This is a genomic window from Streptomyces sp. 8N114 (assembly GCF_052245835.1).
GTDB lineage: Bacteria > Actinomycetota > Actinomycetes > Streptomycetales > Streptomycetaceae > Streptomyces.
In genome coordinates this window covers 1-55,223 of record NZ_JBQQBT010000009.1, presented here as the reverse complement: position 1 = coordinate 55,223, position 55,223 = coordinate 1, and the positions used below count along the sequence as shown (strand labels likewise).

The 55,223-nt window shown below is 72.3% G+C and carries 54 protein-coding genes (1 of these 54 running past the window's edge); 28 read left to right on the top strand and 26 right to left on the bottom strand.

Translation table 11 applies throughout. The features are described 5' to 3' along the window. Positions 1-271: the start of an FAD binding domain-containing protein gene (locus ACTWQF_RS20420; RefSeq protein ID WP_443281029.1), read on the bottom strand. The gene continues 635 nt to the left of window position 1, outside the view; the window shows 271 of its 906 coding nt (coding positions 1-271); the start codon lies at positions 269-271; its stop codon lies beyond the left edge, outside the window. Positions 272-707: 436 nt separating this feature from the next. Between ACTWQF_RS20420 and ACTWQF_RS20415 the strand changes: the two genes are divergently transcribed. Next, positions 708-2,537: a PucR family transcriptional regulator gene (locus tag ACTWQF_RS20415; protein WP_443281028.1), complete on the top strand. Its 1,830-nt coding sequence runs from the start codon at positions 708-710 to the stop codon at positions 2,535-2,537. Positions 2,538-2,630: 93 nt separating this feature from the next. Here the strand turns inward: ACTWQF_RS20415 and ACTWQF_RS20410 are convergent, their stop codons facing one another. The 4 genes from ACTWQF_RS20410 to ACTWQF_RS20395 form a co-directional block, all read right to left on the bottom strand. Continuing rightward, the gene (locus ACTWQF_RS20410) at positions 2,631-3,278 is read right to left on the bottom strand and encodes a response regulator (protein WP_443281231.1); all 648 of its coding nucleotides are present in this window, start codon (positions 3,276-3,278) and stop codon (positions 2,631-2,633) included. A gap of 62 nt (positions 3,279-3,340) precedes the next feature. After that, a complete protein-coding gene (locus ACTWQF_RS20405; protein WP_443281027.1) occupies positions 3,341-4,678 on the bottom strand; it encodes a sensor domain-containing protein in 1,338 nt (445 codons plus the stop codon). Further along, positions 4,672-5,793 carry a glycosyltransferase family 4 protein gene (locus tag ACTWQF_RS20400; protein WP_443281230.1) on the bottom strand — a complete coding sequence of 374 codons (1,122 nt, stop codon included), beginning with the start codon at positions 5,791-5,793 and terminating at the stop codon, positions 4,672-4,674. The genes ACTWQF_RS20405 and ACTWQF_RS20400 overlap by 7 nt, the downstream gene beginning before the upstream one ends. Beyond that, positions 5,711-7,414: a hypothetical protein gene (locus ACTWQF_RS20395; RefSeq protein WP_443281026.1), complete on the bottom strand. Its 1,704-nt coding sequence runs from the start codon at positions 7,412-7,414 to the stop codon at positions 5,711-5,713. Before ACTWQF_RS20395 ends, ACTWQF_RS20400 begins: the two co-directional genes overlap by 83 nt. Before the next feature lie 402 nt (positions 7,415-7,816). On the opposite strand from ACTWQF_RS20395, the gene ACTWQF_RS20390 reads away from it, so the two are divergent. Continuing rightward, positions 7,817-8,602, top strand: coding sequence for a hypothetical protein (locus ACTWQF_RS20390; RefSeq protein ID WP_443281025.1), 786 nt, complete (start codon positions 7,817-7,819; stop codon positions 8,600-8,602). Between the two features lie 133 nt (positions 8,603-8,735). On the opposite strand, the gene ACTWQF_RS20385 is transcribed toward ACTWQF_RS20390, so the two are convergent. Next, a complete protein-coding gene (locus ACTWQF_RS20385; RefSeq protein WP_443281024.1) occupies positions 8,736-9,512 on the bottom strand; it encodes a GntR family transcriptional regulator in 777 nt (258 codons plus the stop codon). A 142-nt stretch (positions 9,513-9,654) separates the two neighbouring features. On the opposite strand from ACTWQF_RS20385, the gene ACTWQF_RS20380 reads away from it, so the two are divergent. Together ACTWQF_RS20380 and ACTWQF_RS20375 are read left to right on the top strand one after the other, a co-directional pair. Further along, positions 9,655-10,506, top strand: coding sequence for a (2Fe-2S)-binding protein (locus tag ACTWQF_RS20380; RefSeq protein ID WP_443281023.1), 852 nt, complete (start codon positions 9,655-9,657; stop codon positions 10,504-10,506). A gap of 218 nt (positions 10,507-10,724) precedes the next feature. Then, positions 10,725-11,840 (top strand): DUF2637 domain-containing protein, encoded by a 1,116-nt coding sequence (locus ACTWQF_RS20375; protein WP_443281022.1) that lies wholly within the window; start codon positions 10,725-10,727, stop codon positions 11,838-11,840. Positions 11,841-11,979: 139 nt separating this feature from the next. Here the strand turns inward: ACTWQF_RS20375 and ACTWQF_RS20370 are convergent, their stop codons facing one another. Further along, positions 11,980-13,242, bottom strand: a complete 1,263-nt coding sequence (locus ACTWQF_RS20370) for an MFS transporter (protein WP_443281021.1) — start codon at positions 13,240-13,242, stop codon at positions 11,980-11,982. 75 nt (positions 13,243-13,317) lie between these two features. Between ACTWQF_RS20370 and ACTWQF_RS20365 the strand changes: the two genes are divergently transcribed. Then, entirely contained in the window at positions 13,318-13,692 is a 375-nt protein-coding gene (locus tag ACTWQF_RS20365) for a MerR family transcriptional regulator (RefSeq protein ID WP_443281020.1), read from the top strand. A 15-nt stretch (positions 13,693-13,707) separates the two neighbouring features. Here ACTWQF_RS20365 and ACTWQF_RS20360 read toward each other — a convergent pair whose 3' ends face one another. Beyond that, complete coding sequence (locus ACTWQF_RS20360; protein WP_443281019.1) at positions 13,708-14,802, bottom strand: protein phosphatase 2C domain-containing protein; 1,095 nt, start codon at positions 14,800-14,802, stop codon at positions 13,708-13,710. Positions 14,803-14,944: 142 nt separating this feature from the next. Between ACTWQF_RS20360 and ACTWQF_RS20355 the strand changes: the two genes are divergently transcribed. Continuing rightward, a complete protein-coding gene (locus tag ACTWQF_RS20355; RefSeq protein ID WP_443281018.1) occupies positions 14,945-15,364 on the top strand; it encodes a PPOX class F420-dependent oxidoreductase in 420 nt (139 codons plus the stop codon). On the opposite strand, the gene ACTWQF_RS20350 is transcribed toward ACTWQF_RS20355, so the two are convergent. The 4 genes from ACTWQF_RS20350 to ACTWQF_RS20335 form a co-directional block, all read right to left on the bottom strand. Continuing rightward, positions 15,318-16,859: an AlkA N-terminal domain-containing protein gene (locus ACTWQF_RS20350; protein WP_443281017.1), complete on the bottom strand. Its 1,542-nt coding sequence runs from the start codon at positions 16,857-16,859 to the stop codon at positions 15,318-15,320. The two genes, ACTWQF_RS20355 and ACTWQF_RS20350, sit on opposite strands and share 47 nt — an antisense overlap. A 33-nt stretch (positions 16,860-16,892) precedes the next feature. Then, entirely contained in the window at positions 16,893-18,074 is a 1,182-nt protein-coding gene (locus tag ACTWQF_RS20345) for an MFS transporter (RefSeq protein ID WP_443281229.1), read from the bottom strand. A gap of 255 nt (positions 18,075-18,329) precedes the next feature. Then, positions 18,330-19,463, bottom strand: coding sequence for a ribosome small subunit-dependent GTPase A (gene rsgA, locus ACTWQF_RS20340; protein ID WP_443281016.1), 1,134 nt, complete (start codon positions 19,461-19,463; stop codon positions 18,330-18,332). Between the two features lie 238 nt (positions 19,464-19,701). Then, positions 19,702-20,778 carry a YihY/virulence factor BrkB family protein gene (locus ACTWQF_RS20335; RefSeq protein WP_443281015.1) on the bottom strand — a complete coding sequence of 359 codons (1,077 nt, stop codon included), beginning with the start codon at positions 20,776-20,778 and terminating at the stop codon, positions 19,702-19,704. A 140-nt stretch (positions 20,779-20,918) separates the two neighbouring features. Here ACTWQF_RS20335 and ACTWQF_RS20330 point away from each other — a divergent pair, with 140 nt between their 5' ends. The 6 genes from ACTWQF_RS20330 (at position 20,919) to ACTWQF_RS20305 (ending at position 29,124) form a co-directional block, all read left to right on the top strand. Continuing rightward, on the top strand, positions 20,919-22,577 hold the full coding sequence (locus ACTWQF_RS20330; protein WP_443281013.1) for an acyl-CoA dehydrogenase family protein: 1,659 nt from the start codon (positions 20,919-20,921) through the stop codon (positions 22,575-22,577). Positions 22,578-22,741: 164 nt separating this feature from the next. Further along, on the top strand, positions 22,742-24,049 hold the full coding sequence (locus ACTWQF_RS20325) for an MFS transporter (protein WP_443281228.1): 1,308 nt from the start codon (positions 22,742-22,744) through the stop codon (positions 24,047-24,049). A 26-nt stretch (positions 24,050-24,075) separates the two neighbouring features. Next, a complete protein-coding gene (locus tag ACTWQF_RS20320; RefSeq protein WP_443281012.1) occupies positions 24,076-25,656 on the top strand; it encodes an ABC transporter substrate-binding protein in 1,581 nt (526 codons plus the stop codon). 65 nt (positions 25,657-25,721) lie between these two features. After that, positions 25,722-26,669: an ABC transporter permease gene (locus ACTWQF_RS20315; RefSeq protein WP_443281227.1), complete on the top strand. Its 948-nt coding sequence runs from the start codon at positions 25,722-25,724 to the stop codon at positions 26,667-26,669. Further along, positions 26,666-27,547 carry an ABC transporter permease gene (locus ACTWQF_RS20310; RefSeq protein ID WP_443281011.1) on the top strand — a complete coding sequence of 294 codons (882 nt, stop codon included), beginning with the start codon at positions 26,666-26,668 and terminating at the stop codon, positions 27,545-27,547. The genes ACTWQF_RS20315 and ACTWQF_RS20310 overlap by 4 nt, the downstream gene beginning before the upstream one ends. Next, positions 27,544-29,124, top strand: a complete 1,581-nt coding sequence (locus ACTWQF_RS20305) for an ABC transporter ATP-binding protein (protein WP_443281010.1) — start codon at positions 27,544-27,546, stop codon at positions 29,122-29,124. Before ACTWQF_RS20310 ends, ACTWQF_RS20305 begins: the two co-directional genes overlap by 4 nt. Before the next feature lie 86 nt (positions 29,125-29,210). On the opposite strand, the gene ACTWQF_RS20300 is transcribed toward ACTWQF_RS20305, so the two are convergent. Next, positions 29,211-29,843, bottom strand: coding sequence for a TetR/AcrR family transcriptional regulator (locus ACTWQF_RS20300; protein ID WP_443281009.1), 633 nt, complete (start codon positions 29,841-29,843; stop codon positions 29,211-29,213). Between the two features lie 135 nt (positions 29,844-29,978). Between ACTWQF_RS20300 and ACTWQF_RS20295 the strand changes: the two genes are divergently transcribed. Then, the gene (locus ACTWQF_RS20295) at positions 29,979-30,944 is read left to right on the top strand and encodes a beta-ketoacyl-ACP synthase III (RefSeq protein WP_443281008.1); all 966 of its coding nucleotides are present in this window, start codon (positions 29,979-29,981) and stop codon (positions 30,942-30,944) included. Between the two features lie 104 nt (positions 30,945-31,048). Here ACTWQF_RS20295 and ACTWQF_RS20290 read toward each other — a convergent pair whose 3' ends face one another. Next, complete coding sequence (locus tag ACTWQF_RS20290) at positions 31,049-31,996, bottom strand: carbohydrate kinase family protein (RefSeq protein WP_443281007.1); 948 nt, start codon at positions 31,994-31,996, stop codon at positions 31,049-31,051. Positions 31,997-32,138: 142 nt separating this feature from the next. Next, on the bottom strand, positions 32,139-33,815 hold the full coding sequence (murJ, locus tag ACTWQF_RS20285) for a murein biosynthesis integral membrane protein MurJ (protein ID WP_443281006.1): 1,677 nt from the start codon (positions 33,813-33,815) through the stop codon (positions 32,139-32,141). Between the two features lie 101 nt (positions 33,816-33,916). Here murJ and ACTWQF_RS20280 point away from each other — a divergent pair, with 101 nt between their 5' ends. Beyond that, entirely contained in the window at positions 33,917-34,885 is a 969-nt protein-coding gene (locus ACTWQF_RS20280; protein WP_443281005.1) for an erythromycin esterase family protein, read from the top strand. Between the two features lie 13 nt (positions 34,886-34,898). On the opposite strand, the gene ACTWQF_RS20275 is transcribed toward ACTWQF_RS20280, so the two are convergent. From ACTWQF_RS20275 to ACTWQF_RS20255, 5 genes are all read right to left on the bottom strand, one after another. Then, positions 34,899-36,029 carry a metallophosphoesterase gene (locus tag ACTWQF_RS20275; protein WP_443281004.1) on the bottom strand — a complete coding sequence of 377 codons (1,131 nt, stop codon included), beginning with the start codon at positions 36,027-36,029 and terminating at the stop codon, positions 34,899-34,901. 69 nt (positions 36,030-36,098) lie between these two features. Further along, the gene (locus ACTWQF_RS20270; RefSeq protein ID WP_443281003.1) at positions 36,099-37,535 is read right to left on the bottom strand and encodes an MFS transporter; all 1,437 of its coding nucleotides are present in this window, start codon (positions 37,533-37,535) and stop codon (positions 36,099-36,101) included. Next, positions 37,532-38,122 carry a TetR/AcrR family transcriptional regulator gene (locus ACTWQF_RS20265; protein ID WP_443281002.1) on the bottom strand — a complete coding sequence of 197 codons (591 nt, stop codon included), beginning with the start codon at positions 38,120-38,122 and terminating at the stop codon, positions 37,532-37,534. The genes ACTWQF_RS20270 and ACTWQF_RS20265 overlap by 4 nt, the downstream gene beginning before the upstream one ends. A 33-nt stretch (positions 38,123-38,155) precedes the next feature. Beyond that, complete coding sequence (locus tag ACTWQF_RS20260) at positions 38,156-38,593, bottom strand: ATP-binding protein (RefSeq protein WP_443281001.1); 438 nt, start codon at positions 38,591-38,593, stop codon at positions 38,156-38,158. Further along, positions 38,590-38,823 (bottom strand): hypothetical protein, encoded by a 234-nt coding sequence (locus tag ACTWQF_RS20255; RefSeq protein ID WP_443281000.1) that lies wholly within the window; start codon positions 38,821-38,823, stop codon positions 38,590-38,592. The genes ACTWQF_RS20260 and ACTWQF_RS20255 overlap by 4 nt, the downstream gene beginning before the upstream one ends. A 180-nt stretch (positions 38,824-39,003) precedes the next feature. Between ACTWQF_RS20255 and ACTWQF_RS20250 the strand changes: the two genes are divergently transcribed. From ACTWQF_RS20250 to ACTWQF_RS20235, 4 genes are all read left to right on the top strand, one after another. Next, positions 39,004-39,858, top strand: a complete 855-nt coding sequence (locus ACTWQF_RS20250) for a helix-turn-helix domain-containing protein (RefSeq protein ID WP_443280999.1) — start codon at positions 39,004-39,006, stop codon at positions 39,856-39,858. Beyond that, positions 39,839-40,060 (top strand): DUF397 domain-containing protein, encoded by a 222-nt coding sequence (locus ACTWQF_RS20245; protein ID WP_443280998.1) that lies wholly within the window; start codon positions 39,839-39,841, stop codon positions 40,058-40,060. The genes ACTWQF_RS20250 and ACTWQF_RS20245 overlap by 20 nt, the downstream gene beginning before the upstream one ends. Before the next feature lie 25 nt (positions 40,061-40,085). Further along, positions 40,086-40,307, top strand: a complete 222-nt coding sequence (locus ACTWQF_RS20240; protein ID WP_443280997.1) for a DUF397 domain-containing protein — start codon at positions 40,086-40,088, stop codon at positions 40,305-40,307. Between the two features lie 232 nt (positions 40,308-40,539). Further along, positions 40,540-40,965 (top strand): hypothetical protein, encoded by a 426-nt coding sequence (locus tag ACTWQF_RS20235; RefSeq protein WP_443280996.1) that lies wholly within the window; start codon positions 40,540-40,542, stop codon positions 40,963-40,965. 54 nt (positions 40,966-41,019) lie between these two features. Here the strand turns inward: ACTWQF_RS20235 and ACTWQF_RS20230 are convergent, their stop codons facing one another. Continuing rightward, entirely contained in the window at positions 41,020-41,616 is a 597-nt protein-coding gene (locus ACTWQF_RS20230) for a hypothetical protein (protein ID WP_443280995.1), read from the bottom strand. Between the two features lie 740 nt (positions 41,617-42,356). Here ACTWQF_RS20230 and ACTWQF_RS20225 point away from each other — a divergent pair. Genes ACTWQF_RS20225 through ACTWQF_RS20215 form a run of 3 tightly spaced genes read left to right on the top strand, consistent with a single transcriptional unit; the run spans position 42,357 to position 44,771 of the window. After that, positions 42,357-43,754 carry an NAD-binding protein gene (locus ACTWQF_RS20225; protein ID WP_443280994.1) on the top strand — a complete coding sequence of 466 codons (1,398 nt, stop codon included), beginning with the start codon at positions 42,357-42,359 and terminating at the stop codon, positions 43,752-43,754. Between the two features lie 56 nt (positions 43,755-43,810). Further along, a complete protein-coding gene (locus ACTWQF_RS20220; protein WP_443280993.1) occupies positions 43,811-44,176 on the top strand; it encodes a DUF4180 domain-containing protein in 366 nt (121 codons plus the stop codon). Positions 44,177-44,234: 58 nt separating this feature from the next. Next, complete coding sequence (locus ACTWQF_RS20215; protein ID WP_443280992.1) at positions 44,235-44,771, top strand: GNAT family N-acetyltransferase; 537 nt, start codon at positions 44,235-44,237, stop codon at positions 44,769-44,771. 70 nt (positions 44,772-44,841) lie between these two features. Here ACTWQF_RS20215 and ACTWQF_RS20210 read toward each other — a convergent pair whose 3' ends face one another. Next, positions 44,842-45,687 (bottom strand): aminotransferase class IV family protein, encoded by an 846-nt coding sequence (locus ACTWQF_RS20210; protein ID WP_443280991.1) that lies wholly within the window; start codon positions 45,685-45,687, stop codon positions 44,842-44,844. 79 nt (positions 45,688-45,766) lie between these two features. On the opposite strand from ACTWQF_RS20210, the gene ACTWQF_RS20205 reads away from it, so the two are divergent. Then, complete coding sequence (locus ACTWQF_RS20205) at positions 45,767-46,111, top strand: MerR family transcriptional regulator (RefSeq protein WP_443245498.1); 345 nt, start codon at positions 45,767-45,769, stop codon at positions 46,109-46,111. Positions 46,112-46,138: 27 nt separating this feature from the next. Here ACTWQF_RS20205 and ACTWQF_RS20200 read toward each other — a convergent pair whose 3' ends face one another. Both ACTWQF_RS20200 and ACTWQF_RS20195 read right to left on the bottom strand, forming a co-directional pair. After that, positions 46,139-46,597: a TIGR03618 family F420-dependent PPOX class oxidoreductase gene (locus ACTWQF_RS20200; RefSeq protein ID WP_443280990.1), complete on the bottom strand. Its 459-nt coding sequence runs from the start codon at positions 46,595-46,597 to the stop codon at positions 46,139-46,141. A gap of 38 nt (positions 46,598-46,635) precedes the next feature. Next, positions 46,636-48,096 carry an MFS transporter gene (locus ACTWQF_RS20195; protein ID WP_443280989.1) on the bottom strand — a complete coding sequence of 487 codons (1,461 nt, stop codon included), beginning with the start codon at positions 48,094-48,096 and terminating at the stop codon, positions 46,636-46,638. A 130-nt stretch (positions 48,097-48,226) separates the two neighbouring features. On the opposite strand from ACTWQF_RS20195, the gene ACTWQF_RS20190 reads away from it, so the two are divergent. The 3 genes from ACTWQF_RS20190 to ACTWQF_RS20180 all read left to right on the top strand — a co-directional run bounded on the left by ACTWQF_RS20190 (position 48,227) and on the right by ACTWQF_RS20180 (position 49,901). After that, entirely contained in the window at positions 48,227-48,718 is a 492-nt protein-coding gene (locus ACTWQF_RS20190) for a MarR family winged helix-turn-helix transcriptional regulator (protein ID WP_443280988.1), read from the top strand. Positions 48,719-48,810: 92 nt separating this feature from the next. Then, positions 48,811-49,113 carry an acylphosphatase gene (locus tag ACTWQF_RS20185; RefSeq protein WP_443280987.1) on the top strand — a complete coding sequence of 101 codons (303 nt, stop codon included), beginning with the start codon at positions 48,811-48,813 and terminating at the stop codon, positions 49,111-49,113. Continuing rightward, positions 49,110-49,901, top strand: coding sequence for a Mut7-C RNAse domain-containing protein (locus ACTWQF_RS20180; RefSeq protein ID WP_443280986.1), 792 nt, complete (start codon positions 49,110-49,112; stop codon positions 49,899-49,901). Before ACTWQF_RS20185 ends, ACTWQF_RS20180 begins: the two co-directional genes overlap by 4 nt. Positions 49,902-50,101: 200 nt before the next feature. Here the strand turns inward: ACTWQF_RS20180 and ACTWQF_RS20175 are convergent, their stop codons facing one another. After that, positions 50,102-50,536, bottom strand: a complete 435-nt coding sequence (locus ACTWQF_RS20175; protein WP_443280985.1) for a protein-tyrosine phosphatase family protein — start codon at positions 50,534-50,536, stop codon at positions 50,102-50,104. Between the two features lie 146 nt (positions 50,537-50,682). Here ACTWQF_RS20175 and ACTWQF_RS20170 point away from each other — a divergent pair, with 146 nt between their 5' ends. Beyond that, the gene (locus tag ACTWQF_RS20170) at positions 50,683-51,213 is read left to right on the top strand and encodes an SRPBCC family protein (protein WP_443280984.1); all 531 of its coding nucleotides are present in this window, start codon (positions 50,683-50,685) and stop codon (positions 51,211-51,213) included. A gap of 32 nt (positions 51,214-51,245) precedes the next feature. Here the strand turns inward: ACTWQF_RS20170 and ACTWQF_RS20165 are convergent, their stop codons facing one another. Continuing rightward, on the bottom strand, positions 51,246-52,382 hold the full coding sequence (locus tag ACTWQF_RS20165; protein WP_443280983.1) for an MFS transporter: 1,137 nt from the start codon (positions 52,380-52,382) through the stop codon (positions 51,246-51,248). A gap of 263 nt (positions 52,383-52,645) precedes the next feature. Here ACTWQF_RS20165 and ACTWQF_RS20160 point away from each other — a divergent pair, with 263 nt between their 5' ends. Continuing rightward, on the top strand, positions 52,646-54,493 hold the full coding sequence (locus ACTWQF_RS20160) for a P-loop domain-containing protein (protein WP_443280982.1): 1,848 nt from the start codon (positions 52,646-52,648) through the stop codon (positions 54,491-54,493). Positions 54,494-54,538: 45 nt separating this feature from the next. After that, positions 54,539-55,114, top strand: a complete 576-nt coding sequence (locus tag ACTWQF_RS20155; RefSeq protein ID WP_443280981.1) for a GNAT family N-acetyltransferase — start codon at positions 54,539-54,541, stop codon at positions 55,112-55,114. Positions 55,115-55,223: the final 109 nt, after the last annotated feature.

Genomic DNA, 55,223 nt, shown 5'->3' with positions numbered 1-55,223 from the left:
GCGAAGCCAGCGCGAGGCCCGGCAGCTCGTGGGCAAGCTCGTCGATGATCTTCGAGTAGGGCACGGAGGCTCCGAGCCGGACGGTCTCGCCGCCGACCTCCCACTCGTGCAGCTCACGGACCCGGTTCAGATCCATGAGGTGGGTGGGGCGGCGGTGGTCGAAGTTGATCTCGACCATGACATCGGTGCCGCCCGCGATGGGCACGGCTGAGGGGTGCTCCGCCTTCGCGGCGAGCGCCTCCTCCCAACTGGCCGGGCGCAGGAACTCCATGGTGTCTCTTCTCGGTGTACTGGTTGGGGGGTACTGGAGGTGCTGAAGGGGGGTGCTGTCAGGGACTGCGATCTGGAGTGGTGCGATGGGAGGTGGGAGGTGTCGAGGGGATGCGGTCAGTACACCGACAGGTACCCGCCCCGGTGCAGTCACCGAAAACATGAAGCGTTTGGCTGGTCGGCCACCAGGTCTTGTAGATTCAAACGAAAGCCGGGAAGCGGTAACCTCACGGCTTCCTCCCGGCCACCCCTCTGTGGCACTGCCCGGTCACCCCCTGTGGCACGGCCCCGCCCCTCAACACGACAGATGACGCCTCGAGAAGCAACAGTCAACGCCTCGAGACACAACAGAATGCCTCGAGACACAACAGACGGCCCTCAACCGACAGACGACCCCTCAGCACGGTCACGACACACGAACGGCAGGCGACGAAACGATGCGGCTGCGCGCGCTCCTGGAGAACGATTCGCTGGGCCTCAGCCTGCTCGGCGGCGAGGACGAGCTGGACCGTACGGTGCGCGGCGTCATGACCACCGACCTGCGCGACCCGAGCCGCTATCTGTCCGGCGGCGAGCTGGTGCTGACGGGGCTGGCGTGGCGGCACGCGCCCGAGGACTCCGAGTCGTTCGTCCAGATCCTGGCCACGGCAGGGGTCGCCGGGCTCGCCGCGGGTGAGGCCGAGCTGGGCACCGTTCCCCAGGATCTGGTCGACGCCTGCGCACGGCACCGGCTGCCGCTGTTCGCCGTCGCCGAATCCGTCGCGTTCGCCACCATCACCGAGCACGTGGTCCGCCAGGTCTCCACCGAGCGCGCGGGCGACCTGGCCGCCGTGGTGGACCGGCACCGGCGGCTGATGTCCTCCGGCCCCGCGGGCGGCGGCCCCGATGTGGTGCTCGACCTGCTCGGCTCGGACCTGGACCTGGCCGCCTGGGTGCTCTCCCCCACCGGCCGCCAGATCGCCGGGCCCAGCGAGGGTCCGATACTGCCGCACGCCACCGCAGCGCGGCTGGCCGGCGCCCATATGTCCGCTGTCCGCAGCGGTCGGCGCAGCCCGCACAGGACGGCCGACGAAGGCGTGGCCTACTCCCTCTTCCCCGTCAGCCGCAGCGTCGGCGATCCGCGGCGCACCGTGCTGTCCGACTGGCTGCTGGCCGTCGCCGCGGACACCGGCGACTGGCCCGCCGAACGCCTCGACCTGCTGCACGGCGTCACCCAGCTCATCGCCGTCGAACGCGACAGACGCGACGCCGCCCGCGCCGTGCGGCGCAGGCTGGCGCAGGAAGTGCTGGAGCTGGTGCAGACGGGTGCACCGCCCTCGGAGATCGCGGCGCGGCTGCGGGTGGCGGCCCCGGTACTGCTGCCGGGGCAGGGCGCGGCACCCGCCTGGCAGGTGATCGTGGCCCGCGTCGAATGGGACGAGCCCGACCCGGCCCGCGCGCTCGAGGGCGGGGCGATCGCCCAGTCCCTGCTGGAAGAACTGCTGGTGGACCCGCGCACGACGGGCCCGGACGGCTCGGACCGGATCGCCGTCGCCCATGTGGACGGCGAGGCGGTCGCACTGGTGCCGCTGACCGGCCAGGGGCCGGAGGGCCCCGAGGATTCCGAAGGTTTCGAGGGTTTCGAGGGTTTCGAGAGCTCTGGAGCCCCCCGCGGCGGCGCCGAGGAGGCCGCCGGACGTGCGACGGCTCCGGCCGGGGAGGAACACGGGCCCTCCCCCAAGCTCTTCGAGCAGGGAGGTACCCCCAGGCTCACCGGCGCACGCGGCGGTGAGGGGCTGCACGCCGACTCGCTGCTGGCCGAGGTCAGCGAGCCGCTGGGTCGCGCCCTCGCGAACGACGGGCGGCTGACCATCGGCGTGAGCGCTGCCGTGCACTCCGCCGAGGGGCTGCGGGGCGCCCTGGAAGAGGCCCGGCACGCCCGCCGGGTCGCCGCCGCACGCCCGGGCGCCGTCCGTGCGGCGGGTCACGAGGAGCTGGCCTCGCACGTGCTGCTGCTGCCCTTCGTGCCGGACGACGTCCGCCGTGCCTTCACCGCCCGCCTGCTGGACCCGCTGCGCGAGTACGACCGCAAGCACCGCGCCGAACTGGTGCCGACCCTGGAGGCGTTCCTCTCCTCGGACGGCTCCTGGACCCGCTGCGCCGGCCGCCTCCACCTGCACGTCAACACGCTGCGGTACCGGGTCAGCCGCATCGAACAACTCACCGGCCGCGATCTGTCCCGGCTGGAGGACAAGCTCGACTTCTTCTTGGCTTTGCGGATGAGTTGAGGGGCTCAGCTATGCGCCCCGAAGGGGCGCGGGGAACTGCGCGCCCAGCCCCAACGAATCCGCAGTCCGCGGACAACGGACAGGGGCACTGCCTCACCGGAGGGCCCTGGGACGGCGCAAATACGCGAGGACGGCAAGCACCCTGCGGTGGTCATCGGGCGCAGGCGGCAGATCGAGCTTGGTGAGGATGGAGCGGACGTGCTTGACGACCGCGGCCTCGCTGATGACCAGGGCGCGGGCGATGCCGCCGTTGGACCGGCCCTCCGCCATGGCGGCCAGCACCTCGCGCTCGCGGGCCGTCAGCCGCCGCAGCTCCGGGGGTTCACGGTCTGGGGCGAGCAGGCGCCGGACCACCTCGGGGTCCACCGCAGTACCGCCCGCGGCCACCCGCTCCAGCGCCTCGATGAACTCCGTGATCTCACCGACCCGGTCCTTGAGCAGATAGCCGACGCCGTCGCCGGTGGCCAGCAGATCGGCCGCGTAGGAGTTCTCGACGTACTGCGACAGCACCAGCACCGGCAGCATGGGGCGCTCGGTGCGCAGTTGGAGCGCGGCACGCAGCCCCTCGTCCCGCAACCCGGGCGGCATCCGCACATCCGTGACGACGCAGTCCGGCGTGTGCTCGGCCACGGCCTCCAGCAGCGCCGGCGCGTCGCCGACGCCCGCGCACACCTCATGGCCGAAGCGCGCGAGGATCTGGCTCAGCCCCTCACGCAACAGTACGGAATCCTCAGCGATCACCAGCCGCATGCGCGTTCCCCCCGCCCCTCGTCCTCAAATCGTCCCCGCCCATCCTGCATCCCCTACCCATCCGTCCCCGGCAGCTCTATCCGCACCACCGTGGGACCGCCCTGCGGGCTGGAGAGGCGCAGTCTCCCGCCGTGCACCGCGAGGCGGTCCGCGAGCCCCGTCAGACCCGTGCCGCGGTCCGGGTCGGCGCCGCCCCTGCCGTCGTCGCGGACTTCGACCGTCAGCGCCTGGCCGCCCAGTATCGCCACCGTCGCGTGGGAAGCCCCGCTGTGCTTGGCCACATTGGTCAACGCCTCCGCGGCGGCGAAGTACGCGGCGACCTCCAGCGCCTCGGCAGGGCGTCGGGCACCGAGCCGCGACTCCACCCGTACGGGTATCGGCGAGCGCTCGGCCAGCGCCTCGATCGCCGCCCCCAGGCCCCGGTCGGTGAGCACGGACGGATGTATACCGCGTACGAGGTCCCGCAGTTCGGTGAGGACGGCGCGCGCCTCCTCCTGTGCCTTGGCGACCAGCGCCGGATCCGCGTCCAGCTTGGCGAGACCCAACGTCATGATCAGTCCGGTGAGCCGCTGTTGCGCACCGTCGTGCAGATCGCGCTCGATGCGGCGGCGCTCCACCTCGAACGCGTCGGCCAGCCTGGCGCGGGACGCGGTCACCTCCGTCAGCCGCGCGTCCAGCTCCCTCTCGCGGCGCGGCCCCACCAGCGCAGCGCGGGCGAGCGCTGCCCGCATCCCGGCCAGCCCCGCGAACAGGTAGCAGGCGAGCGCGGCGAAGACCGGCGTCAGCAGGAGCCACGGCAGCACCTGATGCGGCTCCGTCAGCACGATGCTCTCCCCGTACATCACCTGGTCCCCGCCCAACACGGTGAACAGTGCGAACGGCTGGCTGGCGACCAGGCCCAGCCCCAGCACCGCCACCAGCAGATCCAGCAGCGACAGCAGTGCGTTGGGCACCGCGAAGCCGAACTCCACCCAGGTAGCGGGCGACTTGGTGCGCCGCCACAGACTGCGCAGCGCCCGCCGCGCGGCGTTGCCGCCCGACTCCTCGGGCTCCGCGGCAGACGCGTCCTGATGCGGCGACGGCGCCTCCCGCGGATCGAGCCAGCGCAGCCGCCGCCGCTCCAGCCCGGCGAGCCCGGCGGCGGACGCCGGTACGCACAGCAGCGCCACCACTCCGATACCGGTGGGCAGCAGCAGAATCCCCACCACCACCAGGCCCACGGCGAGAAAGAGCCAGCCGAGGCCCAACACCCCGCCCGCCAGCAGGTAACCCAGCGCGCGCAGCGGCCACAACGAGCCCAGGAACCCGCCGGGCCCGCCCGCCAACGCCTGCCACACACCCCCGGAGTCCTCGGCCGGAGGCTCCGCTGTCGTCATGTCGCTGCTCACCACGTGATGACCGTATGGGACAGCAGACTGCGCAACTGACGGGCCGAGGCGTCCCAGCTCCACTCGGCCTCCACCCAGGCGCGGCCTTCGGCACCCATCGCGGCAGCCGCCTGCGGCATGGTGAGCAGCCCGATGAGACGGTCGGCGACAGCCCGGACGTCGCGTCCGCCGACCACATGCCCGGTCTCCCCGTCCCTGACGGCCTCCGGTGCCCCGCCCGACTCCCCCGCGAGCACGGGCAGTCCGGCAGCGGCAGCCTCCAGATAGACGATGCCAAGACCCTCGGCCTCCAGACCGAGGCGGCGGGTGCGGCAGGGCATGGCGAACACATCGGCTGCCGCGTAGTAGCGCGGAAGGTCGCCGTGCGCCCGGGAGCCCGCGAAGACGACTGCGCCTTCGGGCAGCCCCGGCAGCCGCCGCGCCAATCGTCGCAGCGCCCCCTCGTACGGACCGGAGCCGACGATCAGCAGGGTCGTCCCCGGCACGGCGGCCCGCACACGGGGCAAGGCGCGGATCAGGGCGTCCTGTCCCTTCCGGCGGACGAGCCGCGAGACGCTGAGAACCAACGGCCCCTCCGCCAGCCCCAGTTCGCGCCGTGCCTCCGCCCTCTGTTCCCGGCTGCCCGGACGGAACAGCGCCGTATCGACACCGGGCACCAGGCGTGCCGTACGGGCGCGAGGGCCGAAGGCCCGTGCCGTACGGTCCCGGGAGTGCGCGGTGAGGTGGGTGACCGTGCCGACGCTGTCGCCGATACGGCGCAGCACCCGCCGGGTTCCGGGGAGCGCGGCCCACCACATCTCGTGCCCGTGGGTGGTGGCGACCGAGGGCAGTCCGAGCCGTCCCGCGAGCAGCCCGAGCGGGGCTGCCGCGCCGAACCACACGCGGTCGCACCCGTAGCGGAAGGCCAGTGCCCGCGCCGTTTCCGCCACGCGCGGCGTCGGCAGCAGCGTGCGGACCTGCTCCCGGACGACGGGGAACGGCTGCGCGGCGTCGAAGGCGTCCGATCCGGGTTGGGCCGCCGTGTAGACGACGACCTCATCGGGTGGAAACCGGCGTGCGACCTCGTGGACGAACGTCTCGATGCCGCCCCGGCGCGGGGGATAGTCGTTCGTCACGATCAGCGTGCGGCCCTGCACCTGGCTCCTGCCATGGCTCCCGTTCCGGCTCCGGGGCCGGCTCCCGGGGTGGCTCCTGGCCGGGGCGCCGGTGCCCGTTTCCCCCGACGGATCCGGCTCGGGAGGCGAGCAAGGCGCCGGTGTCGCGTACTTGGGTGGTGTCGGGCGTGCCGACGGCTGCGTACGCAGTGGCTGCGGACGGCCGGTGTCGGACGGGGGCTGGTTCGGTTCGTCGCACATCAAGGGTCCTCCAGTGCGCCCACAGGGCGAGTACGGCGGGGTAGACGGCGTAGCCGAAGCGGGAAGCGGGCAGCAGCGCCATCGCCGCAAGCAGGCCCAGCGCGAGCCGGAGCGCCGCACCGCTCGCATCCCGAGGTGGCCGCACCAGCAGCGAGCCGCCGATCAGCAGGGCGGCCAGCACCAGCGCCGCGACGGCACAGAGGTGCCCGGCCGGGCCGAGGGTGGCGAGCAGCCTGCCCGGCAACGGGGCTGCCGCCGGGGACGGGGCTTCCGCCAGGCCGAGCGGAAAGCGGACCGCGTTGGCCATCAGCCCCGGACCGTCGACCAGCGCGGGCAGCAGCACCCCGGCCACCAGTGCCGGCGCCGCACCACCGAGCAGCCGCAGCACCGCGGGACGCCCCGCGCGCACTGCGAGCAGCGCCGCGACGACCGGCAGCGCGGGCCACGCCGTCGCCTTGAGCGTGCACGCCGCGCCGAGCACCAGCCCCGCCCGGCCCGCTGCGCCGCTCCCGGGGCGTCCGGCCAGTGCCAGACCGAGGCAGACGAGACCGAGCACCGGCAGGTCGTCCCCGCCGACGGCCATGGGCAACGCGACCAGGGGCGAAGCCGTCAGTATCAGCGTGCGGCGGCCGGTGGACCCGAGCCTTGGAGCTCGCGCCCGGAGCCGGGTTGCGACGGTCCGGGCACCGGCGGACCGAACTCCCACCGCCCCGCCGCCGGTCGGCCCCGCGACCGAGTTGCGGAGGCCCCGGAACCGGCCCGCCGGCCACCGGCTCACCGGTCCGCGGCGGGAGGACCGGCCCGTCTCCGGAGCGTGGCCGCCGGCGATCCGCAGGCTGAAGGCGACGGTGCCGAGGAAGACGGCGGCGAAGCCGAACCGGGCGTCGAGCCCCAGAAGTTGCTGCGGCACACCGAAGAGGGCCATGCCGGGCAGATACGGGTTGTACGCCGAGTAGTCCGCACCGGCCAGTTGGTCGGGGCCCAGATAGGGGGTGCCGTGTGTCAGCAGGCGCGCGCCGGCGCGGTGGACGACGTGCACCTCTTCCTGGGCGCTGCCTGTGAACACGAGCACGAGCAGCGGCGCCACAACCGCCAATCCGCAGCCGAGCAGCAGAAATCTGCTGGTCAGCAGCACCGTCGGGCCGCGTGGCGGTGGAGCGGCCCGGCGAGTCGTCTCCGTGACGGAGGACGCGCGGGGCGCGGGGCGCCGGGCAGCCGCCAGCGACGCGAGCGCCAGTGCCGCGTACCCGCACGCCGCGAGCACGCCCCACACGCGGTGCGGCGGCAGCGAGGTCACGGCCGCGGTGAGGGCGGCGAAGAAGGCGCAGACGGTCCAGAGAGCGGAGGCTGCGTATGCGGTGCGACGTGCGGCGGTCCTGTTCACCTATCCAGCGAACCGCTGATCGCCGCCGAGATCACTACAGCCAGATGCCGACTTCGGGTAGAGCCAGAGGGGTAGAGCCAGCTCTACCCCGCCAGCCGGCCCGACGCCTCGCCGACCGGACCGGCCACCCCGACTGGCGTGCCGTGGAAAGCAGTTGGGGCCGCTCTCCGCGCCTTGGCAGTCGGCCGCTTCCGGTAAAACTTTGTGAACTGATTCACACCACCCCCTTGGCCGGGCGGCTCAACCGTGCTGTGATGCGATCACATCCGGCTCGACGGCGCGCTTGGGGAGGGCACTGTGGCGGACACCGCCATGTCACGTTCGGAAAAGCTGGATCCCACAGGCCCCCCAGGGCACACAGGCCCCGAAGGCCCCGCAGAACACGAGACCCGACCTCCGGCGATGGACTCCGACAGTCCACTGGGCCAGGCCGTGTGGCGGCTGCGCTCACGCGGCTGCTGGGAGGATGCGGCAGCGCTGCTGGAGCCGTACGCCCACGGGCATCCGCAGGCGGCCGTGGGCCGGGCCGCGCTGTTCGTCGAGCGGTGCATGTACACGGCCGACGGCTGGGCGGCGGCGGAGGACGCGCTGCGCGTCGCCGAGGCGGTCGCGCAGGTGGACGACGACCGCGGGGCCGCGGCCTGCGAGCGCGGCCAGCTCGCCTACGCGGCAACCGTGCTGGGCGTACGCGACCGGACCGACGAGGCGCGGGCCGCGCTGGGCCGGGCCGCCGCGCTGCTGGAGCCCAACGCTCCCGGGCGGGCATTGCTGGACTTCCGGCGCGGGCTGCTGGCCGAGAACCTGAGTGAGACCCCGGAGTCGGCACGTGCCGCGTACCGCAGGGCGCACGCGGGCGCGACCGCCCGCGGGGACCTGCTGCTGTGCTCCTCGACCTGGCGGCACCTGGCGGGGCTCGCGGCGCGCGAGGGTGAACTGGCGGAAGCGCGCCACGGGTTCGCCGAATCGCTGCGGCTTCGCGAGGAGCTGGGCTTCCTGGTCGGTATGGCGCCTGCCCTGGCCTCGCTCGCCGACGTACAGCCCGAACCGGAGGCGACCCGGCTGCGCAAGGAGGCGGGACGGCTGTTCCGGCTGCTGGGCGGCGTTCCCACCTGGCTCGCCGACAGGCTCCCGGGGACGGAGCCCGATGGCGGGTCCACCGATGAGACCGAAGCGCCTGCTGAGACGTGATCCACCGCTCCAGGGCCGCCGCCCCGGCAGCTGAATGGGGCCGACGACAGGACAGTCGCCGCAAAAGGACCGCGGAACGGCCGCAAAAATGGCCACAAATAGGCCGCGGGATGGCCGCGGAGCTGCAGTCGCCTCAGAAGTGCCCGCGCACCAGGCGTTCGACAGCGGGGAAGTCCTGGTCCGTCAGCGCGTCCAGCAGTGCGAGGTGGTCGGCGGCCTCGGCGAGCAGGTCGGTGGTGCGGGGCGCGGGCGAGGCGCGCAGGGCCGACAGGTGCGCGCGGCGCTGTACGTCCTCGGCGACCGCGACGAGCTGCCGGTTGCCGGTCAGCTCCAGCAGAGCGCGGTGGAAGGCGCGGTCGGTCTCGGCGTAGGCCGTGTGGTCCCCGCACGCTGCCGCCTGCCATGTGTCGTCGGCGAGCGGCCGCAGCTGAGCCCAGTGTTCGGCGGGCAGGGTGCGGGCGAGCGCCAGTACGGCAGGCACCTCCAGCAGGGCCCGCACCTCGGTGAGTTCGGCCAGATCGCGGGGGCTGTGCCGGGCCACCCGGAAGCCCCGGTTGGGCACCGTCTCGACGGCGCCCTCGCTCACCAGCAGTTGCATGGCCTCCCGTACGGGGGTCGGTGAGACGCCGAAGCGTTCCGCGAGCGCGGGTGCGGAGTAGACCTCGCCCGGGGCGAGTTCACCGGAGAGCAGCGCGGCGCGGAGGGCTTGGAGGATCTGGTCCCGTACGGAGTGGCGATGCGGCACCACCTTGGGGGCCGGGGGCTCGCTGTGGGTGTGCTCGCCACGGACTGCAGTTTCCGCCCGCCGCGGGGTGCGAGGGGCAGGCGGCACGGAGGAGCCCACGGCAGGGACGGCCGCCGGCGAGACGGCGGTCGGCGCCGTGCGGGACTCGGCTCGACTCTGCTCCATGTGGCCCCCAGCACTCTCCGTACGTGTCTTCGCCAGTGCAGGCTGCCGTGCAGACTAGGCCGACGCGACACGAGATCAAACCTCGGGCACAATCAGCTAAGGTTAGGCTTACCTGCTAACGATCGTCGATTCGGTGGTCCTCATGGCCGTGCCCACCCTCGTTCCCGCAGCCTCTGACGTCTCCCCTTTCCGTGCTGCGTACGCGCGGCTGACCGAAGTGTTCCCCTCGCTGGGTGTGACCGAGACCACGGCTCGTGAACGTCTTCCCGAGCGCTCCGGCTGGGTACGCGCGAGCGCACTCGCGGCCGGTGGCGAAGCGCTCGACGCGTTCCTCTCCTGGGACGAGGAGCAGATCCTGCGGGACTACGGACAGCAGGGCCGCCCGGACGTCGTCGCCAGCTTCGGACTGCACCGTTACGCCTGGCCCGTCTGCCTGCTCGTCACCATCCCCTGGTTCCTCCAGCGGCGAGTGCCGCGGCTGCCCGTCGAGGCGGTGGCCTTCCAGCGTTCGCTGGGGCGGCTGGCGGTCCGTATCGAGGAGTTCGCGTGCCTGCCGGACGACCCGGCGGCGACCGCGCCGGGCGCGCGCGTGGTGCCCGACGAGGAGGCTCTGCGCGCCGAGGTGCGTGAGGCTGTCGCCGCCCATCTAACGCCGGTACTGGAGGGGTTCAGGCCGCGGATGCGGCGTGGTTCGCGGGCGCTGTGGGGGATGGCGACCGACGAGATCACCGAAGGGCTCTGGTACCTGGGCCATCTGCTGGGCGAGGAATCACGCGCGATGGCGGAGGCCGAACTGCTGCTCCCCGGCTCGCTGAAACCGTTCGCCCAAGGGGCGGGTTTCCGTCGGCTGACGGCTCCTGACGGCGCGGAGCTGACCACGCGCGACCGGGCGAGCTGCTGCCTCTTCTACACCCTCCGCCCCGAGGACACCTGCGTCACCTGCCCTCGTACGTGTGACGCGGAACGTATCGAGCGAATGATAGTTGTCCGCTAGGAAGTTCGACCCCGTGTGCCCCTGTGGGCCGCCGGTGCCCCCTTTAGCGTGCTCTTCCTATGAAACCCCCCAGAGGGGTGCCGCACTGCCGTAAAGATGCTCGGCAACACGAAGCAAGCCAGAGCGCGAGCGCGGTACCGCCTCGCGCACGTACGGGCCCGTACGCGGCGTCCGCGACGTGCGCGCACCGCGGCACCGCGCGGCAAGGGGCACACCCGATGAGACTGACCGACATATCGCTGAACTGGGTGCTGCCGAGCGCCGTGCTGCTCGTCGGCACTCTGACCGCGGTGCTGGTGATGGCGCATTCGCGCCGCCACAGCTCCCCCGCCGAGAGCGACGCCGCCGGCACCACGCCCGGACAGCCCGACTCCTGGGAGCGCATCGAGGAGCGGCGCCGCCGGAAGGAGACGATGTATGCGACAGCCGCGTACCTGCTCCTCTTCTGCTGCGCCGCCGTCGCCGCCGCGCTCTCCTTCCACGGGCTGGTCGGCTTCGGCAGGCAGAACCTGGGGCTGACCGGCGGCTGGGAGTACCTGGTCCCGTTCGGGCTGGACGGCGCCGCGATGTTCTCCGCCATGATCGCCGTACGCGAGGCCAGCCACGGCGACGCCTCGCTGGGATCGCGGCTGCTGGTGTGGATCTTCGCGGGGGCCGCGGCCTGGTTCAACTGGGTGCACGCGCCACGCGGCGCGGGGCACGACGGTGCCCCGCAGTTCTTCGCCGGGATGTCGCTCTCGGCGGCGATCCTGTTCGACCGGGCGCTCAAGCAGACCCGCCGGGCGGCGTTGCGGGACCAGGGCCTGGTGCCCCGCCCGCTGCCGCAGATCCGCGTCGTCCGCTGGCTGCGCGCACCCCGCGAGACGTTCGGGGCCTGGTCGCTGATGCTGCTGGAGGGCGTGGGCACACTGGACGAGGCCGTCGACGAGGTGCGCGACGACCGTCGGCAGCGCGAGCAGGAACGGCTGCGCCGCAAGGACCAGGAGCGCCTCGACCGGGCCCGGGTCAAGGCCATCAACCGGCAGCACCGGCGCTGGAGCCGGGGCCGCGGCGAGCCGGGACCCCACGTGGAGGTCGAGATCGGCACCCCCACCACGACGACTCCCCCGCCCGCCGCTGCGGTCACCGCGGGAGACCGCTCCGCCGACCTGCCCGCCGTGAGCCCATCACCGGTCCCTCGCGCCCGGCCAGCGCTGCAGGCCGTCGGGGACGACAGCGCTTTCATGCGGGGCGACGCCGGGCGGGACGGCGGCGGCAACGAGAAGAACGCGACCAGCCCACGGCTCGACAGCCTGGAGGAGAAACTGGCCGAGATCGAGCGGCAGTTCGGCTGAGGGCTGCAGGTCGAGGGCTTCGGGCTGATGACTGACGGCTGCTGACTGACGAATGACGGCTGACCGGTGCGGTACGAGGGCGCGTTTCAGTGGCGCCTCGTACCGCACCGGCCGTCCAGGGCGGGGTCTGCCCGCGGACTCACCCGGCGGCGGCAGCGCGCCCGGCGGCGGGGAAGGCGTGCGCCCGGGCCGCGAGCACCACCGCCAGGACCGGCAGCATCAGCGCCAGGACGCTCCAGGGGAAAGCCTCCGTGCCCAGCGCCTCCAGCAGCACCCCGCCGACGACACCGCCACCGGCCATGGCGGCGTTCCACAGCGTGACGAGCATCGCCTGCGCGGCATCGGCGGAGTCGCCGCCCGCCTCCCCGACGGCCGTCTGGAGCAGCGTCGGTGCTCCTCCCCAGCCGAGCCCCCACAGCGCGACCGCGCCGTACACGAGCGGCGTGCTGTCGGACGCCACCGCCAGTACGGCTGCTGCGACGGCGACCAGGAGCGCGCCTCCGATGGTCAGGGCACGCAGCTTGCGGCCGATGTGCGCGCCGACGAACCAGATGCTCACCAGGGACGCGGCTCCGAAGACCAGCAGGACCCGGTCGACCGAACCGCCAAGGCCCGCATGGCCGAGGAAGGCGGCGATGTAGGTGTAAAGCACCGTGTGCGCCAGTACGTAGCCGAGCGTGACGAACAGGACGGGTGCCACACCGGGTACGCGCAGCACGCGCAGCATCGGTGTCCGCGCCTCCGGGCGCTGCCCGGGGTGGTCGGGGACGGCGGCCGTGATCCAGGCCAGCAGCGCGACGGTGAGTGCCGTCATGGCCCAGAAGGCGATCCGCCAGCCGAGCGCCTTGCCCAGGAACGTGCCCGCCGGGACGCCCAGCGAGAGCGCCACCGGAATGCCCGCCATGGCGATCGCGATGGCCCGGCCGCCCAGGTGCGGGGGCACCAGGCGGCGCGCGTACCCGGCCAGCAGTGCCCAGGCGAGCCCGGCAGCCACGCCGGCGACGAACCGCGCGGTCATGGTGAGCGTGTAGTCGGTGGAGACGGCCGTGACGGTGTTGGCCGCGGCGAAGCCCGCCATCGCCGTCAGCAGCAGCCGCTTGCGCCGCCATCCGGCGGTGAACGCGGTCAGCGGGATGGCCGTGAGTGCCGTCCCGACGGCGTAGATGGTGACCGTCTGGCCCATGGCGGACTCGCTGACGGCCAGGTCGCCGCTCATCGCGGGCAGCAGGCCCGCGGGCAGGGTCTCGGTGAGGCTGGTGATGAAGACGGCTGTCGCCAGCGCCAACAGGGCGGCGAGCGGGAGTCTCTGCCGCTCAGAGGGGCGGAAGTGAAGGGACGCGGGGGGAGTTGCGGATGGGACGCCGGTCTCGGTGTGCGCAGCGCGCGCGGTGTCGGTTCGCATGGCCGGTATGCTCGAACCCTCACATTGATGTGAACGTCAAGCCGGAACGGTTCGAGCGGGAGTGAGGGCGGCCACATGCGGATCGGAGAGCTCTCGGAACGTACCGGAACGCCTCGGCGGCTGCTGCGCTACTACGAGGAACAGGGTCTCATCGCCGCGGAGCGCTGCCCCAACGGCTACCGCGACTACGACGAGCGGTTCGTCGACCGGGTGCTGCAGATCCGCGGACTGCTCGACGCCGGGCTGCCCACCCGGATCATCAAGCAGATCCTGCCGTGCCTCGACAAGCCCCGGGTGATCCATTTCCAGGACGCCACCCCCGAGATGCTCGCCACCTTGGAGAACCAGCTGGAGCGGATGACGGCACGCGTGGAGTGCCTGACCCGCAACCGGGACGCCATCGCCGAATACCTCGACGCGGTACGGGCCACCCGCGCGCCGGAAGCCTGACCCCGGCCCGCCGGCTCAGCCCTCCCACACCGTCGCCGCCGTCCGGTCGCCCTCGTGCCCCTCGACGCCGTACTCGAGGTCGGCGAGGTACCCGGCAAGGCCCGGTGGCTCCCCGCCCGGTGCCGCCCAGCGGGCCGCGAGCCGGTCGACGAAGGGCGGCTCGGCGCGCAGCGGCTCGGCCAGGCCGGGACCGCACATCAGCAGCACGTCGCCGGGCTGTGCGAGGCAGGAGCGGAAGCGGAACGGCTCCGTGCGGGCGGCCTCGGGCGGCTCCGCCGGGGTGAAGCCGTCACGGACAGCGGCGGCTCCCGCGGCCGGGTCACGGCCGAGGACCGAACTCCCCTCCGGCGCGGGCGACATGGTGGCCACAGGCTCGACGTCCCGCCAGACACCGTCCCGAAGCCGGAGGAGCCCGCCTCCGCCGGCACCGAAGAACACCCGGATACGGCAGCGTGGATCGGCCGGCAGCAACAGGCACCGCAGATCGGCGGTGTACTGCTCGGGCTCCAGGCCCAGCGCGGCGGCCTGCGCGCGCAGCCTGCCGAACGTGCGGTCCGTCAGCCGGTGCAGCCCGGGCTGGAGCGCGCTGTTGCGGGCCGTACGGATGTCGTCCACCAGCCGCGCATGGCTGCGGCCGACGGCCGACCCGATCGAGTGACACGCCTCGCGCGCGGCCCGGTGTCCGCCGGGACCCGACCGGGCCCCCGCCGCGACGGCGACCAGCAGCAGCCCGTCCTCCCCCGCTCCGAACCGTGCGGCCAGCAGCGCGTCCGTGCGCAGCTCCCCCGCCCGCCGCGCCGCCTCCCCGCGCACGGATGCCGCCCGCAGCGCGGCGCGGCCGAACCGCGCCCCCTCCAGCGCCGTGTCCGGCACCAGCTCCCCCAGCGCGCCTGGATCGGCCTCCGGCAACGCGCCGGCCGACTCCGCTGGGGCAGGTCTGGGAGCAGAGGTGTCGGTCAGGGTTCGGCTCACCGAGCGGTAGCGCTCGTCGAGGGTGTCCCGGGCGCGGGTGCGGCCCGTGTCGGGGGCGTGCGGGTCGTACAACTGCGCCCACCAGTCGCGGTGTTGGCCGTGGTACCGCTCGTCGTCCTGTGCCCCCGGTCCGCTCATGGGCTCATTGTCTCGCGCACGGATCGGGCGGGAAGGGCGTACGCGGGATCGTCACCGGACCGGGGTCCTACGCCGCAAGTCGTGGACCGGAACCGACCATGATCCGATGCGGTGTCGAGCAGTGCGTGTGACGCTGCCGGGCATGACACATGTGACACCTGCCTCCGGCACCTCTCCGGCCGACCCTCGCGACAAGGAGTTCACCGCCGCCGAGCGGGACTACCTGGCGTCCCAGCGGCTGGGGCGGCTGGCGACGGTGGACCCGAAGGGACAGCCGCAGAACAACCCCGTCGGCTTCTTCCCGCAGGACGACGGCACCGTCCTGGTGGGCGGCTTTGCCCTCGGTACGACGAAGAAGTGGCGCAACCTGCACACCCAGCCCCAGCTCGCCCTCGTCGTGGACGACATCGTCAGCCACAAGCCGTGGCGGGTGCGCGGCGTGGAGATCCGGGGCGTCGCCGAGCTGCTCGAGGGACCGCACGGTCTGGGCCCGCACTTCAGCGAAGAGCTGATCGTCATTCACCCGCGCCGGGTGCACAGTTGGGGGCTGGAGGAGGAGTGAGGCCCGTCGCGTACCACAGGTGGTGCAGCGCGTAGGACCGCCAGGGGCGCCACTGGTCGGCCTGTGCGGGGTCTGCCCCGATCAGCGTCAGCCCGTGCCGTACGCCCACGTCGCCGGGGAGGAAGACGTCCGGGTCCCCCAAGGCGCGCATCCGCATATAGCCCGCCGTCCACGGCCCGACCCCGGGCAGTGCCAGCAGCGCGCGTTCGGTCTCCTCGCGGTCGGCACCCGGGTCGAGCACCGCGGTGCCGTCCGCGAGTGCCGCAGCCACGGTGCGGATGGTGCGGCGGCGGCTCTCGGGCATGCCCAGTTCGCCCAGGGGCGCCTCGGCGAGTACGTCCACCTCGGGGAACAGGTGGGTGAGCGTGCCGTCGGGTGCCGCCAGCGGTTTGCCGTAGGCCGCGACGAGCCTGCCGCCCAGCGTGCGCGCGGCGCCGACGGTGACCTGCTGGCCGAGCACCGCGCGGATCGCCAGCTCGTGCGCGTCGGCGGCACCGGGTGAGCGCAGTCCGGGCGTACGGGCGACCAGCTGCCCCAGCGCGGTGTCGTCGCCGAGCCGCTCGGCGACCGCGAACGGGTCCGCGTCCAGGTCGAAGAGGCGCCGCACGCGCTGGACGGCGGTCGTCAGATCACGCAGGTCCCCCAGGTGCAGCCGGCATTCGAGCCAGCCCGTGCCGCTGCGGGCGGGGCACTCGTCGACCTCGGCGATGCCGGTCCCGTACGGCAGGTTCAGGGTGCGCCGGTAGATGCGGCTGCCGGGGGTGCCCAGCACCTCCTCGACGCCCGGTATCACGCGGCGCTCCAGGAAGCCGAAGACCTGCCCGGCGGCGTACTCTCCCCGGTACGCCAGCCGCAGCGGCACCCCGGCGACGGCCCCGCCGCCGTGCGCGGCGGCCTCCCGCGCCTCGGGGCGGCCCGCGGGACCGTGCCCGCCCCGCGCGGAGGCCGCGCGCAGCTCGCTGGGCGTACGGGCGTAGATCTCGCGGACGGTGTCGTTGAACTGCCGCACGCTCGCGAAGCCGGCCGCGAACGCGACCTGGGTGACGGGCAGCGGCGTCGTCTGGAGCAGCACCCGGGCGGTGTGTGCCCGCTGGGCCCGCGCGAGCGCCACGGGTCCGGCACCGAGCTCGGCGGTCAGCTGGCGCTGCACCTGGCGGGGGCTGTAGCCGAGCCGCTGGGCCAGGCCCGCGACGCCTTCGCGGTCCACGACACCGTCGGAGATCATCCGCATCGCGCGGCCCACCAGGTCCGCCCGTACGTTCCACTCGGCGGAGCCGGGCACCGCGTCCGGGCGGCACCTGCGGCAGGCGCGGAAGCCGGCGGCCTGGGCTGCCGCCGCGGTGGGGTAGAAGCGGACGTTCTCCCGTTTCGGGGTCACCGCCGGGCAGCTCGGCCGGCAGTAGATGCCGGTGGTGCGCACACCCAGGAAGAACACCCCGTCGAACCGGGCGTCCCTGCTGCGTACGGCCTCGTACCTGCTGTCTTCTGTCGTCACGTCTCCCAGTGTGGGAGGGCACCCGGCGGAGAGCTAGCGGAATTCGGACATGGCCGTCGGCCGTGCGTTCCCCCGGCGCAGCGCGTACGCGGCGCACAGGAACGGCACGGCGGCGAGGCCGAAGAGCCAAGCCGGTCCCGCACCTCCAGCCGAGCCTGCCGCGTAACCGCCATAGACGGTGACGGCGACGACTTCTGAGCCGAAGCCCGCCACCGAGGTGACGGTCGCACGTGCGGAGTCGTCGACGCGTTCCTGGAGGCGCGCCTCGGTGTGGGCCACCGCCCAGTAGAACGCGCCGAACGCGACTGCCAGCAACAGGAACCCCGCCGGGACCCGCACTGCGGCCGCGCAGGCAGCCGCCACCAGACAGAGCGCGCCCGCCGTCAGCACGGGAGCCGCCCACCGCTCCCCTCGCCCCGCGAGCCAGCCCCCGGCTGCCGCTCCTGCGGAGACGAGCCCCACCAGGAGCGGCAACGCCGCCGGTGCCGCTCCGCTCGCCTGCGCGAGGAGCGGTACGTATTCGTCCAGTGCCGTGACGCCGCTCACCACGGCAGTGAGCGCCACCGCACGGGCCACGCCCGGCGTACCGCGCACCTGCGCCAGCGCACTCGCCGCGACGGTACGCAGCGTGGGGGCGGGCTCCGAGTGGCCGTCGGCCGGAACAGCGGCGGCGGTGCCCTGGGACGTCCGGCGGGACGGGAAGGTGAGGGCTGTCAGCGCCGTCACCGTGCACGCCGCCACGCTCGCGATGCCGACCGCCCGGTATCCGGCGGTCGCGAGCACCGGGGCCGCCAGCACGTCGGCCAGCAGCACGGCCGAGGTGCCCATCGCATGTGCCCGTCCGACGAGTTCGGGGTACGCGCCGGTCTGCCGGTGCTGTTTCAGGTGCTCGTATGTGAGGGCCTGCCAGGTGCCCGACCGCAGTGCGGACCCCGCGCCCCACAGCACGAACCCGGCGGCGAACGCCGGGTAGGACGGCGCGAACGTCCACAGGGCGAAGCCGACCGCCCTGAGCAGCGGCGCGCACACCAGCAGAAGACGGCGGGAGAAGAGATCCGCCCACAGGCCGGACGGGATCTCCAGGGCGAACGTCGTCACCGACCAGATGACGAACAGCGAGGAGATCTCCGCCGGGCTCAGCCCGTGCTCGGCGAAGAGCAGCGCGTAGACCGGGTAGAGGAGTACAAGGTCGTCAAGGAAGGTGTACGCGTACAGCGTCCGCGCGAACCGCGCGGGATGGTTTTCGGCACTCTGTGAGCGTCAATGTCGCTTCATGGGAGCCAGCTTACGACGCGTCCGGCCCAAGCCTCGCAGGGAGCCGCGCCCCGAAGGGGCGCGGGGCTGTGTCGATGTGCGGCTCCGCCGCGTGGGCGCGACAAGCCACGAACCACCCGCAGCCTGCAAACGACGGACAGGGGCACCCCCTCCCCAGAGACAACGGGAGGGGGCACCAGCTCCGCACGCCAAGCCCTAGCGGCGGCGCGACCCGCGCTTGCGCTCCATCATGTGGCGGCCGAGCGCCTGCCGCTGCTTGAAGACCTTGCGCTGCTCCGCGCGCAGCCGGGCGTCGGTGCGGGCGGCCAGGCGGGCGTTCTCGCGCAGCAGTTTGCGGTAGCTCTCCAGGCGGCGTTCGGGCAGGGCACCGCCCTCGACGGCGGCCAGGACGGCGCAGCCGGGCTCGGACTGGTGCGCACAGTCCGGGAACCGGCAGTCGGCCGCGAGCTCCTCGATCTCGGCGAACGCCTGGCCGAGCCCGTCCTCGGCGTCCCACAGGCCGACTCCGCGCAGCCCCGGGGTGTCGATGAGGACACCGCCGCCCGTCTCCGCGGGCAGGGGGAGCAGGTTGCGGGTGGTCGTGGTGTGCCGCCCCTTGCCGTCCCGGTCGCGGATGGCCTGCACCAGTTGTGCCCGGTGCCCCAGCAGCGCGTTGGCCAGTGTGGACTTGCCGGCGCCCGACTGGCCGAGCAGCGCCGTGGTGCCGCCCGCGAGGACGGCGGCGAGGATGTCGATGCCCTCGCCCGTCTCCGCGCTGACGGGCAGCACCTGGACGCCGGGCGCGGTGGTCTCCGCGTCCGCGACCAGGTGCGCGACGGTGGCCTCGTCGGGTACGAGGTCCGCCTTGGTGAGGGCGAGCAGCGGCTGGGCGCCGCTGCTCCACGCCAGGGAGAGGAACCGCTCGATACGGCCCAGATCCAGCTCGGCGCCGAGAGAGATCGCGATCAGCGCGTGGTCGACGTTGGCGGCGAGGACCTGCCCCTCCGAGCGCTTGGAGGACGTGGAGCGGACGAAGGCGGTACGGCGCGGCAGCAGCGTCCGTACGTACGGCGGGGCGCCGTCCGCGTCGACGACGGCCCAGTCACCGGTGCACACGACCCGCATGGGGTCGCGTGGAACGACGAACTCGGTGTCGGCCCGGAAGGTGCCTGCCGGGGTGACCAGATCGCACTGGCCCCGGTCGACGCGCACCACCCTGCCGGGCAGCGGATCCGGCCCCGCAGTGGCCGGGTCGGCGGTCGCACGGACGTACTCGGCCTGCCAGTCGGCGTCCCAGCCGTATACGGCCAGCGCCGCGTGTTCGCGTGTATGAGATGTGCTCTGCGACAAGGGGTTGACCCTTCACAAGGGTGGCCCCGGCTCCGCGTAGGGAAGAGTCAGCCGGTGGCCACGGAGGTTGATGTGACGGACTGGATGTGGGCAGCGCCCAGCGTGGAGACAGCCATCAGTCGCACCTCCGTTTCTTGTCGCATGGCACGGCGGGCTTCTGTGCCACCGTGCGGGTCGGCATGGACGGTAACCCTGCCGGGTGCCGTACCGCCACCAATTTTGCGGCGAGGAGACGGGGTCAGTCGCCCCGGGTGTTGTCCTCGGCGGCGTCGTCGCGGTCGTGCCCGCGTGGCCGCAGCAGGCGGCCCCGCACGTCCGACGGGGGCAGGAACTTGGTCCAGCGTTCGGGGAACTCGGCGGGGGCGTCCAGGTCGAAGGAGTCGGCGTCCTCGTCCTCCGTCAAGCGGCGGCGCCGCGCGGCGACCGCGGCGACGACCTCGGCCGCCGCCTCCTCACGGCGCCGCTCGTTGGCGCGCCGCGCCGCGGCCGTGGCCACCGAGGGCCAGACGTGGTCGATGGCGGCGTTCACAGCGGCGCCCACCAGCACGGCGAAGGCCGACACGCCGATCCACAGCAGTACGGCGACGGGTGCGGCGAGCGAGCCGTAGATGGTGGGGCCCTCCACGGTGTTCGTCAGATACAGCCGCAACAGGAAGCTGCCGAGCACCCACATCACCAGCGCCACCAGGGCGCCGGGGATGTCCTCCCGCCAGGGGGACCGCACCGGCACGGAGACGTGGTACAGGGTCGTGAGGAAGACGATGGACAGCAGCAGCACGACGGGCCAGTAGAAGACGCTGACCACCCACTGCGCCTGCGGCACCAGGCGTAGCACCGCGTCGGGGCCCGCCACCATCAGCGGCAGCGCCACCGCGCCGATCACCAGTGCCACGAGGTAGAGGAAGAACGCCAGCAGCCGGGTCTTGACGATTCCCCGCCGCCCGTCCAGCCCGTACATCACGGTGATGGTGTCGATGAAGACGTTCACAGCCCGTGAGCCCGACCACAGTGCCAGCGCGAAGCCGAGCGAGATCACATCGGGCCCGCCGCCTCTGATCACGTCGTCGATGAGCGGCCGGGCGACCTGGTCGACGCCTCTGTCGGAGAGCACGGTGGCGGAGGCGTCCAGGAAGTTCCGCCGGATCATCTCGATCGTGTCGGCGCCGATCCAGTCCAGGTAACCCAGCAGGCCGATCACGCCGAGGAGCAGCGGGGGGATGGAGATGAGCGTGAAGAACGCCGCCTCGGCCGCCAGCCCGAGCACGCGGTACTCCATGCACGAGTTGACGGTGTCCTTGAGCAGCAGCCACGCCATCCTCCTTTTGGGGACGTCGCGATACTTCACCCGCGCCCTGCGGAACTGGCCACGGGACCGCCGGGGAGCCCACCGGGGGGCCCGTCCGGCGGTCTGCTCAGGGGTTTCCTCGACTGCACGCACCTCTTTAACGTATCTGTATGCCACCCTCGACACACACTGTGACCAACCAGGCTCCGCCGCTGGTCGACTACGACGTCTTCTCCGCCGACCCCGCGCTGGCCGAAGGCGTGGCCCGGCACATGGCCCCCGAGCGCGCCGAGGAGGCCCGCGCCGAGCTGGCCGCGCTGGGCAGGACGGCGGGCTCGGCCCAAGCGCAGGAGTGGGGCAGGCAGGCCAACGACCACCCGCCCGTGCTGCGTACGCACGACCGGTACGGGCACCGGATCGACGAGGTCGACTTCCACCCCGCCTGGCACCGGCTGATGGAGCACGCGGTGGCCGCGGGGCTGACGGACGCGTGGTCGCGCCCCGACGGGCAGCTGCGGCGTACCGCGGGCTTCTACGTGTGGTCCCAGGTGGAGGCGGGGCACAGCTGTCCGGTCTCGATGTCGCACGCGGCCGTGCCGGCGCTGCGCAAGGAGCCGACGCTGGCCGCCGAGTGGGAGCCGCGGCTGAGCTCGCACGTCTACGACTACGGACTGGACCGCCCCGCGAGCGCCAAGCTGGGGGCGATCGCCGGGATGGGCATGACGGAGAAGCAGGGCGGCAGCGACGTACGCGCCAACACCACCGAGGCCGTGCCGCTGACGGGTGAGGGCGAGTACGCACTCCTCGGCCACAAGTGGTTCTGCTCCGCGCCGATGTCGGACGTCTTCCTGGTGCTGGCGCAGGCACCCGGCGGCCTCACCTGTTTCCTGGTGCCCCGGGTGCTGCCGGACGGTACGCACAACGCGTTCCGTATCCAGCGACTCAAGGACAAGCTGGGCAACCGCTCCAACGCCTCCAGCGAAGTGGAGTTCGACGGCTCCACCTGGGCGCGCCGGGTTGGCGAGGAGGGCCGCGGGGTGGCGACCATCATCGAGATGGTGGCGGCCACCCGGCTGGACTGTGTGACGGGCTCGGCGGCGCTGATGCGGCAGGCTGTGGCGCAGGCCACCCACCACACCGCGCACCGCTCGGCGTTCGGCAAGCTGCTGATCGAGCAGCCGCTGATGCGGAACGTCCTCGCGGACATGGCGCTGGAGTCGGAGGCGGCCACCACACTGACCCTGCGGCTGGCCGCGGCGTACGACAGTGCGGCAGGAGAGGGCGAACAGGCGGCGGCCGACCGCGCGTTCCTGCGGCTGGCGCTGCCGACGGCCAAGTACTGGGTGACCAAACGCGGTGTGCCGCTGGCAGGCGAGGCGCTGGAGTGCCTGGGCGGCAACGGCTATGTGGAGGAGTCACCGATGCCGCGGCTGCTGCGCGAGTCGCCGCTCAACTCGCTGTGGGAGGGCTCGGGGAACGTCCAGGCCCTGGATGTGCTGCGGGCGCTCCAGCGCTCTCCCGAGTCGCTGAACGCGTTCCTGACGGAGATCGGTCAGGCGCACGGCGCGGACCACCGGCTGGACGCCGCGACCAAGGACGTGTTCTCCCAGCTGGCGGACCTGGACGGCATCGAGACCCGGGCGCGGCGGCTGGTGGAGCGGATGGCGCTGGTCCTCCAGGGTTCGCTGCTGGTGCGGTTCGCGCCGACCGCCGTCTCCGACGCGTTCTGCGCCTCGCGGCTGGGCGGCGACTGGGGCGCTGCCTTCGGCACGCTGCCCTCGGGGCTCGACCTGGAGGCGATCGTGGAGCGGGCGCTGCCGGTGGCGTAGCCGACCGGCGAGGTAGCCGGCGCAGGATAAATGAAAACGGTGTTCATTTCTGTATAGTGGCCGGCGTGCTGCCGCCCCGCACGGGTGGCAGCACGCCGGCCGCGCGCGCTTCCGCCCGGACGGACATCCGCAACGCAGGCCGTTCGAGGGGGAGGGACGCATTGGTGCGCGTCTGGCGGGAGACACGGGGCTTCCCGGTCGCCGTCCGCGTTCTGCTCGTCAACCAGTTCGGCGTGAACACCGGCTTCTATCTGCTGATTCCGTATCTGGCCACCCACCTCGGCCAGGACCTCGGCCTCTCTGCCGCCGTGGTCGGCACCGTGCTGGGCGTACGCAACCTCAGCCAGCAGGGACTCTTCCTGGTGGGCGGGACGGCGGCCGACCGGCTCGGGCCGCGCACGGTCATCATTGCCGGATGCGCCCTCCGCACCGTCGGCTTCGGCCTCTTCGCGATGGGCGACGGCATGGCGGTGCTGCTCGCCGCCTCCGCGCTGAGCGGGTTCGCCGGAGCGCTGTTCAACCCGGCCGTGCGTACGTACCTGGCGCGGGAGGCCGGTGAGCGCAAGGCCGAGGCGTTCGCGCTCTTCCAGGTCTTCGCGACGGCGGGCTCCCTGGCCGGTCCGGTGCTCGGCACCGCCCTGCTGCTGGCGGGGTTCCGCACCTCGGCACTCGTCGCCGCCGGGCTCTTCCTGCTGCTGACCGTCGCCCAGGCCCTCGCCCTGCCGGCCCGTCCGGCACCGGAACCGCCGCCGGGAGCCGAGGGACTGCGCGGCGTGTTCGGTGACTGGCGCGAAGTGCTGGGCGACCGCGCCTTTCTGGGGTTCGCGCTGGCCATGGTCGGGATGTTCGCCATGGAGAACCAGCTGTATCTGCTGTTCCCCGCGGCAGCGCGCCAGGCCACCGGCTGGGACGGCGCGGCCGGGCTGGTGTTCCTCACCGGCACCATCGCGAGCCTGACCTTCCAACTGCGGCTCACCCGGGCGCTCCAGGGCCGGGGCGAGCGGGCACGCTGGATCGCCGCCGGGCCGGCCGTCATGGGGCTGGCGTTCCTGCCACCTCTGCTCATCGCCTGGGCCGACACCCCGGAGGACCCCGCCCGGGCAGCGCTCGGACTGCTGCCCGTCCTGCTGGGCGCCGTGCTGCTGTACGCGGGACTGATGGCGGCACAGCCCTTCGTCATGGAGCTGGTGCCCGCCTATGGGCGGGAGGGGCTGACCGGCACGTACTTCGGGGTGTTCTACGCCGTCTCCGGCATCGCCGCCGCCGGTGGCAACGCACTGGTCGGCTGGGCCATGGACGCCGGCGCGGCGCGGGGCGCGCCCTGGCTGCCGTGGGTGTGCTGCCTGTGCTTCGGCCTGCTGACCGCCGCCGGGATCACGCTGCTGCGCCGACGGGGTGCGATGCCCTCCCCCGCCTCGGCGAAGCCCACGACTTCCGCGCACGCCCGCCCCACGCCGAAGACCTTCAAGTAGTCCCTCTTCTCCAGGAGTTCACCATCATGAGAGAGCAGCATCGCCCTGCCCCCACCCTGCACGGACCCCGCCGGCGGGGCGTACTCGCCGCGGGAGCGGGCGCTGCGGCGCTCGGCACGCTGGCCCTCGCCGGGTGCGCCGACCCGGCCGGCGGAGGTGGCGGGGGCCGGCCGGTGCGCGGCGGACGACTGCGGGCCGCGTTCGCGGGCGGCGGCACCAACGAGACGCTCGACCCGCACCTGGCCAACCTGTTCGGCGATGCGGCCCGCGCCAAGGCGCTGTTCGACAAGCTCGCCGACTTCGGGCCCGACCTGGCCGCACGGCACCGGCTCGCCGCTTCCTGGGAGCCGGACCGCGCCCTCAAGCGCTGGCGCGTCACCCTGCGCGAGGCCACCTTCCACAACGGCGCCCCGGTGACCGCCGCCGATGTGCTGCACAGCTACCGCAGGATCGCCGACCCGAAGAAGGCGTTCCGCGCCCGCGCCGACCTGGAACCCATCGACCTGGACGCCAGCCGCGCGACGGGCAAGCGCTCCCTCGAGTTCCACCTCAAGCGGCCGACCGCCGAATTCCCCAACGTGCTCGCGGCGTTCGGCACCTACATCCTCCCTGCCGACGTCGACGACGACTTCAAGAAGCCGGTCGGCTCCGGCCCGTTCCGTTTCGTGTCCTTCCGGCCCGGCACCTCGACCGTGCTGCGCCGCTACGCCGACCACTGGGACGGTGCGCCCTATCTGGACGAGCTGGAGTTCGTCGGCGTCAACGAGGAGTCGGCCCGGATCAACGCGCTGCTGGGCGGCCAGGTCGAGTACGCGCACGAGCTGAACCCGACCACCGCACGCGCCCACCAGGACAGCGGCCGGGTGAACATCGTCCGCCTCAAGAACAGCGCCATGCAGGCGTTCGCCCTCAAGACGGACCGGCCGCCCTTCGACGACAAGCGGGTGCGGGAGGCGTTCTTCCTCATAGCCGACCGCACCGAACTGGTGAAGGGCGCGCTCTCCGGCGCCGGCGAGATCGGCAACGACCTGTTCGGCAAGGGGTACGAGTTCTACGCCGACTCCCTCCCCCAGCGCCACCAGGACCTCGACCGGGCCCGCGCCCTCCTCAAGAAGGCGGGCGCGGAAGATCTCGAGGTCACCCTGGACACCTCCGACGTGGCCGCCGGTTTCACCGAGGCCGCCGCCATCTTCCGGGACCAGGCCAAGAAGGCGGGCGTCACCGTCAAGGTCAGGACGGGCGACCCGGACAGCTACTGGAGCGACATCCTCGACTCCGGCACCATGTGCTGCTACCGCTCCGGCGCCATGCCGATCGGCACCCACATCTCGCAGCGGCTGCTGACCGACTCGACGACCAACGCCACCAAGTGGCAGCACAAGGACTTCGACGAGCTGTACGCCACAGCGCAGTCCACCGCCGACGACTCCGAGCGCGAGCGGCTCTACGCGCGCATGCAGCGCCGTCTGCACGCCGAAGGCGGCTTTCTGGTGTGGGGGTTCGCCGACTGGATCGTCGGCACCGCGCGGCAGCTGCGGGGCGTACGCCGGGACGCGCCCGCCAACACGCTGGACTGGGCACGCTTCGACAAGGTGTGGCTGGCGTGAGTGCACTCCCCGCAACGCCGGTGGCTGCGTCCGGGGTGCGCCGGATAGCCGCGCACGCCGCCCGCCTGCGCCGTTCATGGGTGGCGCGGCGGCTGCTGCTCGGGCTGGCGCAGACCGTGGGCGTCGTCCTGCTGGTCTTCGCGCTCACCGAAGCGCTGCCCGGTGACGCCGCCGTGGCGCTCGCCGGTGACCAGCCGGACCCGGCCAGGATCGCGGCCATCCGGGAGGCGCTCGGTCTTGACCGCCCCGCCTGGGAGCGGCTGGCCGAGTGGGCGGGCGGGCTGCTCCGCGGGGACCTGGGCTCCTCGCTGGTGACCGGGCGCCCGGTCAGCGGCATCCTGGCCGCCGCCTTCGGGCCGACGCTCGTGCTGGCGGCGCTCACGATCGCGTTGCTGGTGCCCGTCGCGGTCGGCCTCGGGGTGCTGGCCGCGCGCCACGAGGGCCGGACGGTCGACAAGTTGATCAGCACGGTGACGGTCGGCAGCTACGCCGTACCGGAATTCGCACTCGGGGTCTTGCTGGTGAGCGTCTTCGCGCTGCACCTGGACTGGCTGCCGCCCACGGCCGTCGGCAGCGGGGAAGCGCCGCTGTCCCACCCGGCGGCTCTCGTACTGCCGGTGCTCGTTCTGCTGACGCGGCCGGTGTGCTCCGTCAGCAGACTGGTACGCGCGGGCATGGTCGAGGCCCTGCGCTCCCCGTACGCGGCCCATGCGGCGCGCTGCGGCATCGGCCCGCGCCGCGTCCGCTACGCGCACGCCCTCCCCAACGCCGTGGCGCCCGCCGTTCAGCAGGTGACCCGTACGGTCGACTGGCTGCTGGGCGGGGTCATCGTCGTGGAGGCGCTGTTCGTCGTGCCGGGGCTCGGCACCGTACTGATGGACGCGGTCGCCGCGCGGGACGTCCCTGTGGTGCAGGGGCTCGCCGTCGTCTTCGGAACCGTCACCGTGCTGCTCAACCTCGGTGCCGATCTGCTTGTGCACCGGCTCGCGCCGCGCTCGGGGGTGGTCGCGTGAGACGGCACGCGGGCTGGGCCCTCGGCCTGGTGCTCGTCGCGGTTCCGCTGCTGCTCGCTGTGCTGGGCCCGCTGCTGGCCGGCGAACCCGGGCCGCGCGGGACGTCGTTCGCGCTGGGTGGCGGTCACTGGCTGGGCACGGACTTCACCGGCCGGGACGTGTGGCACCAGGTGCTGCTGGGCGGGCGCTCGGTGGTGCTGGTGGCGCTCGCCGCGACCGTGCTCGCCTACCTGGTGGCCCTTCCGCTGGGCTTCGCCGCCGCGCTCACCGGCCGGGTCTGGCTGGAGGAACTGCTGATGCGGCCGCTGGATGTACTGCTGGCGGTCCCCTCGTTGCTGCTGGTGCTGCTGGTTGCGACCGTCCTCAGTCCGGGCCCGGTCGGACTCGCGCTGCTGGTGGCACTGGTCAACGTGCCGGACACCGCGCGGATCGTACGGGCCACGGCGGCGGAGGCGGCCGCCCGGCCTTCCGTGGAGGCGCTGCGGCTCCAGGGCGAGAGCTGGTGGCGGATCGCGCCGGGCTACGTGGGGCGCGCGTCGCTGCGGACCCTGACGGCGGACGCGGGTGTCCGTATGACGGGGGTGCTGTACCTGGTGGCGACGGCGGCTTTTCTGGGCGTCGGCGTGCAGCCGGACGCGGCCGACTGGGCGGTCATGGTCGACCGGAACCGCACCGGGCTGTTCGTCCAGCCCTGGGCAGTGGTGGTGCCCGCGCTGCTGATCGTCGCGCTGTCCATGGGCACCAACCTGCTGGGCGACGGTGCACTCGCCCGGCAGGGCCGCTCCGGCGGGAGCAGCGGCAGGAGCGGCAGCCGCAGAAGCGGAAAGCGGCGGCCCGTGCGGGCCGGACGGCCGGAGCGAGCGGAGGGAGCCACGTGAACGGCGTCGGTACACGGTCGGAAACCACGGACGGGCAGGCCGGGACCGGGGCCGGGGCCCGTGTCGTCGCCGAAGTGCGGGGACTGCGGGTGTGGGCCGGTGAACGGCTACTGGTCGATGGTTTGTCGCTGCAACTGCACGCGGGGCGGGTGACAGCGCTGGTCGGCCCCTCGGGCAGCGGCAAGACCACGACCGGGCTCGCACTGCTCGGCCAGGCACCGGCCGGCGCCCAGCTGGAGTGCGAAGCGCTCCCGGACGTCAAAGGCGCTTACGTGCCCCAGCACCCGGCTGCCGTGCTCAACCCGGCGCGCCGTGCGGGTGCGCTGCTGTACGAGATCGCCGCCCGGCAGGAGCGGGCGTCCGGTGGCCGGCGGCGCGGGCGGCGTGCCGCCGTACACGCCCGCGTCCGGCGGGCGCTGGAGGCAGCCCAGCTCAGCGGGGAGCACAGCACGGGCGAGCCGCTGCTGCGCCGCTTTCCGCACCAGCTCTCCGGCGGCCAGCAGCAGCGTGTCGTACTCGCCCAGGCGCTGCTGCTGGGGGCGCGGGTGGTGGTCGCGGACGAGCCGACGACGGGCCAGGACGCGGTGACCAAGCGGCGGATCGTCGCCGAACTGCGCTCCGTGGCACGCCAGGGCATCGCCGTACTGCTGCTCACCCACGATCTGGACGTGGTCGGGGAGCTGGCCGACGAGGTCGTCACGATGCGCGAGGGCCGGGTCGTCGGCAGCTCCCAGGAGTGGGAACCGCCCTCCCCTCGGGCCACGCCGGCCATCGCACGGGCCGCGGCACCCGCGCCGTCCGGTACGGCCACGGACCTGTTCCGGGTCCGCGTCGAGGCCGCCCGCTACCGCGACCGGGACAGCGGGACAGTGTGCGCGCTGCGCGACGTACGGCTGGCGATACCGACCGGTCAGTCGGTCGCGGTGGTCGGGCGCTCGGGCAGCGGCAAGACGACGCTGGGCCGCTGTGTGACCGGGCTGCACCGGGACTGGGCGGGCGAGGTGGGCTTCGACGGTACCGAGGCACTGCCCCGGAACGTACGCTCCCGTACCCCCGCCCAACTGGCGGCTGTGCAGTACGTGTTCCAGGACGCACGCGGCGCCTTCGACGAGCACCGCCCGGTGCTGGCACAGGTCGCGCGCACTGCCGTACGGCTGCGCGGGGCCCGGCCGCAGGAGGCCGCGGAGGAGGCGCGGGCGACGCTCGCCCGGGTCGGGATCGACGACGGGACAGCGGCGCGGCTCCCGGGGCATCTGTCGGGCGGCCAGCTGCAACGCGCTGCGCTCGCCCGTGCGTTGCTCGCCCGCCCTCGGGTGCTGGTGTGCGACGAGGTGACCTCCGGGCTCGACCCCGGCGCCCGCGCCGGAGTACTCGACCTGCTCGCGGGGCTCTCCACGTCGGACGGCATGCGCCTGCTGCTGATCACCCACGACCTGGAGACGGCATCCCTGGCACACCGGACGGCTGTGCTCGACGGCGGAGCACTGGTGGAGGAGGGCGAGACCCGCACGGTGCTGGCGGCTCCGCAGCACCCGGTCACCGACGCGCTGGTGCGGGCGTGGCGCCCTCCCCGGTGACGCACCCCGCATGAGGGCTGCGCTTGCCCACCCTGCGCCCTGGGGGTACCCCCTGCTCGACGAGCTTGGGGGAGCACCCGCAGACATCAGACAGGGGCACTCCCTTCCCGCGGCGGGGCGCCCAGCAGCCGGTCCAGGGCGCGACGTGTCCTGGCCGGGGCCGTGGCGTCGGCGAAGAGCTGAAGTTCCTGGTTGAGCCCCATATAGAGCCCGTGCAGCTCGAAGGCGAGCTGTTCGGGCTCCGCGTCACCGGGGAGTTCCCCGACTTCGACGGCGATCCGCAGATCGTTCACGAGCAGTCGCCGTCCGCGCAGCATGAAGCGCGCCACCGTGTCGTGCACGGGGCCGCCGCGGGTGTCGAACTCGACGGACGCGGCGGTGAACAGACAGCCGCCGGGGAAGGCCGTACGTTCCCGCTCCAGATAGCGGATCCATGCCTCGCAGAAGGCCCGCAGCCGGGTCAGGCCGGGCTGCAGTTCGGCGACCGGCTCCCACACCAGCCTGGTGAACAGCCCGGAGGCGCCGTGCAGTGCGGCGAGCTGGAGCGCCTGCTTGGAGCCGAAGTGGCCGAGTACGCCCGCCTTGCTCATCCCGAGGTCGGTGGCGAGCCGTCCGATGGTCAGCCCCTCCAGTCCCTCGACGGACCCGATGGCGACGCTGCGCTCGATGATCCGCTCCCGCGTTCTGCGGGCCTCGGCGGCGGACTTGCGTGGGCTCATGCACCCATCGTATCCGGCCCGACCCATTTAACTTCCGATCGATCGGTTGCTATATTCCCGGCCACCGGTCGCCGCCGGGCTGTTCCCGTGCGGTCGCACCGGCCCCCTAGCCCCCTCAGCGAGGAGAACAGCACCGTGCCGGGAACCCGTATCGCAGCGCTGGGCCATCACCAGCCCGACCGCGTCCTCACCAACGACGACCTTGCGGGCATGGTCGAGACCAGCGACGCGTGGATACGCCAGCGCACCGGGATCGTCAGCCGGCGCATCGCGGCGGAGTCCGAGACCGTCGCCGACCTGGCGACGGCGGCGGCAGGCAAAGCACTGGCCGCGGCCGGACTGGACCCCGCCGACATCGACTTGGTCGTGGTGGCCACCTGCTCGGCCCGGGACCGCTGCCCCAGCAACGCGGCGCAGGTCGCCCGCGCCCTCGGCATCCCCTCCGCCGTCGCCTACGACCTCAACAACGGCTGCGCCGGTTTCTGCACGGCGCTCGCCTCCGCGAGCCACTCGGTGAGCGCGGGCGCGGCGCGGCACGCGCTGGTGATCGGCGCGGAGAAGATGTCCGACGTCACCGACTGGACCGACCGCACCACCTGCGTCCTGCTGGCCGACGGTGCGGGCGCGGCGATCGTCAGCGCCGTCCCCGACCCCGAACAGCAGGACGGGACGGACGGCATCGGGCCCGTCGAGTGGGGCTCTGATCCCACGCGGGGCGAGATGGTGCGGCTCCTGGACGACTGGCAACCGCACTTCGCCCAGGAGGGGCCCGCCGTCTTCCGCTGGGTCACCACCGAACTTCCCGCCCTGGCGCACCGCGCGTGCGAGCGGGCCGGGCTCGCGCCCGCAGACCTGGCAGGGGTGGTCACCCACCAGGCCAACCTCCGCATGATCGAGGCCATGCTGCGCAAGCTGGACCTCGCCGAGGACGTGGTGATCGCCCGGGACGTGGTCGAGTCCGGCAACACCTCGGCCGCCTCCGTACCGCTGGCCCTCGCCAAGCTGGTGGAGCGGCGCGAGCTCCCGCCGGGCGCCCCCGTGCTGCTGCTCAGCTTCGGCGGCGGCCTCTCATGGGCGGGGCAAGTGGTGCGCTGCCCCTGAGGGCGCGCCGCCCTCGCGGAGGGACGCGCCCCGCCAGGGGCGCGGGGAACTGCGCGCCCAGCCACAACTCACCGGCAGCCCGCGGATGAGGGCAGGGGCAGCCCCTACCCGAGCTCCTTCGCCCAGGGCGGGTTCGCTCCGCGTACGGAGACCACCGCGGCGGCCACCCGTACGCCGAACTCCAGGGCCTCGGCGACCTGTTGCCGGGTGAGGCCGTCGAGCCTCCCGCCGAGCGCACCAACCACGCGAAGCGCATGCAGGAAGCCCGCCATGAAGGAGTCGCCCGCACCGACGGTGTCCACGACGCGGGTGGGCGGCGTCGGAACGCGGAGGCGCTCCCCGTGGAGGGAGGCCAGTACGCCCTCGGCGCCCAGGGTGACCACGACCAGCGGCACGCCGTCCACGTGGAAGGCATCGGCAGCCTCCTCCGGAGTGGCGCCGGGGCGCAGCTGGGCCAGGTCGTCGTCGGAGAACCGCAGGATGTCGGCGGCCGCGCACCAGCGGGGCAGCGCCTTGCGGTAGACGGCCGGGTCGACCAGCAGCGGGCGGACGTTGGGGTCGACGGAGACGGTCGCGCGGTCCCGTATCTCCGCCAGCAGGCGCTCGACGGCCGGGCCACCGGGCTGCTGGACCAGGGCGAGGGAGCCGGTGTGCAGACAGGTCAGAGGGCCGGCGGTGGCGGTGGCCAGTTCGTCGTCGGTCCACTGCCAGTCCGCGGTCTGCTCCGCGTGGAAGGCGTAGTCGGCGCTGCCGTCCTCGGCCACGTCCGCGATGGCCAGGGTGCTGGGTTCGGCCGCCCGCACCGTACGGCTCAGGTCGACGCCGGACTCCGCGAGCCGGGCGGCGAACAGCCGCCCGAACACGTCGTGCGAGAGCCGACCCAGGAACTGGGTCGGCGTGCCCAGCCGTGCCAGCGCCACCGCGGTGTTGGCGGGGCCACCACCAGGGAAGACGTCCAGTGCCAACGGTGCGGGGTCCTCGCGGTGCGGGGCCGCAACGAACGCGTCTGCGACGCACTCACCCAGCACGGCAATGGGGTGTTCAGCGGTCATTTCGGCCCTTTCGCCTCGGCACAGCCCCTGACCGGCACTACAGTACGGCGGCCGCGCGCCCCGAAGGGGCGCGGGGAACTGCTCCCCCAGCCTCCGGCCGGGAGGTGCCCCCACCAGCCACAATGCACTCGCACCCGGGAAATCAGCGCCGACCCCTACGGCGGATCCCCGGCAACGCCCGCAGCTCCGGCACCCGCAACAGCCGCCCCAACAACAGATAGCCGAGCCCCAGCACCAGCACCCCCGCCGCAAGACCCGACGCCGAGCCGACCGTGCCCTCACTCAGCGTTCGCCGCACGGCGTCGGCAGCCCCCCAGGCGAGCCCTGCCGCAACGGCAGCGGCCAGGAACAGCCGCCCGTACACCCCCAACAGGCGCCCCGCGGGGTCCAGCGGCGCGGCCAAGCGGCGGCGCAGCAGCCAGGCAGTGAGGGCGAAGCCCGCAACGTACGAGAGCGAATAGCCCGCGGCCATCCCGGTCACAGCCCAGCGCGCGGGCAACAGCACATGGCAGCAGGTGGCCAATGCGATGTTGATCGCGGCGATGAAAGCGGCCATGAAGAACGGCGTGCGGGTGTCCTCGAAGGCGTAGAAACCCCGCAGCAGCAGATACTGCGCGGAGAACGGGATCAGCCCGAGCCCCAACGCCTGGAGCATCTGCCCCAGCGGCTGCGCCGACTCGGCGTCCGCAGCGCCGTGTGCGAACAGCAGAGCGGCGATCTGCGGGCCGAGCGCGAGGAAGAGGAAGGCGGTCGGGACGATGACGGCGCCGGTGAGGCGGAGCGCTCGCGTCAGATCGGCGCGCAGGTCCGCGGGGCGCCCCTCGGCGACCGCCCGGCTCATCCGCGGCAGCAGCGCGGTCACCAGCGAGACGGTGACGATGGACTGCGGCAGCATCCAGATGGTCTGCGCGTAGGTGTACGCGGAGTACCCTGCACCCGCGTCCGGGAGCGCCTGGTCGGCGGCGTTGGCGTAGTTGGTGACGACGGTGAGCGCGACCTGGTTGGCCAGCACGAAAAGCAGCGTCCACTTGGCGGCGTGCGCGCTGCTGCCCAGCCCCGTACCGCGCCAGTCGAAGCGCGGCCGGAAACGGAAGCCGGCGGCGCGTACGAACGGGATCAGCGCGAGGGCCTGCAGGGCGATCCCGGCCGTGGTGCCCAGCCCCAGCAGCCGTACCTGGCTTTCGGTGATGTCCGCGACCCGCTCGGGGACGGTCATCATCCCCAGGTAGGCACCGAACATCGCGATCAGCACGACGTTGTTGAGGATCGGCGTCCACATCATCGCGCCGAACTTCTCGCGGGCGTTGAGGACTTGGCCGAGCATCCCGAACAGCCCGTAGAAGAAGATCTGCGGCAGCAGGAAGCGGGCGAAGACGACGGTCAGCTCGAACGCCTCGTGCTGCGCGGGGGTGTCCCGCATGTAGAGGCCGACGATCTGCGGCGCCGCCCAGACGGCGAGCGCGGTACCGAGCGCGAGCACGGTGACGACAAGGGTGACCAGCCGCTGCTCGTACGCCCGGCCACCATCGGCCTGTGTGGCACGCGCCCGGACCAGCTGCGGCACCAGTACGGCGTTGAGGGCGCCGCCGATCAGGAGGGTGTAGAGGCTGGTGGGCACGGTGTTGGCCGTGTTGTACGTACTGGCCAGCAGCCCGGTCCCGAGCGCCGCCGCCTGCAGCACCTGCCGGACGAGCCCGGTGGCCCGCGAGGCGACGGTGCCGGCCGCCATGAGCAGCGATGATCTGGCGAGCCCCGGCTTGGCCGTGGCCGTCTCCTGCCGGTCCCCCGCGCTGGTACTGGTCCGTATCCCCTCCGCCATCGGGCCAATCTATGCCGAACCGATCACCGTGCGTGAATCGAGTGGCTCGGCTCGCGACGCGCCGTTGACTTGAAGTTGACTTCAAGTACAAGACTGCGTCCATGAGTGAACAGCAGCAGCGAACGGAACATGTGAAGCAGTGGATTGCGGACCGGGCGCACCGGTTGAGCACCTTCGAACCGGCGGCGGCGCTGGACGATCTGCGGCCCCTGGCCGCGTGGATCGGCGACGGCCCGCAGGTCGTCGCCGTCGGCGCCGCGACCCGGGCGGCGCATGAACTCTCCACCCTCCAGCACCGGTTGGTGCGCCTGCTGGTAGAGGAGCGAGGGTTCCGCACCGTCGCACTGGAGGGCGACGATCCGGTGGAGGTCGGCCTGGACGCGTACGTCCGTACGGGACAGGGCGATCCCAGGGCGATGCTCGCCGGGGCCCGGCCGTTCTGGCGTACGGCGGAGATCCTGGAGCTCGTGCGGTGGATGCGCGCGTACAACGACCGCCACCCGCACGATCCCGTGCGCTTCGCCGCCGGTCCCCCTGCCCCCTCCCCCGCCGCACCGCCATGGGGACTGGCGGACATCGAGCGGGAGTTGGCGGAGGCGACCGTCCGCGAGCACGCCGAGTCGGGTGACCGCATCGTCTACTGGGGCGGCATCGCGCACACCGCGGTCGGCGAACCCCGCACCGTCTCCCCCGCGCCTCCCGGCTCCGCGGAACTCACGCACCGCAACGCGGGCAGCTATCTGCGGGAACGGTTCGGGGACGGCTATGTGTCCGTGGGTCTGACCTTCCACCACGGTCGGATACCCGCCGCCGTCCCCGCGCCTCCCGAGGAGTTCGCCGAGTCGGTGCTCGGCACGGCCGGGCCCGCGGCCTACCTGTGGGACCTGCGTACCGGGACCGCGCCCGGGCCGGTACGCGACTGGCTGCGCACCCACACCAGAACCCGCCTGGTCGGACCCGGCTACGACCCGGCCGACGACCCCGCGCACCATCTGTCCGGCGGCGGTCTGTCGGACTGGTTCGACGCCCTGGTCCACGTACGGGAGGTCGGCCCGGCGCGGCTCCTGTGACGGCTACGCCCGCTTACGAGGCGGCTGCGGCACGGGCGGGCAGCCGGTCGGTGCGGGTGTGGCGGTAGGCGTGCGCGGCCTCTCCCGTGCCGGGGTCGACGGTGTAGGCGTCGACGACGACCTGCTGGGCGTTGACCGTCAGCAGCATGAAGCCGAGCGTGTCGTACGCCTCCCAGAACGCCTTGTTGCTCGGCTCGTCCGCGCGACCCTTGGTCTTGGCGGCGGCACCGCACACGATCTGCTGGGTGCCCTGGTAGTCGGCGGCGGTGTCCAGGATCTGGAGGGTGTGGTCGTGACCGCCCAGCAGGAACTCCGCCTTGCCGACTGCCACTTCCTCGTACAGCTCCTTGACGTGCTTGCCGCTCATGTAGTCGCCGCAGGTGACGCCCTCGTACTCGCCCGCGTTGCGGTGGGTGCCGTTGTTGCGGAGCGGGTGGTGGGCGAAGACGAACTTCCAGCGAGCGCGGGAGGCGGCGAGCGACTTCTCCAGCCAGGCGCGCTGTTCGCGGGCGAAGGGCCCGTCCCAGTAGTACTCGGGGTCGGTCTGGAGCACGTACGAGGAGAGCGGCGTGGTGTCGAGCGCGAAGAACTCGGCCACCGGCTCGGCGGCGCCACCGGGTACGGCGACGGAGTAGTAGCGGCTCGGCATGTACCAGCGGGCGGAGTGCGCGTGGTACGCCACCTCGTGGTCTCCGCGCGAGGGCCGGCCGCCGCTGCCCGGGATGATGCCACTGGTGTCGTGATTGCCGAGCACCATCAGCCAGGGCACGTCGATGCCGGTGTTGGGGCGTTCGAACTTGGACTGGAACTCGTCGTCCGTGTCGCTCTCGGGACCGTTCTCGTAGATGTTGTCCCCGAGCCCGATCGCCAGGTCCACGCCGCGCCGTGCGCACACCGCGCGGGCGGCGTCGGCGACCTTCCACTGGCCGTCCTCGCCGGTGCCCGCGTCTCCGGTCAGCAGCACGGTCAGCTCGGCCTTGTCGGGTATCGGAAGCTTGTCGACCCCGCCCTCGGCCGCGCTGCCTGCGGCGTATGCCGACTGGGCCGCCGCACCGCCGCCGAGTACGGCCGCCGCTCCGGCGCCGCCGACACCCGCGAGCACCGTCCGTCTGCTGACGCCGGTGCCTTCCCCCTGAGTTCCCATACGTTTCTCCTCGCGTGACTTGTACAGACACCACCTCCCACGACTGAAGGTGGCATGTACACGGCGCAGCTAAGAGTGGGCGCGGTGAGAAACACTGTCAACTCGCGGGTAACTTCTTCGAATATTCCAGCCGGACCCGAGGCGAGCGGCCAGCAGCAGTCCGGTGGCCGCCGTCACCGCCAGCACCGTCAAGGTGGGGCCCATCGCCGTCAGGAACGCCGCGTGAGGGGCTCGCCGGGCAGGGGTCCAGGCGGACATCAGGGTGGTTGCCGCCGCAACTCCCAGCGTCGGCCCCACATTCATCGCCGTCTGCTTCAGACCGCCCGCCACCCCCGCGTGCCCGGCGGAAGCCTGCCCCACGACGACAGAAGTGGCGGTGACCATCACCGCCCCGAACCCAGCCCCCAGCGCGAAGAACGCCACCCCGACCACACCCGCGCCCACCTCGGCGTCCGCCCGCGACAGCAGCGCCACCCCCGCCGCCAGCGCCGACACCCCTCCACCGGCCGTACGCCGCGGACCGTACCGCCGCAGCAGCACGGCACACACCGGCGCGCCCAGCACCATCGACACGGCGAGCGGCAATGTCCGTATCCCGCACTCGAAAGGGTCGAGGCCGACGACGTCCTGGAGGAAGTAGCTGCAGACGAACAGCGTCCCATGCAGCGCCGCCGACGCCACGAGCAGCAGCGCCAGCGCCGGGGCGATGCCCGGCGTTCGCAACAGCCCGGCCGGGACCAACGGCTGTGCGGAGGTGCGGCGTTCGTGCCGTACGAAGGCTGCGGTCGCGGCACCGCTGACGGCTGCCGCGAGTGCGTTCGTGGCCGTCCAGCCGTCGCCCGGTACGGAGACGAGAGCGTGTACCAGGCAGAGCAGTGCGGCAGCGAGCAGGCAGGCGCCCGGGAGGTCGAGGCCGCCGGGCGGCGAGGTTGCGGGCGCTTTCCGCCGCGTCAGCAGCACGGGGAGCCCCACCGCGAGCGCCGGGGGGACGTTGAGGAAGAACACCGCCCGCCAGCCCAGTTCGGCCGCGAGCATCCCACCGAGGACCGGCCCCATGGCGGCAGCCAGCCCGATCACGCTGGTCCGGATCGCGATCGGCATACCGAGCCGTTCCGGCGGGAACGCGGCGCGCAGCATGCCGAGCGTGGCGGGTTGCAGCAGCGCGCCGAAAACGCCCTGCACGACGCGCAGCCCGATGACCCAGCCGATACTGTCCGCCAGCCCGATCCCGGCCGAGGCGGCGCCGAAGCCCAGCATGCCGAGCGCGAACAGCCGCCCGTGCCCGTACCGGTCGCCCAGCCGCCCCGCGAAGACCAGCAGGCTGGCGACGGCGCTGAGATAGCCGGTGCTCGTCCACTGCACCTGCGCGAACGTGGCACCGAACTCCCGCTGGAGGCTCGGCTGTACGACGACGAGAACGGTGCCGTCCAGCGCCACGACGGCCGCGCCGGTGACGCTGGCGACGAGGGTGAGCGCGCGTATGCCCCGCGTAGGCGCTGTACTCATGCGCTCTCCGGCCCGACGTGGGCGTCCAGCACGGCCCGCAGTACGTCCTCCTCCTCGGCACCGGTGGCTAGCTGGAGGCTGCGCCAGGCGCCCAGTTGGGCGATGCCGTGCAGGCCGGCCCAGAGCGCGCCGGCCCGCGCTCGCGGATCCCCTTGAGGGCGAGGGTGGGCCCGCGCGACGAGGTCCACGAACACGTCGAAGAGCGGCAGACTCGTCTCACGCAGCCCCAGCTCGCCGCTCTCCAGCAGGTCGTGCCGGAACATCAGCTCGTACATCCCCCGGTGGTCGCGGGCGAAGGCCAGATAGGCGCGGGCCAGCGCGGCGAGCTGAGTACGCGGGCTCTGCTGTTGCCCGTCGGCCAGCACCTGCCCGGCCTCGGCCGCCAACTGCCCGAACCCCTCGCGGGCGATGGCGGAGAGCAGCGACAGATGGGTCGGGAAATACCGGCGGGGCGCCCCATGCGACACCCCCGCCTGCCGGGCGATCTCCCGGAGGGAGACACCCCGTGCGCCCTCCCTCGCGACCAGCTCGACACCTGCGCGGACGAGCCGTTCGCGGAGCCCGGCATCCGTGTTCGGTTCACTCATAGACACTGTCTACCATTAGTTGGTAGACAGTGTCTACGCCGTCGTCGCCGTGGTGGGCAGCTCGCACCACACCGTCTTCGCGTACGCGCCCTGCTCCACGCCCCACCGCAGTGCGAGCGCGTCGATGAGGGCGAGCCCTCTGCCCGACTCGGCATCGGGAGCTGCGGCTACGCGAACGGGGAGGGGGCGCGGGTCGGGATCGGTGACGCCGAGCCGGATCCGATCCGTCCCGCACCAAGTGACCCGTACAGTCGCGGGGACCCCCTCCCCCACGTGCACGACCACATTGGTGAGCAGTTCGCTGACGCAGAGCGCCACCACGTCGGCGGCTGCCTGCGGCGCACCCCACCGCACGCAGTGCGCGGCCACCTCATGGCGTACGGCGCCGATGTCGGTGGCCCGGGCCAGCAACGCGAGGGAGAGCGCGGGCCGTTGCGGCGCGGTGGTGACCCGCCACGTCTGCGTCTTCACCCCTCTGCCCGCCCCTCCCCCGCCGCAGCGCGCAGTACGGCGGCGAGAGCGCGGGCAGTGTCGACGTTGCAATTGCCGAGCGCGATGAGCGTGTACGGCTGCGACCCGGCGTACGTCACCGGATCGACCCCGAGAGAGGGCAGGGTGATCCCGTGGGCGCGGAGGGCCGTGCCGAGTTCGGCAATACATTCCTCGACGCCTTTCGATCGTCCGTACGCACATTCGTTCATTTGTCGCACCCTTCCTGAGCACTGTGTGACGAAGCCCTCACACAATGACCCGAGCCCGGGTAACGTTGCAGCTCATCGGGCTCCCGCAAGCGAACTGCCCATCAGCTACGACCAATTGCGGACCCTCCGGGAATGGCCCCACCCGAACGAAAACAGCCATCAACCTCTCGGCGGTGAACCGTGCCAGGACCCAAAGACATCGACGGATCAGCAGGCGTCCCCACCTTCTACGGCAAGGAGCTCCGCTGGCAGCGCGAGCAAGCCGGGCTGACCCAGCAGCAGTTGGTGGAGGGCAGCTTCTACGGCTTCAGCCATCTCAGCGAGATCGAACGCGGGGAGCGGCGGATGCCGTCGGATCTCGCGGAGCACGTGGATGCGGTGTTGAAGACGGATGGGTTCTTCAGTCGCAGGTGTGAGGACGTCCGCAATGCGCGGCGGAGGGGGCACGCCTGGTACTACGAGAAAGCCCTTGAGGCTGAGAAGAGGGCCGACACCATCGAGGTGTGGAGCCCAAACGTCCTACCGGGTCTCCTTCAGACGCGAGCGTACGCTGAAGCCATCGTGCGAGCGACGCATCCTATGGAGACCACGGACGAGGTCGCAGTGAAGGTCAATGCCCGTCTGGAGCGCGCCGTTCTCTTCGAAGCGGATCACAAGAAGCCGATGTACTGGGTGGTCGTGCATGAGTCGTTGGTACGGCTGCCGATCCTGCCGAAGACACAGATGGCCGAGCAACTCGAACTCGTCGCAGAGTTGGCGCTTCGCCCGCGCATCGTCACACAGATCCTGCCGTGGAATGCGGGGCCGCATCCCTTCATGATGGGACCGGCCATGATCATGACCTTTCCAGACGCCCCGCCGATGGTCTACACGGAGTCGCTGCATAGCGGAGACACCATCGACGAGGCAGCTCTCGTGAAGGAGTATCGGAGGTCTTACGATCTGCTCAGGGCCGCCGCGCTGCCGCCGGAGGCGTCCCTGGCCATGATCCAAGCAACGGCAGAGGACTTCCGAAATGGCGAACACCGAGACTGACTTGCAGCTGACTCGCTGGCGCAAGAGCAGCTACAGCAACGGCAGCGGCGGCGAGTGCGTAGAGGTCGCCGCCAACGCACCCGGCGGCATCGTCCCCGTCCGCGACACCAAGTCGGCCCCCACCGGCCCCGTGCTCACCTTCCCCGCAACCCAGTGGGCCCACTTCATCGAAGCCCTCCACAACGGGTACATGAACGCCTGAAACCAAACAGCCAGAGGAGCCCGAGATGATCGGCAGCCAGCCCGACCTCAGCACCGCACACTGGCGCAAGAGCACCCACAGCAACGGCGACGGCGGCGACTGCGTGGAGGTCGCCGCCAACGCGTCCGGCGGCATCGTCCCGGTCCGCGACACCAAGACGGCGCCCACAGGGGCGGTACTCACCTTCCCCGCATCCCAGTGGACCCACTTCATCACGGCCGTCCACAACGGGCAGTTCGGGGACTGACACCGCAGAGCATGCGCCCCTGAACCGCCCCGCATCGCGCTGGTCATGGCGTGCGGGGCTGGAGATGTCAGTGCTATGCGCTAAGCATGTGCGGGTGACGGAAACTGATACGGAGTACTCCGAATTGCTGCAGGCTCTCGAGGAGTTCGGCGGGAGCCTGGGCCCACATGAGCAAGTCAGTTGTCTCTACAGTCTGCTTGTTCCCTTGCTCGGCCGGGTTGAGCGTGAGGACATGGAGTTCAGCGATGAGCCTGTGCTGTCGAACGCGGAAGCGGTGCAGGGGCTGCGCAGGGCAGCAGCTGGGGAGCCGGTGGACGCCGATGCGATCCATGAGCACCTGACCGCGATGGGACTGGTCTATTCCGAAGACCAGGACCCGGACTTGCATGTGATATCCCAGTCGGCCTACGCAGCGGCGGCCTGGCTGAGCCTGCTGGCAGGGCGGAAGCTGCGTACGGACGACCTGTTGGAGGATGACGAGGATCTGATCCCGGCGTTCGCTCCATCGATGTTCACGCAGATCATCGACCTTCTGGCCTGGACTCGATCGGACCAGATGTACATCTCCTGGGAGGACGCCCTCACCTACCCCGACCTTCGCGATCTTCAGGCCGCGACCCGCGAGCTCAGGGCGATGTACGCGGAGGTCACCACCTGAGGGGGAAAGCCTCTTTCGGGATGCAATGGCGGCGCTGCTTCTTCCCTCGATTCCTCAGATGCCACCCCCATCGGGTCTGGGTCCGGGATCTCCGTGGTCCCTCACCACTTGTGCGTCTTTCCATTCGGCGCTGAAGGAGGGGCAGTCCGCATCACCACCGTCCCAGGCCATGGTGATTTCGACCGAATCCGGAGTGCGGTCGATGGCGAAGTCGGTCTTCACCGTGTATGTGCGCAGCCATCTCAAGCTGCCGCTCCCGACAGGGTCGCCGTCGACGCGGATCTGCCAACGTATGCGCCGGTCGATGCAGTTGCGGGGCACGGAGAACGTGAGCTCTCCGCCCAGTGCGCGGCCCTCGAAACGGAAGCCGTGGGGGTCTTCGGGGCGGAAGCCGCTCTCGACGCGCTTTCGCACGTCCCAGGTGAGGTAGTGGTGTTCGAGGTGGCGCGGTCCACCGCCTGTTTCCTTACGGAAGACGGGAGTCGCTCCGTGATGGGCGCGGGTCAGATAGAGAGGGTCCGTCGCGCCGAAGAACAGGGCCAGGCCGGTGACCGCGACCACGACCACGAGGATGACGGCCCAGCCGGTCACACACCCCACGCCGTGTCGGGTGCCGGGCTCCCCTTCGTCTCCTTCCCCGTCAGAAGGCATGCCCGTACCGTCGGCGCCGGTCGAACCGACGCTCACCATGGCCGTGTCCACGGGGGAGCCGTGCGGAAGCCGGTCGCGATCCTCGTGTCTGCGTCCGGCTTCACGACCCGCGCCGTTCCATTCTTGAAGGGCCGGCCATCAAGCGATCTCCCATTCGGCTTCGACGGGCTTCCCTGGGTGCTGCTCGCGCTTGTGTGTGCCGCATCGTCCCAGCTCGCGCGGCAGTGTTTGAGCATCTGTCCAACCCTGGGCGTCAGAGGTGTGACATCTGTACGTAGTGCGAGGAAGGTAGCCGTTCTAGTTTCGGTGTGCGCGGGGTTTCACGCAGGGTGACCCCCAGCTATGAGCTGTCCATCCGCGCTGCTTGCGCTCTCATGCGCCCGCCGGCAACCCCTGAGGCTCAGAGGCGGCGTCCGGAGCCGCGAGGTGAGCCGGGCGACCTAATTCCGCATTCCGCATTTCACTTCATGGCTGCTCAGCCGATTGTCCGGACCGGCTACCGCATGCGGAGCACAGCGCTCCCATGCCACTCGACATTTCTCGCATCCCGATGGGAGCTGTTTTCATGAGCGCCGTCAGCAGGCGCCCCGAGCCGACCCCGATCAATGTCCGCCACCGACCGGCGACGGATATGGAATCCACTGATACGAGCGCTCCCGCGTGCCACTGCGGCCAGTTGCTCACACGGTGCAGCGGCTGCCGGACCCTCCGTTGCCTCGACTGCGACCCGTACCGTTCAGATGACTGCGCCTTCGCTGTCTGAACATTCCGGCACCACTTCCGGGGACGAGACCGAGCAGCAGTACTTCGTCGTGATCGGCGACGACGCGGCGCGCAGGGTCTGCGGTCATCTGCAGGCGGCGGGGACGGCCGTGTGCCACATGGCGTATCCGACGGACGAGGCGTTGCGCCGCGCCCTGGTGCGGCAGGTCACGGGCGTCGCGGTGCTCTTCGACGACGATGCCGAGTCCCTGCGCTACGCACTCGCGGTGGAGCACATCCGTCCGGGCGTGCACCTGGTGGTGACGGTCTTCGACCGGACGGTCGCGGATCAACTCGAACGCACCGTGCCGAACTGCCGGGTCACCTCTCCGGCCGATGTCGCCGCTCCCGTCCTGCTGGCCGCCTGCCTCCAGCCCGGCCTACTGGCGCTCAGCCGGTCGTCCTCGGGGCACGTCAGCGCCCGCTGGGAGGCGAACGGGGTACGGCTCGAACCGTACCGGCCGCCGCGCGCCCTGAGGTACCGGGCCTTGGTCGGCAAGATCAGGGGCCAGTTGCGACCGCACGACGGCAGTTCGCGGATCATGCTGGCCGGGCTCGCCGGTCTGTTCGCTGTGCTGCTGGCGGACTGGTGCTGGTCCGTGACCCTGAACCACCGGCCGCCGGTGGAAGCGCTCTTCGAGGCCGCGCGGACACTGGCGACCGTCGGTCCGGCGACCGCGCACGGCTCGACGGGCTATGTGGTGTTCGCCAGCATCGCGATGCTGACCAGCATCGTGTTCACCGCGGTTTTCACCGCCGGAATGGTCGACCGGCTGCTGGCTCCGCGCTCGATCGGCATGGTGGGCCCCCGGGCACTGCCCAGGGCGGGCCATGTGGTGGTGGTCGGACTCGGACAGGTCGGGCTGCGGCTGTGCACGCACCTGCAGGAGCTCGGCCTCGGCGTGATCGCGGTGGAGCGGGACCCGGCGGCTCCCAATCTCCGGCTGGCGAAGGCGCTCGGCGTACCCGTGGTCGTCGCCGATGCCAGGGACCGGTTCGTACTGCGTAAGCTCGGGCTCCCCAAGGCTCAGGCCATGGCCGCCGTCGCCTCCGACGACCTGGACAACATCGCGGTGGGCGTGGCGGCACGGGCTGTCGCACCCGAGCTGCGTGTCGTGATCCGGGCGGGCGACCACGAGGCCATAGCCGAGACGCAGTCCCTGTTCAGCATCGGCATCGTGCACGACCTGGCCAGCCTGAGCGCCGCGTACACGGCCGCGAGCCTGACCGGGCCTGAGCCGAGCGGAGTGCTCACGCACGGCAGACGACTGCTGGTGGAGCGAGCGGACGGTGCGTTCACCCAGTGGCCGCACGCCGCCCGTTGCGATCACCATCCGTACGGGAGTCACGAAGGGCAACCACGAACGACGAGCTGAGGCGCCCGTCAGAATCCCTTCGCCCTCCCCGCGTGAATCGCTCTAGCCTTGCGGCCATGAGCAGCAGCCTGGAGACGATCAACGACGTGCCGGTCCTCATATGGGACACCGAGGGCGAGACCCTCGGCAGTGAGAGCGATGCCCTCGACGTCATAGGCAACACCTCGTACCAGGGTGCCGAGTGGGCGGTGATCCCGGCCTCCCAGCTGGACGAGGCTTTCTTCCGGCTGAGCACACGCCTCGCGGGAGACATCATCCAGAAGTTCGTCCAATACCGGGTGGGCCTCGCGGTCGTCGGTGACATCTCGCCGCACCTGGAGGCCAGTTCGGCGCTCCGTGACTTCGTACGGGAGTGCAACCGCGGGCGGCAGACCTGGTTCCTGGCCGACGTGGAAGAGCTGCGGGAGCGGCTGAGCGGCTGAGCGGCCAGGGCGCCTAATTCAGTCGCGTCCCACTTCGTGGGCCGTTAGCTTCGCGGCTGTGACGACTCAGCTGCGAACCGAACGCCTGGTGCTCCGCGGATGGCGGGAGAGCGATCTCGCGCCGTGGGCCGAGATGAACGCCGACCCGGAGGTGCGGGAGCACTTTCCGGGCCTGCTCAGCCGGGAGGAGAGCGACGCGTCCGTGGCCCGGTTCCAGGAGGAGCTGGAGCGGCGCGGCTGGGGGTGGTGGGCGGTCGAGGTGCGGGACACCGGGGAGTTCGTCGGGTTCGCCGGTCTTGACCCGGTGGAGGACGAGCTGCCGGTCGATGGCGTGGAGGCGGGCTGGCGGCTGGCCCGCTCCGCCTGGGGGCACGGTTATGCGACCGAAGCGGCGCGGGCGGCGCTGGAGTTCGGCTTCGACTCGCTGGACCTTACGGAGATCCTGGCGATCACCACGGCCACCAACCTTCGCTCCCAGGCGGTGATGCGCCGCCTGGGCATGACCCACGACCCCGCCGACGATTTTGAAGACCCCACCGTCCCGCCGGGTCCGCTGCGCAGCAGCGTCGTCTACCGCTTGCCCCGCGCCCGGTAAGGGGCGCGGGGAACTGCGCGACCAGCCACGACGCACGCGCAGACCCCAAACGACAGGCCGGGGCACCCCCTCAGGGAGCGACCGGCGGCTCCGCCTCATGTGCCCGGTGCAGCACGTCCAGGAAGGACGGCGCCGCAGGCACTGGCACCGCGCCGATGCGGTGCACCGGGATGCCCGGCGTCCAGGAGTTCAGGACGACGGCCCCGGACAGTGCGGGCAGGTCGGCGAGGGTGACCTCGCGATCGTGCTGGGGGACGCCGAGGCGGTCCAGCTGGCGGCGGACCATGGCCATCATGGTCCCGCCCAGCATTTCGGCCCTGGGCCACACCACGGCTTCGCCGTCCCAGAAGGCGAGGTTCCAGATGGTTCCCTCGCTGAGACGGCCCCGCCGGTCGACGAAGGCGGCATCGTCGAAGCCCTGCTCCTGCGCCTGCCGCAGGAAGTAGGTCTTGGCCACCTCGCCGACGTGCTTCACCGTCGGGAGGGGACGTTCGTACTCGACCGTTGCCAGCTCCAGCGGCCCCGCCGGACCGGACGCGGCGGGTCCGGTCCGCACGAGGACGGAGAGCTCCGCGTCGGCCGCGTCGGCGGTGAACTCACCGGCCGAGGAGTACACGACGGCCGTCAATGACACGTCGGCCGGGCCGGTCTCCAGCGCCGTCCGCAGATACGACCGCACCCGGTCGTCGGGCAGCGCCCGGCCGAACAGCTCCAGCGAGGCGGACCGCAGTCGCTCCAGGTGCAGGTCCAGCCCCCGCACCCGGCCGTCCCGCACCTGCATGGCGGTGAAGTGCGCGTAGCCCGCGAAAGCGAGCGGGGCCAGTTCTTCGGTGGTGGCGGTGCGGCCGTCTCGGTGCACGGCGTACGGGGTCGTCCGAGGCCGCCTGTCCAGCGCGGTCGTGGAATGTGTGCTCATGCGGAGGACGTTAAGGCTTGACACCGATGCGAAGGTCAACTGCGAAGGTCAACGACGTCGACGGAACAGGGCAGGACACATGCTGATCGGGGAGTTGTCCCAGCGCACCGGGGTCAGTTCCCGGATGCTGCGCTACTACGAGGCACAGGGGGTGCTGATCGCAGGGCGCGGGCCGAACGGGTATCGCGACTACGGCGAGGAAGCGGTGGTCACCGTGCGGCAGATCCGTGCCCTGCTGCGGGCCGGGCTGTCGACGGAGGTGATCCGTACGGTGCTGCCGTGCGTCCGGGGTGAGCAGCCGGTCATCCACTGGTGCGCGGAGCTGCGCGACATCCTCAACGGCGAGCTGGCGGCCATGGACGAGCGGATCGACGCTCTGCAGCGCAGCCGTGGCACGCTCGCCGACCTGCTGGGCCCCTCCTGAGCCGCACGCCGGAGGGGCCCTGCGCGGTCAGCCGGCCTCTTCGACGTCGAGGGCCGTGCCGTACAGCCGTGAGACGTGGAGGCGGATGACGACACGCTGTTCCCTGACCGCCTCGGCCAGGAACGCTTCCTCGTCCTCTGCGGAGGTGAAAACACCGGCCATGGCGGCGAGTTCCCGGCCGACCGCGTCGCCGGGGACTGCTGTGGGCTCGGAGACCTCCGCCTCGCCCTCGGCGACCGCGAAGGTCCACACGTCCGGGCTCACATGCAGGGCGGCGTGCGGGTCGGCGCGGAAGTGGCGGGGCTTGAGGCGGTCACGGGTCGTGGAGATCCGCAGGGTGCGTTCGCTCGCGTCCCACCGGTACAGCACCGTGGTCAGATGCGGGTGACCGCTCTTGCGGACGCTGGCCAGCACACCGAACTGCTGCTCGGCGAGAAGACGGTGGAGTTCGGTTTCGGTGAGCGGGCGCGGAGCCGGTCCGGGCATGGGGATTCCTTTCGCGAGGGGGTGCGGAACGGGGTGGGTCAGCCAACGGGCTGCCGTGCGGGGGTCGAGGTTGCCGTTGCCGCCGCTGCCGTGCGTCGGCCGGGCTTCCGGAGCGCCACGGCCGCGACGACGAGTGCCACGACGAGCAGCCCGGTCCCGGCGGCGAAGGCCACGTGGTATCCCCCGGTCAGGGCGGAGGCGCGGGGGCTGCCGGAGGCGGTCAGTGCGTGGGTGCGGGCGGCTGCCAGGGTGGAGAGCGTGGCCACGCCGAGGGCCATACCGATCTGTTGGGTGGTGTTGAACAGCCCGGAGGCCAGCCCGGCGTCACGTTCGTCCGCGCCGGACATGCCGAGCGCGGTGAGGGCCGGCAGCGCGAGTCCGAAGCCTGCCGCGAGCAGCATCACGGGCAGCAGGTCGGTGGTGTAGTGCGCGCGCTCGGGCAGCCGGGTGAGCAGGCCCAGCACACCGATCAGGAGCACGAGGCCGGTCAGCAGCACGACGCGTTCCCCGTACCGCGCGATCAGCCGCGCTGAGACGCCGAGCGAGACCAGGCCGATGACGAGGGCGGCCGGCAGCATCGCGATGCCGGTCCGCGCGGCGCCGTAGCCCAGCACTCCCTGGAGATAGAGGGCGACCAGCACCTGGAACGAGTACAGCGCTGCGACCATCAGCATCTGCACGACGTTCGCCACGGCCACCGTACGGGAGCGCAGAATCCGCAGCGGCATCAGCGGGGTGCGGGCCCGGGACTGGCGGACGAAGAATCCGGCGACGAGTGCCACGCCGAGGAGCGTGGGGAGGAGGGTGTGCGGTGAACTCCACCCGTACGCCGTGGTGTTGATCACGCCGTAGATACCCGCCATGAGGCCGACGGTGATCAGCAGTGCGCCCCAGGCGTCTGCTCCGGCACGCAGCCCCATGCCGCTGTCGGACGGGAGCGCCGGCAGGGCGAGGGCGATGACGGCGGCGCCGATGGGCAGGTTGATGAAGAAGATCCAGTGCCAGGTCAGCAGGTCGGTGAGGACACCGCCGAGGACCTGGCCGATGGAGGCACCGGCGGCGCCGGTGAAGCTGAACACGGCTATGGCGCGGGCTCTTTCCCGCCGTCCGGGGTACAGCGTGACGAGAATGCCGAGGCCCACGGCCGCCGCCATGGCGCTGCCGACGCCCTGCAGGAAACGGGCGGCGAGCAGGACCGCCGGAGTGCCGGCGAACCCGGCCAGCAGCGAGGCCGCGGTGAAGACCCCGGTCCCGGCCAGGAACATCTTTTTGCGGCCGAGCAGGTCACCGAGCCGGCCGGCGAGCAGCAGCAGGCTTCCGAAGGCGATGAGGTAGGCGTTGACGACCCAACTCAGCTGCGAGGAGCTGAAGTTCAGGTCGCGCTGGATGGCCGGCATCGCCACGGTGACGATGGAGCCGTCGAGGATGATCATCAGCGTCCCGGCGGCGATGACCCCGAGGGCGAGGCCGCGCGGACGTCGGGCGGAGAACACGGACATGGTGGGCCTCTCTTGTCGCCCAGCGAGTGGGAGGTGGTGCGATAGCGAGACCGTAGCAGATAGTTTTGTTGCAGACGATCCTTTCGCAGACGATACCTTTCGGAACCAGTTCCCCGGTAAGCTGGACGCCATGACCGCCATGACGCCGCCGACCCGCACCCAGCCGGACCTCTCCTACCTGCTGGACCACACCAGCCATGTGCTGCGCACCCAGATGGCGGCGGCACTCGCCGAGATCGGGCTGACGGCACGTATGCACTGCGTGCTCGTCCACGCGCTGGAGCGGGAGTGCACCCAGAGCGAGCTCGCCGGGATCGGCGACATGGACAAGACCACGATGGTGGTCACCGTCGACGCCCTGGAGAAGGCCGGGCTCGCCGAGCGCCGCCCCTCCAGTACCGACCGCCGGGCGCGGATCATCGCGGTCACGGAGGAGGGGGCGCGGATGGCCGAGCGCAGCCAGCGGATCGTGGACGAGGTGCACGAGCGGGCGCTCGGTGCGCTGCCGGAGGGCGACCGGGAGACGTTCCTACGGCTCCTCGACCATCTGGCCACCGGCCACCTGAGCAGCCCCGCGCCTACCCCGGCGCCGGCCCGCCGGGCACGGCAGCGCAGCCATTGACCCGAGCGGGCGGCTCTGCGGACCGCGGGTGCCGCGCCACTGCGTTCGCGCGACCATGGAAGGGCCAACCACCGGACGGCTGAGGTGAACTGATGGCTGCGACGTCCAAGCGCGTGATCGTGACGGGGCAGGTGCAGGGGGTGTTCTTCCGGGACTCCTGCCGCCAGACGGCCGCGGGGCACGGCGTGCAGGGATGGGTGCGCAATCTGCCCGACGGCAGCGTGGAGGCGGTCTTCGAGGGGGAGCCGGAAGCCGTCGACGCACTGGTGGAGTGGGCCCACGAAGGGCCTCCGGCAGCGGTCGTCGACGACGTGACTGTGACCGAGCAGGAGCCGCGGGGGCACTCCACGTTCCAGGTACGCGCCACCGCCCTGTCGCCGGGCCAGGACCGGTGACAGGGCCGGAGCCCGGCGCAGCAGCGGACGACCGGCTCCGGCTCCAGGTCCAGGTACCCGACGAGCTGCGCCTCTTCCTCCCCGCCCGGCTACGCCGCCAAGCCGGGCAGCCGGCGGGTGTTTCCTGCCCGTACGACGGGACATCCTCGCTCGGGCACGTGGTGCAGTCGCTGGGCGTGCCGCTGACGGAAGTGGCCGGGCTGCGGGCCGACGGCGCGGCTGTCCCCGACTCGTACCGCCCGCCGGACGGTGCCCGTATCGCGCTGACCCCGGTGCCCCGTCCGCAGCCGCTGCCGCCGGAAGCGCCCTCGCCGCCCCGGTTCGTGCTCGACGTCCACCTGGGCGCGCTGGCCCGGCGGCTGCGGCTGCTCGGTGTGGACACCGCCTACCGCAACGACGCGCACGACCCGGAACTGGTGGAGCAGGCCAACGAGGAGCGGCGCGTGCTGCTGACCCAGGACCGGGGCCTGCTGCGCAGGCGGACCCTGTGGCTGGGCGCCTATGTACGGGGCAGTCGCCCGGACGACCAGATCGCCGATGTGCTGGCCCGGTTCGATCCGCCGCTGGCCCCCTGGACGCGCTGCCCGGCGTGCAACGGGACGCTGCGGGCCGTCGCCAAGGAAGAGATCGCCGACCAACTGCCGCCCGGCACACGTCGCACCTACGACACGTTCACCCGCTGCACCGCCTGCGGGCGCCTCTACTGGCCGGGGGCGCACCATGCGGATCTGATGGCACGCGTTGATGATGCCCGGCGTACGGGTGAGGGCGACGACGCCTCGCCCTAGCCGTGTCCGGCGCCGCTTGCGTACCCCGCATCGGGGGCTGCGCTTGCCCACCCTGCTCCCCCAAGCTCTTCGAGCAGGGGGTACCCCCAGGGCGCAGACTGCCCAAGCTTCGCAGGGGGACGCGCCCAGCAGGGGCGCGGGGAACTGCGCGACCAGCCACGACGCACCCGCAGCCCGCGTACTTCAGGCAGGGGCACCCCCTACCGCTGGCGGAAGCGCAATACGTAGCGGCGTTGCCAGGGGGTTTCGACCGCGCGGCGCGAGTAGTGGGTGCGGACGTAGGTGACGGCCTCTTCAGGTGGGACTCCGTCGAGGACCGCCAGACAGGCGAGGGCGGTGCCCGTACGGCCCTGGCCGCCGCCGCAGGCGACCTCCACGCGCTCGGCGACGGCACGTTCCCACACCTGGTGGAAGGCCTCGCGGGCCTCGGCGCGGTCGCTGGGGAGCCGGAAGTCGGGCCAGCGCAGCCAGTGGGACTCCCAGCCGACCGGGGACGGCCGACGGCCCAGCAGATAGAGGCCGAACTGCGGTTCGGGACCGGAGGGCAGGGGGTGGCGCAGCCCCCGGCCACGGACGAGCCGGCCGGAGGGCAGGCGCAGTACCCCCGGCGCTTCGGGTTCCCAGGTGGCGGACATGCCGGGAGCCTAGCCCGCGGTCCGGCCCTGCGTGGGGCGGTCGGGAAGAGCGGCGGCTCCCCCGTACGGACCCGCCCCGGCGGCGAGGGCCGGGCCGCGGCGGGACACTCGGCGGGACGGCCCGGCGGCGAAGGGCGTGACGTGGGATGAGCGTGGAGCTGGGAATCTTCGTGGAGCGGGACGGGCTGCCCGCCGTACGGCTGGAGCGCCCGTTCGCGGTGAGCGTGGAAGAGGTGTGGCGGGCGCTGACGGAACCGAGCCGGTTGGCGGCGTGGTTCCCGTCGCCGACGGTGCATCTGGAGCCGATGGTGGGCGGCCGTGTGGACTTCGCCGGCGACCCGTACGCGGAGGACGCCTCCGGCACGGTGCTGGAGTTCGACCCGCCTCGCCGACTGGGCTACACCTGGGGCGACGACGAGCTCCTCTTCGAGCTCGGGCGGCGCGGCGAAGGGTGCGTGCTTGCCCTCACCGACGTGCTGGAGGACCGCGAGGCCGCAGCGCGCAACGCGGCCGGCTGGGACGTGTGCCTGGACGAGCTGGCCGAACTCCTGTCCGGCGGCGCCCCTTCCGGCCCGCACGACGGGACGGCCGCCGACTGGCAGGCCCGCTACGACGCGTATGTCGCCGCAGGCATGCCGTCAGGGGCTCCGGTGCCGGACGGCGGCGACCCGGGCTGAGCGCGGCCGGCGGCGGTCCCGGAGGAGAGGGATCACCCCCAGCGGCGGGCCACGTACAGCGTCCAGCAGGTGAGAGCCGCGCACAGAACGCCGCCGGTTGCGAAGACCGTCGCGTGCCGGCCCTCCTGCAGCAGGGAGGTGGTCAGCGCGACCGTCGCGGAGCTGGCCAGTATGGCGGAGGCCGAGAAGAGCGACGCGGCGCGGGCCCGGGCGGGCGCCGGCAGCAGCCGGGGGAGCCAGGTCTGCAAGGTGGTGTGGAGGTAGCTCCAGGCCGTGCCCAGCAGTACGGCGGACAGCATCAGCACGGCCGTACCGGGCACCAGCGCGGCGAGGAGCGCGCCCGCCACACCCGTCGAACCCCCGGTGGCCAGCAGCCTCATGGGACCCCACACGCGTGCGTGCCGCTGCAGCACCAGCGTGCTGCCCAGCACGCCGACGGCGTAGGCGACCAGCACGGCCGAGGTCGACGCCTGCCCGCCCGCGGTGGCCAGGGCGGGGGCGAGGAGGGCGGGCAGCCCCAGCATCACCGCGCCCTCGGCGGCACCGAGGCCGAGGACGGTCCCGTACGCGGAGGAGCACCGCTCCCCCGCCGCGTGCGGACGCTTCCCGTGCGTCCGGGCCTGCTCCGGGGGGACGGGCCCAGGGCGGGTGGCCGCACGGATCCGGCAGACGGTGACCGCGGTCAGTACGGCGATGACGGCGAACGCGGGCCGCCAGGAGCCGCAGCGCAGCACGGTGTCGGCGAGGACGGGCGAGGCGATCGCGCTCGCCGCCGTGACGGTGGTGAGGGTGGCGAACGCGCGCTGTCTGGCCTGCGCCGGGTTCAGCGACTCGTAGTAGAGGGAGACCGAGGGGGTGACGGTGGCGAAGCCCGCACCTGCGGCGGTGCGCAGCGCGATCCACCACGCGGGGCCGGGGCACAGCGCCGAGCCGACGGACGCGGCTGCGGCGACCAGCAGTCCGGTGCGCAGGCTGCGCCCCGGTCCGTACCGGTCGGCCAGCCATCCCCACACCGGCAGCGCGAGCCCTTGGCCGAGGGAGTAGGCGGCGAGCCCGGCGGTGACGGTGCCGATGTCCGTGTGCCAGGCCGTGGCCAGCGCTGCGAGCAGCGGCGCCGCCAGATGCCAGTCGGCGTTGCCGAGGGCGGCGGCCCAGCGCAGCGCGGACATGGTGCCCCCTCTCTCGCGGTCGGCTCGCTTGTAACGGCGGACCTACGGAAAGAGAGAATATGGGCGTTTTCCATAAGAAGACGCTGTGTGCTGGAATTTGACCCCTTCTGGGGACGCTGCCGAGGGCCTGCCCCTGGACCGCGCCGCAGCGGCCGGAACCGGCGACGGCCGAACCGGGACGGAGTTTCGGGGCGCTCGGACCGGCACCGTATCGTCGGTTTCCGCGCAACACCCGACCGACAACAGGAAGGCAGGCGAGCGGCGTGCGGGAGCAGTCCTCAGGAGCCGGCGGACAGCGGCGCGGCGGTGGGCGGCCCTACGGACGCGGCGGCCACGGCGGACCGCGCGGCGGGCACCGGCCGCGCGGGCACGGCGGTCCGCCGCGCGAGCACCCCGGCCGCTCCGCGTACGACGAGCACCGGCCGCGCGCTCCCCGCACCGGACTTGCGGCCGAACTGCGGGCGCTGGAGGGCGCGCAGTACGGCCGCTACAAGAGCCTGGTCGGGCGCTGGGAGATGCCCGGCGGGGAGCTGCTGGAGCTGGTGCGCGGCCAGTCCGACCCGTACGCGCCCCCGGCCCGGGTCGCCCTCCATGTGCCGGGACGGCTCGCCGCGCTGCCGCCCGAGCTGTGGCGGACCGCGACCCGGCGCCGAGCGCTCTCCTCCTACCTGGCGCGGCAGGCCGCGAGCGCCGTACGCGGCGAGAAGGCGCTGCGGGTGGACGCGGGCGGCCAGGAGGTGCTGGAGCGCAGTTCGTGCACCGTCAGCGGCGAGGACGGCTCGGTGACGCTGCGGCTGGGTGCCGCTCTCCCGGGGCACGGGCGGCGGATCGACGGGCGGGAGGCCGAGCGGCTGCTGTGCCAGGTGCTGCCGCGCGCGGTCGAACGGGCGCTGTGCTACGGGTCGTTGGACGCGGCGGCCGTCCAACGGTTCGTGGAGACGGTCGAGGACTCGGTGGCGCTGCGGGAGGCGCTGGACGGGCTCGGCCTGGTGGGGTTCGTCGCCGACGGGGCTGTGCTGCCGCGCCGCAGCGGGGTGGACGATCGGCCGGCCACCGGCAGCGGCGTGGTGCCGTTCGTCTCGCCCGATCAGCTGCGGGTGACGGTCGAGTTGCCGCACGCGGGCGCGGTGACCGGCATGGGCGTACCGGAGGGCGTGAACCTGGTGGTCGGCGGCGGCTTCCACGGCAAGTCGACGCTGCTGCGGGCGCTGGAGACGGGCATCTGGGACCATGTGCCGGGCGACGGGCGCGAGTTGGTCGTCTCACGGAGCGAGACGGTGAAGCTGCGGGCCGAGGACGGCCGCCGCGTCGAGCGGGTGGACGTGCACGCGTTCGTCGACCACCTGCCGGACGGCTCCGACACCTCCGACTTCTCGACGCAGAACGCCTCCGGGTCCACCTCGCAGGCCGCGTCACTGTGCGAGGCCGTGGAGGCGGGCGCTCGGGTGCTGCTGATCGACGAGGACACCGCGGCGACGAACCTGATGATCCGGGACGCCCGGATGCAGTCGCTGGTCGCCAAGGACCGCGAGCCGCTGACGCCGCTGGTGGACACCGTCCGCTCGCTCCACCGTGACCACGGCGTCTCCACGGTGCTGGTGATGGGCGGCTCCGGGGACTATCTGGAGGTCGCCGACCGCGTCGTGATGCTGGACGCCTACCGGCCCTCCGACGTCACCGCGCGGGCCCACGAGATCGCGGCGGTGCCCACCGGGCGGCACGCCGAGGCGGAGTCGTTCCCCGGCATGGTGGCGCGGGTGCCCGACCCCTCGTCGCTGGACGCCGAGGTGCGCGGGCGCCCCCGGATCCGGGCGCGGGGCGAGGACGTGCTCTCCTTCGGCGACCACGAGGTGGACCTGCGCGCCGTCGAGCAGATCGCCGACCCGCGCCAGGTCACCGGCATCGGCCTGGCGCTGGAGCTGATGGTGCGGCGCGGCCTGCTGGACGGCCGCCGGACGCTGGCCGAGGCCCTGGATCTGCTGGACGAGCTGCTGGCGGACGGTGCCACGGGCCCGCTTCTCAGCATTCGGGACGAGGATTTCGCCGTGCCCCGCCGCTTCGAGACCGCCGCGGCGATCAACCGGGTCCGGGGGCTGCGGATGCTCCGCTGAGGGGGTCCGTGCAGGTCGTCGGCGAGGGCGTGGTTGGCTTTCCCCATGAGTGCGACCGTCGACGTCACCACCTGGTACCTGGAGCAGACCTCGGCCGCGGACCTGGTGCCCGCGCGGGTGCCCGAGGACAGCGCCGGGATCGGCGTCGAGCGCGCCGAGGTGCCCAGCCCGGAGTTCAGCCGGTTCCTGTACACCGCGGTCGGCGCGGACAACACCTGGGTGGACCGGCTGCCGTGGACGTACGAGAAGTGGCAGCGCTTCCTGGAACGTCCGGGCATCGAGACGTGGGTCGCCTACGAGCGGGGCACGCCTGCGGGGTTCATCGAGCTCGACGCCGCGAGCGAGGCGGGCGTGGTGGAGATCAGCTACTTCGGACTGCTCCCCGCCTTCCGCGGCCACGGCATCGGCGGCCATCTGCTCAGTTACGGCACAGCTCGGGCCTGGGACCTCGCCTCCCGCTGGGAGGGCCTCCCGCCGACCGAGCGCGTATGGCTGCACACCTGCTCCCTGGACGGCGCGTACGCTCGCGCGAACTACGAGCGGCGCGGGTTTCGTGTCTGTCGCACGGAGACCAAGCCGGAGCCGCAGGTCGCCCCGCCGGGCCCCTGGCCGGGGGCCTGACCTGCGGTCCCGAAAGCCGCCGCTGTGGTTGGTATTGCTTGCCGGGTGCGGCTGGATTGTGGCTGGTGGGGGCACCTCCCGGCCGGAGTCCTGGGGGCACCTCCCGGCC

Excerpts from the sequence above, each read along its gene's own strand:
- ACTWQF_RS20415 (WP_443281028.1), top strand. The coding sequence starts at position 708 with ATGCGGCTGCGCGCGCTCCTGGAGAACGATTCGCTGGGCCTCAGCCTG.
- ACTWQF_RS20390 (WP_443281025.1), top strand. The coding sequence starts at position 7,817 with ATGGACTCCGACAGTCCACTGGGCCAGGCCGTGTGGCGGCTGCGCTCA.
- ACTWQF_RS20385 (WP_443281024.1), bottom strand. The coding sequence starts at position 9,512 with ATGGAGCAGAGTCGAGCCGAGTCCCGCACGGCGCCGACCGCCGTCTCG.
- ACTWQF_RS20380 (WP_443281023.1), top strand. The coding sequence starts at position 9,655 with ATGGCCGTGCCCACCCTCGTTCCCGCAGCCTCTGACGTCTCCCCTTTC.
- ACTWQF_RS20375 (WP_443281022.1), top strand. The coding sequence starts at position 10,725 with ATGAGACTGACCGACATATCGCTGAACTGGGTGCTGCCGAGCGCCGTG.
- ACTWQF_RS20370 (WP_443281021.1), bottom strand. The coding sequence starts at position 13,242 with ATGCGAACCGACACCGCGCGCGCTGCGCACACCGAGACCGGCGTCCCA.
- ACTWQF_RS20365 (WP_443281020.1), top strand. The coding sequence starts at position 13,318 with ATGCGGATCGGAGAGCTCTCGGAACGTACCGGAACGCCTCGGCGGCTG.
- ACTWQF_RS20360 (WP_443281019.1), bottom strand. The coding sequence starts at position 14,802 with ATGAGCGGACCGGGGGCACAGGACGACGAGCGGTACCACGGCCAACAC.
- ACTWQF_RS20355 (WP_443281018.1), top strand. The coding sequence starts at position 14,945 with ATGACACATGTGACACCTGCCTCCGGCACCTCTCCGGCCGACCCTCGC.
- ACTWQF_RS20335 (WP_443281015.1), bottom strand. The coding sequence starts at position 20,778 with ATGGCGTGGCTGCTGCTCAAGGACACCGTCAACTCGTGCATGGAGTAC.
- ACTWQF_RS20330 (WP_443281013.1), top strand. The coding sequence starts at position 20,919 with ATGCCACCCTCGACACACACTGTGACCAACCAGGCTCCGCCGCTGGTC.
- ACTWQF_RS20320 (WP_443281012.1), top strand. The coding sequence starts at position 24,076 with ATGAGAGAGCAGCATCGCCCTGCCCCCACCCTGCACGGACCCCGCCGG.
- ACTWQF_RS20300 (WP_443281009.1), bottom strand. The coding sequence starts at position 29,843 with ATGAGCCCACGCAAGTCCGCCGCCGAGGCCCGCAGAACGCGGGAGCGG.
- ACTWQF_RS20290 (WP_443281007.1), bottom strand. The coding sequence starts at position 31,996 with ATGACCGCTGAACACCCCATTGCCGTGCTGGGTGAGTGCGTCGCAGAC.
- murJ (WP_443281006.1), bottom strand. The coding sequence starts at position 33,815 with ATGGCGGAGGGGATACGGACCAGTACCAGCGCGGGGGACCGGCAGGAG.
- ACTWQF_RS20280 (WP_443281005.1), top strand. The coding sequence starts at position 33,917 with ATGAGTGAACAGCAGCAGCGAACGGAACATGTGAAGCAGTGGATTGCG.
- ACTWQF_RS20275 (WP_443281004.1), bottom strand. The coding sequence starts at position 36,029 with ATGGGAACTCAGGGGGAAGGCACCGGCGTCAGCAGACGGACGGTGCTC.
- ACTWQF_RS20270 (WP_443281003.1), bottom strand. The coding sequence starts at position 37,535 with ATGAGTACAGCGCCTACGCGGGGCATACGCGCGCTCACCCTCGTCGCC.
- ACTWQF_RS20265 (WP_443281002.1), bottom strand. The coding sequence starts at position 38,122 with ATGAGTGAACCGAACACGGATGCCGGGCTCCGCGAACGGCTCGTCCGC.
- ACTWQF_RS20255 (WP_443281000.1), bottom strand. The coding sequence starts at position 38,823 with ATGAACGAATGTGCGTACGGACGATCGAAAGGCGTCGAGGAATGTATT.
- ACTWQF_RS20245 (WP_443280998.1), top strand. The coding sequence starts at position 39,839 with ATGGCGAACACCGAGACTGACTTGCAGCTGACTCGCTGGCGCAAGAGC.
- ACTWQF_RS20240 (WP_443280997.1), top strand. The coding sequence starts at position 40,086 with ATGATCGGCAGCCAGCCCGACCTCAGCACCGCACACTGGCGCAAGAGC.
- ACTWQF_RS20235 (WP_443280996.1), top strand. The coding sequence starts at position 40,540 with ATGGAGTTCAGCGATGAGCCTGTGCTGTCGAACGCGGAAGCGGTGCAG.
- ACTWQF_RS20230 (WP_443280995.1), bottom strand. The coding sequence starts at position 41,616 with ATGCCTTCTGACGGGGAAGGAGACGAAGGGGAGCCCGGCACCCGACAC.
- ACTWQF_RS20225 (WP_443280994.1), top strand. The coding sequence starts at position 42,357 with ATGACTGCGCCTTCGCTGTCTGAACATTCCGGCACCACTTCCGGGGAC.
- ACTWQF_RS20220 (WP_443280993.1), top strand. The coding sequence starts at position 43,811 with ATGAGCAGCAGCCTGGAGACGATCAACGACGTGCCGGTCCTCATATGG.
- ACTWQF_RS20210 (WP_443280991.1), bottom strand. The coding sequence starts at position 45,687 with ATGAGCACACATTCCACGACCGCGCTGGACAGGCGGCCTCGGACGACC.
- ACTWQF_RS20205 (WP_443245498.1), top strand. The coding sequence starts at position 45,767 with ATGCTGATCGGGGAGTTGTCCCAGCGCACCGGGGTCAGTTCCCGGATG.
- ACTWQF_RS20200 (WP_443280990.1), bottom strand. The coding sequence starts at position 46,597 with ATGCCCGGACCGGCTCCGCGCCCGCTCACCGAAACCGAACTCCACCGT.
- ACTWQF_RS20195 (WP_443280989.1), bottom strand. The coding sequence starts at position 48,096 with ATGTCCGTGTTCTCCGCCCGACGTCCGCGCGGCCTCGCCCTCGGGGTC.
- ACTWQF_RS20190 (WP_443280988.1), top strand. The coding sequence starts at position 48,227 with ATGACCGCCATGACGCCGCCGACCCGCACCCAGCCGGACCTCTCCTAC.
- ACTWQF_RS20185 (WP_443280987.1), top strand. The coding sequence starts at position 48,811 with ATGGCTGCGACGTCCAAGCGCGTGATCGTGACGGGGCAGGTGCAGGGG.
- ACTWQF_RS20175 (WP_443280985.1), bottom strand. The coding sequence starts at position 50,536 with ATGTCCGCCACCTGGGAACCCGAAGCGCCGGGGGTACTGCGCCTGCCC.
- ACTWQF_RS20170 (WP_443280984.1), top strand. The coding sequence starts at position 50,683 with ATGAGCGTGGAGCTGGGAATCTTCGTGGAGCGGGACGGGCTGCCCGCC.
- ACTWQF_RS20165 (WP_443280983.1), bottom strand. The coding sequence starts at position 52,382 with ATGTCCGCGCTGCGCTGGGCCGCCGCCCTCGGCAACGCCGACTGGCAT.
- ACTWQF_RS20155 (WP_443280981.1), top strand. The coding sequence starts at position 54,539 with ATGAGTGCGACCGTCGACGTCACCACCTGGTACCTGGAGCAGACCTCG.